The organism is Geodermatophilus pulveris (genome assembly GCF_900188375.1).
GTDB classification, from domain to species: domain Bacteria; phylum Actinomycetota; class Actinomycetes; order Mycobacteriales; family Geodermatophilaceae; genus Geodermatophilus; species Geodermatophilus pulveris.
Map to the genome: position 1 here is coordinate 284,611 of NZ_FZOO01000005.1, position 41,828 is coordinate 326,438.

Consider the following 41,828-nt stretch of genomic DNA (forward strand, 5'->3'; position numbering starts at 1 on the left):
GCTCGGCGTCGCGGCCGGCCAGCTCGGGCGGCCGCTGGCCGGCGCCTGGGGCGTACGGGTTCCGCACGGGGTCCACGTCGAGCACCGTATGGCCTCGTCTAGCCGCGCGGCTAGACCCGCGTAGACCGGGCTAGGACGAGTCGACCAGTGTGGCGAGGTGCGCGGCCAGCACCGTGCGCGCCCGGCCCGGCGGGAGCACCGACGGGCGGGTCAGCGCGTGCACGGCCAGCCCGTCCACCACGGCGTACAGCCGCTCGCCCTCCAGGTCGACGTCGAGGTCCGCGCGGGCCACCCCCTCGGCGACGAGGACCCGCACCACCTCGGTGCAGAACCCGTGCAGCTCGCCGGCCGACCGGTCGCGCAGCTCGGCCAGGGCCGGGTCGACCAGCGCCCGCGCGGTGAGGGCCAGCCACACCTCGGCCTCCGCCCGGCGCTCGTCGTCCAGCGGCAGGGCCTCCTCCAGCACCCGCAGCAGCCGCGGCACGAGGGGGCCACCGGCCGCGGCCGCCGCCTCGGCCCGGGACCGGGCCCGCTCCACCACCCGCGTCATCGCGACGTGCAGCAGCTCGTCCTGGGTGGCGAACCAGTGCCGCAGGGCGCCCATCGAGGTGCCCGCCTCCCGGGCGACGGCCCGCACCGAGGCGGCCTGGACGCCGTCGCGCCGGATGACCCGCCAGACCGCCTCGGTCAGCTCCCGGCGCCGCTGCTCGGCGTCCACGATGCGGGGCACGGCTCTTGATAGCACGACTGTGCTAGCTTGGCTCGACAGCACAGTCGTGCTGCCAACGACGGGGGGTCCCGGTGGAGCTCGCGGTGCTGCTGTCGCTGGCCGGCCTGGCGCTCGTCGACAGCACGAGCATCGGCACCCTCGTGCTCCCCGTGTGGCTGATGGCGGCACCGGGCCGGGTGCGGGTCGGCCGCATCCTCACCTTCCTGGGCGCGGTCGCCTCGTGCTACCTGCTCATCGGCGTGGCGCTGCTGCTCGGCGCGGCCGAGCTGGCCGGCCCGGTCGCCGCGGCCCTGGACAGCACCGCCGGGCGGGTCGTGCAGCTGGTCGCCGGCGGGGTGCTGGTGGTGCTGGGGCTCACCGTGGAGCCGTGGACGGCGGCCGGCAAGGAGCGGCGCCGGGCGGCGCGCGCCGCCCGCGGCCCCGGCCGGCTGGCCCGCTGGCGGGACCGGGTCCGGGGGGAGGAGTCCGGCGGCGGCGGGGCGGTCGTGGCCCTGGCGGTCACCGCGGTCGGGGTCGAGGCCGCCTCGATGCTGCCCTACCTGGCCGCGATCGCCCTGCTGGTGACCTCCGGGCTGGGCACCGTCCCGATGGTCGCCGTGCTGGCCGGCTACTGCCTGCTGATGGTCCTGCCCGCGCTGGTGCTGCTCGCCCTGCGCGTGGCACTGCACGAGCGGGTCGCCCCGCTGCTCGCCCGGGTCGAACGGCTGCTGTCGCGCGGTTCGGGGGAGACCGTCGCCTGGGTGCTGTTCCTGGTCGGCCTCTACCTGGTGGGGGACGCGCTGCCGGTGGGCTGATGCCGGCGTCCGGGGTGCTGCCGGCCCGCCTCGCTAGCGTGGACGGGGTGCTGAGGTTCGCAGTCAAGGTCGCTCTCATGGCCGTCGTCTTCTGGGGCGTCACCCGGGTCGTCGCCGGCATCACCGTGGTCCCCAACCCGCAGGGACCGCTCGGCGAGCCGGGCACCTGGCTGTGGATCGCGCTGCTGTTCGCCGTGGTCAACGCCGTCGTCGGGCCGGTCCTGCGGCTGCTGTCGCTGCCGTTCGTGCTGGTCACGCTCGGCCTGTTCCTGCTCGTGGTGAACGCCGCGCTGCTCGGCACGACCGCCGCCATCAGCGACCGGCTGCACGTCGACGGCGTGGGCGCGGCCGTCCTCGGCGGGCTGCTGCTGGCGATCGGCGGCTGGGTCGCCGACCAGCTGACCGAACGGCGCTGAGCCGGACCCCTCGCAGAGGCCCGCCACGAGCCCGCGAGTGGTGGGGGGCGAGGGGGTCCTTCTACTAGCGTCGGGCGACATGACCCGCACCACCGGCGCGGTCCCGGCGATCCCGGTACCGGCCCCCGCGGAGGACGGCACGCCCGCCGCCGCGACCGAGCTCGCCGCCCTCGAGGCGGCACGTGCCGAGAAGCGCCTCCTGCTGGAGCGCGCCGCCGCCGATGCGATGACCGGCGCCCCGGGGCTGCCGGCCGGGTGCGGCGCCGACGACGTCCCGGCGCTGCTGCGCCGCTACTACTGGAGCGAGCCGGCCGCCGAGGTCCAGGGCCACGACCCGGCCGACCTCGCCGCGCTGGCGCTGCGCCACCTGCGGCTGGCCGAGGTACGCCCGCAGGGGTCGGCCACGGTCGACGTCCAGGAGCTGCCCGCCCGGGACGGCGGCACGCCCCGCGCGCTGGTGCTGGTGGTCACCGACGACATGCCGTTCCTCGTCGACTCGGTGACCGCCGAGGTGGTGCGGCAGGGCTTCGGCCTGGAGCACGTCGTCCACCCGGTCCTGGTCGTGCGCCGCGACGTGACCGGTCGGATCCGCGCGTTCTGCGACAGCGCCGACCCGCTGGCCTGCGGCACCGACGCGCTCGCCGAGTCCTGGATGGCCGTCCTGCTCGACGGGCCGCTGGACGAGGAGGCCAGCGCCGACCTGGTCGCCGGGCTGCGGACCGTGCTGGGCGACGTCCGCGCCGTGCACGAGGACGCCGACCGGATGCGGGCCCGTGCCCTGGAGCTGGCCGACCGGCTGGACCGGGCGGGGTCCGGGGGGTCCGCCGACCCCGCCGACGACCCGGCGGAGGCCGCCGAGCTGCTGCGCTGGCTCACCGACGGCAACTTCGTCTTCCTCGGCGCCCGCGACGTCGACCTGGAGCGCGCCCGCGGCCGGGTGAGCGCGCGTCCGGTCGCCGGCAGCGGCCTGGGCGTGCTGCGCGGGGACGCCGACGTCTCCACCGCCCCGGAGGCCGCCCCGGGTGGCACGCTGCTCGCGGTGACCAAGGCCGACACCCGCTCCACGGTGCACCGCCGCACGTGGCTGGACCTGGTCACGGTCACCCTGCCGGCCGAGGGCGGCGGTCCGGCCCGGCAGCACCGCCTGGTCGGCCTGTTCCCGACGGCGGCCGCCGCGCACCCGGTCCGCGAGGTGCCGCTGGTGCGCCGCCGGGCGGCCGAGGTGCTGGCGCGCTCCGGCGTGCCCGCCGACAGCCACACCGGCAAGGAGCTGCTCGGCGTCCTGGAGACCTACCCGCGCGACGAGCTCTTCCAGGTCGGCACCGACGAGCTGCTGCCGGTGGCGCTCGCCGTGCTGTACCTGCAGGAACGCCGGCAGACCCGGCTGTTCCTGCGCCAGGACCCCGGCGGCCGGTTCTGGTCGGCGATCGTCTTCCTGCCCCGGGACCGGTACACCACGCAGGTCCGCACCCAGGTGCAGCAGCTGCTGCTCGAGCGGCTGGGCGGCTCCAGCATCGAGTACACCGCCCGGGTCACCGAGTCGGTGCTGGCCCGGCTGCACTTCGTCGTCCGCCCGCCGGTGGCGCGCGGCGGGCCGGCGACGCTGCCCGACGTCGACGTGCCCGCGCTGCAGGAGGCGCTCACCGCCGTCGTCCGCAGCTGGACCGACGAGCTCGCCGACGCGCTCACCGCCCGGTACGGCGCCGACGGCGAGCGCCGCTTCGCCCGGGTCGCCGACGCCTTCCCCGGCGCCTACCAGGAGGACTTCCCGGCCACCACCGCCGTCGAGGACCTCGAGCGGCTCGACGGGCTGGCCGAGGGGGAGCTGGGCCTGGTGCTGCGCCGCGGCTCCTCGGCCGCCGAGCCGCGGCTGGCCGTCTTCCGGGTGGGCCGGCGGCTGCTGCTGTCCGACGTGCTGCCGATGCTGCAGCACCTCGGCGTCGACGTCGTCGACGAGCGGCCCTACGAGATCGACCGGATCGGCGCCCCGCTGGCCTGGATCTACGACTTCGGGCTCACCGCGCCGGCCGGCGAGCTGCCCTTCCCCGGCTCGCTGCCCGAGCGGTTCACCGAGGCGCTGTCCGCGGTGTGGCGCGGCGACGCCGAGGACGACGGCCTGGGTGCCCTGGTGCTCCTGGCCGGGCTCAACTGGCGCCAGGTGACCGTGGTGCGGGCCTACGTGCAGTGGCTGCGCCAGGCCGGGCTGCCGTTCGGGCAGGGCTACGTGGAGACCACGCTGGCCGCCCACCCGGACGTCGTCGCCCGCCTGGTCGCGCTGTTCGAGACCCGCTTCCACCCCCAGCGGGAGACCGGGCGGGCCGCGCGCACCGACGAGCTGGTCGCCTCGCTGCGCGAGGCCATCGGCGCGGTCGAGTCCCTGGACGCCGACCGGGTGCTCACCGCCATGCTCGCCGCCGTCCTGGCCACCCAGCGCACCACCTACTACGCGGGCGGCCCGCTCGCCCTCAAGCTGCACCCCGCCCAGGTGCCCGACGTCCCCGAGCCGCGGCCGGCCCGCGAGGTGTGGGTCAGCTCGCCGCGGGTCGCCGGTGTGCACCTGCGCTTCGGCGCGGTCGCCCGCGGCGGGCTGCGCTGGTCCGACCGGCACGAGGACCTGCGCACCGAGGTGCTCGGCCTGGTCAAGGCGCAGATGGTGAAGAACACCGTCATCGTGCCCACCGGCGCCAAGGGCGGGTTCGTCGTCCGCCGGCCACCGCCGGAGTCCGACGGCCGGGACGCCTGGCTGGCCGAGGGGCAGGCCTGCTACCGGCTGTTCATCGGCGCGCTGCTGTCCCTCACCGACAACCTGCTCGACGGCGAGGTGGTCCCGCCGGAGCGGGTGGTCCGCCACGACGGCGACGACACCTACCTGGTCGTCGCCGCGGACAAGGGGACGGCGACCTTCTCCGACCTGGCCAACGCCGTCGCGCTGCAGCGCGGCTTCTGGCTGGGCGACGCGTTCGCCTCCGGCGGCTCGGTCGGCTACGACCACAAGGCCATGGGCATCACCGCCCGCGGCGCCTGGGAGTCGGTGACCCGGCACTTCCGCGAGCTCGACCTCGACGTCCAGTCGCAGGACTTCACCGTCGTGGGCGTGGGCGACATGTCCGGCGACGTGTTCGGCAACGGGATGCTGCTCAGCGAGCACATCCGGCTGGTCGCCGCCTTCGACCACCGGCACGTGTTCGTCGACCCCACCCCGGACGCCGCGACGTCGTTCGCCGAGCGACGCCGGCTGTTCGACCTGCCGCGCTCCTCGTGGGCCGACTACGACCCGACGCTGATCAGCCCGGGCGGCGGGGTGTGGCCGCGGACGGCGAAGGCCGTGCCGGTCAGCGAGCCGATGCGGGCGGCGCTCGGGCTGCCCGACGACGCCGACACGCTCTCCCCGGTCGAGCTGGTCCGGGCGGTGCTGCTCGCCCCGGTGGACCTGCTGTTCAACGGCGGCATCGGCACCTACGTCAAGGCCTCGACCGAGAGTGCCCTCGACGTGGGGGACAAGGCCAACGACGCGGTGCGGGTCGACGGCCGGGACCTGCGGGTGCGGGTGGTGGGGGAGGGCGGCAACCTCGGCCTCACCCAGCGCGGCCGGGTCGAGTACGCGCTGGCCGGCGGCCGGGTGAACACCGACGCCATCGACAACTCCGCCGGCGTGGACACCTCCGACCACGAGGTCAACATCAAGATCGCGCTGGGCCGGGTGGTCGAGGCGGGTGAGCTGGACGCCGAGGGCCGCGCCGCGCTGCTGGGGGAGATGACCGACGAGGTCGCCGTCGCCGTCCTGACCGACAACCACGCGCAGAACGCGGCCCTGGCGGTCGAGACCACGTCGGCGCGCAGCCTGCTGGACGCGCACGCGCGCTTCCTGCGGGCCCTGGAGCGCTCCGGGCGGCTGGCCCGCAGCGTGGAGTCCCTCCCCGACGACCGCCAGCTCACCGAGCGGCGGCGCGACGGGCAGGCGCTGACCAGCCCGGAGCTGTGCGTGCTGCTGGCCTACGCCAAGCTGGAGGCCGGCGACGCCGTCCTCGCCTCCGGGCTGCCCGACGACCCGACCCTGGAGGAGCTGCTGGTCGGCTACTTCCCGGCCGCGCTGCGCCGGCGCTTCCCGCAGGCGATCACCCGGCACCCGCTGCGGCGGGAGATCGTCGCGACCGCGCTGACCAACCGGGCGGTCAACCTGGCCGGGGTCTCCGGGCTGTTCCGGCTGGCCGAGGAGACCGGCGTGCCCCTGGCCGGGGTGGTGCGCGCGCACGCGGCGGCCCGGGCGGTGTTCGACGTCGACCGTCTCTGGGACGCCGTCCGCCCGCTGGACAACCGCGTGCCGGCGGCCACCCAGGTCGAGCTGCGCACCGAGGCGACCCGGCTGGCCGAGCGGGCGGCCCGCTGGCTGCTGCGGCTGCCGGAGCTGACCGCCGGGGAGGCGACCCCGCTGGGCGCCGTGACGGACCGGTTCGCCGCACCGGTGGCCGCGGTGCGGGCCGGGCTGGCGTCCTGGCTGCTCGGCGCCGAGGCCGAGGCGCACGCCGCGCGGAGCGCCCGGCTGCAGGCGGCCGGGGTGCCCGCGGCGCTGGCCGCCGAGGTGGCCGCGGCGCCGCTGCTGCCGGCCGCGCTGGACCTCGCCGTCGTCGCCGAGCGCACCGGCGCGCCGATCGAGCTGGCCGGCCGGGTGCACCAGGCCGTGGCCGAGCGGCTGGCCCTGGTGCCGCTGCGCGAGCTGGTCGTCGCGCTGCCCCGCGACCGCCGCTGGCCGTCGATGGCGCGCGCCTCGCTGCGCGACGACCTGGCCACCGAGCAGGCCGCACTGACCGCCGAGGTGCTCGCCGACCGCCGCGGCGCCGCCGAGGACGCCGGGGAGCTCCTCGGGCGCTGGGTGTCCGGCTGGGACGGCGCGCAGCAGCGGGCGGCCGCCCAGCTGGTCGACATCGCGGCGGGGGACCGCCAGGAGCTGGCCGAGCTGCTCGTCGCCGTCCGCACCCTGCGCGGCCTGCGCCGCCGCACCTGAGCCCCTGGGCCCGGCGTCGAGCGTCGTCTACCGCCGTCTCGCGCCGGAGCGACAGGGCGGTGGACACCGGTCGACGGCGGCCGCCGAGGTCTGTCTGCCGGTCTCTAGCCGTGGCGGTAGACGGGGCCAGACGGCATCAGAGAGGGGGACGGCGCTCGCCGAAGCGGGTCGCCCGCTCGAAGGCGTGGCCGACCTCCAGCACCCGCCGGTCGGCCCGCGGCGGGGCCACCACCTGCAGCCCGACCGGCAGCCCGTCCGGGGTGAAGCCGCCGGGCACCGAGAGCGCCGGGCACCCGGTCGGGGTGATCAGCGTGCAGGACCGCATCCAGGCCAGGTAGTCCGGCAGCGGCTCCCCGGCGATCTCCGCCGGGTACTCCAGCTCCACCGGGAAGGGCAGCACCTGCGTCGTCGGCGCCAGCAGCACGTCGTAGCGGTCGAAGAAGCCGACGACCCGTTCGTAGAGGGCGGTGTGCGCGAGCTCCGCGCGCGCCACGTCCGCGCCGGTCAGCTCCGCGCCCATCGCGGCGTTCCAGCGGATCGACTCCTTGAGCCCGTCGGGGTGCCGCCGGGCCAGGTCGCTGAACGTGGCGTCGAACAGCCAGGCCCGCAGCGTGCCGAACACGTCGTCGGCGCCGGAGAGGTCCGGGCAGTCGGCCTCCACCGTGGCGCCGAGCTCCTCGAACACCGCCACGCTCGCCGACAGCACCGCCGTGACCGCCGGGTCCACCCGCACCCGCCCGCCCAGGTCCGGCGCCCAGGCCACCCGCAGCCCGTCGAGGCGTTCCGGCAGCGCCGCGGCGAACCGGGCACCGGGGTCGTCGAGGGAGATCGGCACCCGCCGGTCGGGTCCGGCCAGCGCCGACAGCACCAGCGCGACGTCGGCCACGGTGCGGCCCATCGGGCCCTGCACGGACATCTGCGACCAGCCCATCGGGGCCGGCCACGTGGGCACCCGGCCCGGCGTGGGCCGCAGCCCGACGACGTTGCAGAACGCCGCCGGGTTGCGCAGTGACCCGCCGAAATCGCTGCCCTCGGCCACCGGCACGAACCCGGCCGCCAGCGCCGCGGCGGCGCCGCCGCTGGACCCCCCCGCCGACAGGCCGTGCCGGTGCGGGTTGTGCGTGGCGCCGAACAGCGGGTTGAAGGTGTGCGAGCCGGCCGCGAACTCCGGGACGTTGGTCTTGCCGACCCGCACCGCGCCGGCCGCGCGCAGCCGGGCGACCACCAGCTCGTCCTCCGCCGGCACGGTGTCGGCCAGCGGCGAGCCCCAGGTGGTGCGCATCCCGCCGGTGGCGTGCGTGTCCTTGTGCGCCACCGGCAGGCCGTGCAGCGGACCGACGTCCTCACCCGCGGCCAGCCGGGCGTCGGCGGCGTCCGCCGCCGCGCGAGCACCGTCGGCGTCCAGCGTGACCACCGCGTTGACCTGCCCGTCGAGCCGGTCGATGCGCTCCAGGCAGGCGTCGGTCAGCTCCCGCGCGGACAGCTGCCGGGAGCGGATCAGTCCCGCCAGCTCGGTCGCGGAGCGCAGGCACAGCTCGTCGGTGGTGGTCACGACGACATCGTCGTCCTACCGGACGACACCGCCACCGGGAGGCGTCCCCGGCCTGCGCGGAGCCCGCCCGTCGCACCCGCCGGGGACCCTCCGGGCCCGCCGACGGGCACGACACCGCCACCGGGAGGCGTCCCCGGCCTGCGCGGAGCCCGCCCGTCGCACCCGCCGGGGACCCTCCGGGCCCGCCGACGGGCACGACACCGCCACCGGGAGGCGTCCCCGGCCTGCGCGGAGCCCGCCCGTCGCACCCGCCGGGGACCCTCCGGGCCCGCCGACGGGCACGACACCGCCACCGGGACGCGTCTCGGGCCCGTCACCCGACAGACGCGCGTAGTCTGCCCGCAGGCGCCGCCCTGCTGACGCCGACGCCACGTCGAACCAGCGGCGTGCTCAGGACGCGCGGGACGCCACGTCGGCCCCCGTGGCCGAGGTCACCCGCCCCGGTGCACCCGACCGGAGGCCTTCCGTGGCCATCGACCCACCCGCGAACGCTGCTGCGGCGCTCGAGACGCTCGGGCGGCTCTCCCTCCGCGAGCTGTCCATGGACGACCTGCTGAGCACCGTCGCCGGCCTGGCCCGGGCGGTGCTGCCCGGCGAGCCCGAGGCCTCCGTCACCCTGCTCGTCCGGGACCGCCCGACGACGGTGGTGCACACCGGCCCGCTGGCCCTCGACCTCGACGAGTCCCAGTACCAGCAGGACCAGGGGCCGTGCCTGCACGCCGCCCGCAGCGGCGAGCTCACCGAGATCACCGACACCCGCACCGACCCCCGGTGGCCCGACCACGGGCGTCGCGCGGCCGAGCGCGGCAGCCTCAGCTCGCTGTCGATCCCGCTGGCCGTCGACGACGACGTGGCCGGGGCGCTGAACGTCTACGCCCGCCGGGCAGCGGCCTTCGACGACGCCGCCCGGGCCGCGGCCACCGGCTTCGGCTCGTACGCCGCCGTCGCGGCCGGCAACCTGCACGCCTACCAGCGGGCCCGCAGCCAGGCGGACGACCTGCAGGCCGCGCTGGAGTCCCGGGCCGTCATCGACCAGGCCAAGGGCATCCTCATGGAGCGGTACCGGCTCACCGCCGACCAGGCGTTCCAGCTGCTCACCAAGGCGTCGATGGGCACCAACCGGAAGCTCCGCACCATCGCCGACGAGCTCGTGCACACCGGTGAGCTCCCCGCCGGGTCGGGGGACGGCGCCGGCCGGCGACCACGGTCGGGTCGCCCGGCGTCCCGGGCGCCGGGAGACTCCTGAGCAGCCGCCGAGGCCTCCCGGGGGGCTCCGGCGGTCAGGCCCCGCCGCTCCAGACGGAGGGCGGCGGGGCCGCCCCTCCCGCGGTCAGCCGGCCGGCTCGGGCGGGACGACGTCCGGCACGACGTTGGGCCCCGCCTCGGCCGGCCGGGGCCGGTCCTGGCGGTGCAGCCGGACGGCGACCAGCGCGACGTCGTCCTCGGGCCGCCCGTCGACCAGGCGCTCGAGCACCTCGTCCAGGAGGTCCTCCAGCGGCAGGTGGACGACGTCGGCCAGCGCCTCGCGCAGCCGCACCAGCCCGGCGTCCAGGTCGGCGTCGCGGCGCTCGACGAGGCCGTCGGTGAACAGCAGCACGGTGGCACCGCGGTCGAGGGTGACCACCGACTCCTGCCGCTCCACCTCGTGGTCGACCCCGAGCAGCAGGTCGCCCTTCCAGGCCGCCAGCTCGGCCACGCTGCCGTCGGGGTTGATCACCAGCGGCGGCAGGTGGCCGGCGTTGGCCCACCGCATCCGGGTGACGCCGCGGCGGCGCTCGTCCTCGGTCTGCTCGAAGCGGGCCACCGCGGCGGTGGCCAGCACGCGCGTCTGCAGCACCGCCATGGAGGCGTCCAGCCCGCGCAGCACCTCGACCGGGTTGGCGTCGCTGTAGGTGGCGATGCCGCGCAGCAGCCCGCGCAGCTGGCCCATGGCCGCGGCCGCCTCGGTGTCGTGGCCGACGACGTCGCCGATGACCAGCATCGTGGCCCCGCTGGGCTGCAGGAACGCGTCGTACCAGTCACCGCCGACCCGGGCCGCCTCGACCGCGGGCAGGTAGCGGACGGCGATCTCGGCGTGGTCGGGCTCGGGCGGCTCGGTGAGCAGGCTGCGTTGCAGGCCCTCCGCCAGCTGCTGCTGCTGGGCGTAGAGCCGGGTGTTGTCCAGGGCCAGGCCGGCGCGGTCGGCGACGTCCTGCGCGGTGGCCTGGTCCTCGCGGGAGAGCACCTCGCCCGGCGCGTAGTACAGGGTCAGCACGCCCAGGGTGCGCCCGCGGCCGCGCAGCGGCAGGCACACCGCCGACCCCGGGTCCAGGGCGGTGAGCAGCTCGCGCGCCTCCCCGACGGGCAGCAGGGTGGCCACGTCGCGGGCGTCGGCCCGCACCGCCTCGCCGGCCAGCAGCGCCCGCGCCACCGGCGAGGTGGCCGGCATCGCGTCCAGCCGGACGGCGGCGTAGCGCTCCACCAGCGCCCGGGACGCCGGCTCCGCGTGCCACCAGCCGACGTCGCGCGGACGCCCCTCGGCGTCGACCACGGTGACGATGCACCACGGGGCCAGCCCCGGGACGAGCAGCCGGGGGAGCCGGCTGGTGGCGGCCTGCACGTCCAGGGTGCCGGCCAGCTCGGCGCTGACCTGCGCGAGCAGCGCCAGTCGCTGGGCCGACCGCTCGGCCCGGTCCCGCGCCCGCCTGCGGTCGGTGACCTCGAGGAAGTACACCGACAGGCCCTCCGGGCTCGGCCACGCGCGCAGCTCGTACCAGCCGTCCAGCGGCGCCGGGTAGTACGCGTCGAAGTTGACCGGCTGCCCGGTCCGGACGGCGCTGCGGTAGCCGTCCTCGAAGACGCTGTTCACCGTGGCCGGGAACGCCGTCCAGATGACCTGGCCGAGCAGCTCGTCGCGGTTGCGCCCGAGCAGCCGCTCGGCCTCGGCGTTGACGTGGGTGAAGCGCCACTCGTGGTCCAGCGAGTAGAAGCCGGCCGGCATCGCCTCCAGCACCCGGCTGACGCGGACGTCCCCGGTGCGGTCCTCGGTGGTGTCGTACGCGGCGCCCAGCAGCCGGGCGGCGGTCCCGTCCGGACCGCCCAGCGCCCGGCCCCGGGCCTGCACCCAGCGGGTCTCGCCGTCGGGGCGCACCACCCGGTACTCGGCCTCGAAGTCGCCGCAGGCCTCGATGCAGGTGCGCAGCGCCTCACCGACGCGGGGCAGGTCGTCGGGGTGCAGCCGCCGGTTGAACGCGGTGATGGTGCCGTCGAACTCCGCGGCGGTGTAGCCGAACACCGCCATCAGCGGCTCGTCCCACACCAGCTCGCCGGTGCGCAGGTCCCAGTCGAAGGTGCCCACCCCGCCGGCGTCCATCGCCAGCCGCCAGCGCAGGTGCTGGCGGGCGTACTCGCCGGTGAGCGCCGCGTACTCCAGCTCGGTGACCACCGAGGCGGCCAACTGGCGCAGCGTGGCGACGTCGGTCTCCGACCACTCCCGCGGCACGGGTCCGAAGACGCAGAGGGTGCCGACGACGTGGCCCCCTCCGTCGGTGAGCGGCACGCCGAGGTAGGCCACGACCTGCCCGGCCACCACCGTCGGCAGGTGGCCGACCCGCTCGTCGGCGCGCGCGTCGGAGATGGCGAGGGCACCGGCGGCGGCGGCCAGCGTGCACGGCGTCCGGTCGAGCGCCGTCTCCCGGGTGGCGCTGCCCGGGGGCAGCCCGGCCGACCCGGCGACGGACTGGACGTCGTCCAGCAGCGAGATCTGCCCGGACGACGCGCCCAGCAGCCGGGCGGCCAGCTCGACCAGCCGGTCGACGGCCGGCGAGGCCCCCGGCGCGGTGCGGAGCCGGCGCGCCGCGCGCAGGCGTGAGCCGTCGGTGCGCAGCCCTTCCGCCGCCTGCTCGACCTCGGGCGAGCGCGCGCCGTCGCGCGGCCGTGGGGAACCGTCCACCGGGACCTCTCCGTCATCGACGCCCGGCCGGGTGTTGCGGAACCGCCGGCGGCCACGCTGTTCGGGCCCACACGTCCCCGTCGTTATGCCACGCCCTTCGGTGGGGTGCAATGATCCCGACGCAGATCACGTCACCCGTGACGCTGGGTGTCCACGGTCTCAACCGGCGGGAACGACCAGGGTCAGTGCCGTGCCGCCGTCGTGTTCCACGTGCAACCCGGCCCGCCGCAGCAGCGTCCGCAACCGCACGACGTCCCCCGGCTCGCCGGTCGTGGTGGCCAGCAGGCGGGCGACGCGGCCCTTGTGTGCCTTGTTCGCGTGGCTGACCACGGTCCGCGTGCCGTCCGGGCGCTCGCTGCGGACGTCGAGGGTCACCGCGCCGGGCACCGGGGCCAGGGCGGCGTAGGCGCCGCTGCGCAGGTCGACCACCAGCTCGTCGACGGCGGCCAGTGCCGGGCCGAGGACCGGCCGCCACAGGGCGCGCAGCGGCGGCAGCCCGGGCAGCGCCGAGCCGGCCGACAGCCGGTAGGCCGGGATGCGGTCGGTGCCGCGGACCACGCCGAACAGCGCCGACCCGACCGCGAGCCGGCGGTCGGCCCGCGCGCGCTGGGCGCGGGTGAGGGAGCGCACGTCGAGCGCGGCGTGCAGGACGCCGGTGTACCGCTCCAGCGCGGGCAGCGTCGGGGCGCCGGGCAGCGCGGCGTTGCGGGTGACCTCGTCGTCCTGGGCCTCGGACAGGTCCAGTGCCGTCCGCGCCGCCCGGGGGTCGCCCGCGAGAGCGACCAGCGCGGCCACCAGCCGGGCGCGGACGTCGGTCAGCCCGGGCCAGGACAGCGCGGCGAGGTCCAGCGGGGCGCCGTCCCCACCAGGCGCCTTGGTCTCCGACGGCGGCAGCAGTACGAGCACGGGGGAGCACGCTACGTGTGCACAGGCCGGGGACGCGCCGGACCGGGGCGTTCCCCGGCGCCCGATCGGGTGGTGCACACCACACTCTGTGCCTGCCGCCTCCCAGCCTCCGGAGGTCCTGACCAGGCGCGCTCCCGGCGCCCGCGCGGACCCCCCGAGGGCCGCGGGCGGTGCACACCCACCCGGCCGGCACACCGGTGTGCCGCCGCTGAGAGAGGAGCGTCCGTGGCAGGCAACAAGGCGGTCAAGTACATGGGGCCGGGCAAGGTCGAGGTGGCCGAGCTGGAGTACCCGAAGCTGGAGCTGCAGGACGGGCCGGGCGTCAACCCGGCCAACGTGGGCCGCAAGACCCCGCACGGGGTCATCCTGCGGACGGTCAGCACGAACATCTGCGGCAGCGACCAGCACATGGTGCGCGGCCGGACGACCGCGCCCGAGGGACTGGTGCTCGGCCACGAGATCACCGGTGAGATCGTCGAGAAGGGCTCCGACGTGGAGTTCCTCGAGGTCGGCGACATCGTCAGCGTGCCGTTCAACATCGCCTGCGGCCGCTGCCGCAACTGCAAGGAGGGCAAGACCGGCATCTGCCTGAACGTCAACCCCGACCGCCCCGGCTCGGCCTACGGCTACGTCGACATGGGCGGCTGGACCGGCGGCCAGGCCGAGTACGTGCTGGTCCCCTACGCGGACTGGAACTGCCTGAGGTTCCCCGACCGCGACCAGGCGCTGGCCAAGATCCGCGACCTGACGATGCTCTCGGACATCTTCCCGACCGGCTACCACGGCTGCGTCACCGCCGGCGTCGGCACCGGGTCGACGGTCTACATCGCCGGCGCGGGCCCGGTCGGGCTCGCCGCGGCGGCCTCCGCCCAGCTGCTCGGCGCCGCGGTGGTCATCGTCGGGGACCTGGTGCCCGACCGGCTGGCCCAGGCCCGCAGCTTCGGTTGCGAGACCGTCGACGTCTCCCAGGGCGACCCCAAGGAGCAGATCGCGCAGATCCTCGGCGAGCCGGAGGTCGACTGCGGCGTGGACGCGGTCGGCTTCGAGGCCCGCGGGCACGGGGAGGGCGCCGGGCAGGAGGCCCCGGCGACGGTGCTCAACTCGCTGATGGACATCACGCGGGCCGGCGGCGCGCTCGGCATCCCGGGGCTCTACGTGACCGGTGACCCGGGTGCGGTCGACGAGGCCGCGCAGGTGGGCTCGCTGTCGATCCGACTGGGGCTGGGCTGGGCGAAGTCGCACGCCTTCACCACCGGCCAGTGCCCGGTGATGCGCTACAACCGCCAGCTGATGATGGCGATCCTGCACGACAGGGTGCAGATCGCGAAGGCGGTCAACGCCGAGGTCATCCCGCTGGAGGACGCGCCGCGCGGCTACGCCGAGTTCGACCAGGGCGCGGCCAAGAAGTACATCCTCGACCCGAACGGCCTCATCCCGGCCGCCTAGCAGCACCAGGGGATGGCCCCCCTGCAGCGGCCCACCGCGGGCGTGCGAGCGGTGGGAGGCAGGGGGGTCCTCCTCCTAGGTCCAGTAGAGGAGCCGGGCCTGGGGCAGCCGGTCGGCCAGGGCGGCCTCGAACCAGCCCCGCAGCTCGCCCATCGTCTCCCTCGGGTAGACGTGCTTGACCGAGCCGAACTTCCCGCGCTTGGTGGTGCGCCGGGCCTCGTCCATCTCCAGCTTCGTGCGCGGGTACCAGTCCAGCAGCGTCTCCTTGCTGCCGGGCGTGAACCGGTGGGTGATGCACTCCACGGTGAGGTCGGCGCCGGCCGGCAGCGCGGCGGCGGCGGCGTCGAGCAGCTCGCCGTACTCCTCCTGCCAGCCCTCGACCGGCATGATCGGCGCGATGGTCAGCCCCACCGGGTAGCCGGCGGCGGCGACCGTCGACAGCGCCCGCAGCCGCCCGGGCACCTTGGCCGTCGCGCCCTCGAAGCGGCGGTCGACCGACGCCGCGTTGACCGAGAACCGCAGCCGGGTGCGCCCGCGGTGCGGCAGGCCGAGCAGGCCGGCGACGTCGTCGAACTTGGTGGTGGCCCGCAGCTGGATCGGGCCGGGCCACTCGTGCGTGCCGAAGTGCTCGACCATCCGGGCCAGCCCGCTGGTGAGGTGCTCGATGGCCAGCGGGTCGGTGTAGCAGGAGGCCTCGAACGTCGTCCCCTCGCCGCCGCGCGCGACGGTGCCGGAGGTGACCGAGCCGCGGCCGACGTAGCCGTCCAGGCCGGCGAGCACCTCGTCGAGGTCGGCGAACACCCGGGTGATCGGCGGGCCGGACAGCGAGCCGGCCAGGTAGCAGTACTGGCAGTGCGCGGGGCAGCCCTCGGCCAGGTCCAGGCGCCAGTCGGCCGAGGGCGCGATCGGCTGCAGCGCCCGCTTGGAGGCGGGCGGGACGACGAGGGCGAGGGTGTCCTTGGCCGCCATGAACGCCGCGCGGTCGCCGTCCCCGCGCAGGTTGGGCAGCCGGTCGCCGGGGAGCAGCTCGACGTCGGACACGCCGGCGGCCTCGAGTCGGGCCAGGACGCGCCGCCCGTGCGGCCGCTCGGCCGCCGAGCGGGTGACGAGGACCCGCTTCGGGGTCCACAGGCGGGTGGGCGAGAGGGCCCCGGGCAGGGCGGGCGCGGTCATCGCCGGGTACAACACCGGCCGGGCACCGTTCCTGCCGGCCGGCCGGTGAGGTCGGCCACCCGGCGGCTCAGCGAACGGGTTGCTCCGCGGGGACGTCGGCCGGCTGCGCCAGCGCGCGCAGGTGCCGGCTGAGCGCGCGGGCCGTCTCGCCGTCCAGGCCGGCGAACAGCGGGTTGTCCGTGCGGGTGCGCCGGACCAGGTCCGCCCGGGCCGACTCGCCCTCCGGGGTCAGGACGACCGCCCGCACGCGGCGGTCGGTGGGCGCGGCCCGGCGCTCCAGCAGGCCGCGCTGCTCGAGGCGGTCGACCAGGCCGGTCGCGTTCGAGGTGTCGCAGCCCAGCAGCCGCGCGACCTCGGACATCGGCAGGGGCTGCCCCGGCTGGAGCACGTCGATCAGCCGTGCCTGCGGGACGGTCAGGCCACCGGCCTCGGCGGCGGCGTGCATGGTCCGGGCGAAGGTCTCGAAGAAGCGCAGCACGGCCTCGCCGAGCTCGGACCGCTGCGCCGCGGTGGCCCGGACCGGGGAGCGGTCGGCGGAGGACACGCCGGGAGTCTAGCAAGCTGGTACGTCCGGATAGTTGACACAACGGAATGTCTGCGGTGCCATGGAGTCGGTCCACCCGCGAGAGGAGACGGACGTGATCCAGGTCAGCGGCCTGCGCAAGGCCTTCGGAGCGGTGCAGGCGCTCGACGGGATCGACCTGGCCGTGGCCGGCGGCACCGTGCTGGGGCTGCTCGGCCCGAACGGGGCCGGCAAGACGACGGCGGTCCGGGTGCTCGCCACGCTGGCCCGGCCGGACGCCGGCAGCGCGCGGGTCGCGGGCTTCGACGTGGTGCGCGAACCCCGGGAGGTCCGGCGCAGCATCGGGCTGGCCGGCCAGTTCGCCGCCGTCGACCCCAACCTCACCGGCCGGGAGAACCTGCTGCTCGCCGGGCGCCTGGCCCACCTGCGGCCCCCGGCCGCGCGCCGCCGGGCCGGCGAGCTGCTCGAGCGCTTCGGCCTCACCGACGCCGGGCGGCGGACGGCGGGCACCTACTCCGGCGGCATGCGCCGCCGCCTGGACCTGGCCGCCGCCCTCGTCGCCGAGCCGCTGGTGGTCTTCCTCGACGAGCCGACCACCGGCCTGGACCCGGCCAGCCGCGCGGACCTCTGGTCGGTCGTGCGGGAGCTGGTCGCCGCGGGCACGACCGTGCTGCTGACCACCCAGTACCTCGAGGAGGCCGACCAGCTCGCCGACCGCATCGCGGTCATCGACGCCGGCCGCGTCGTGGCCGAGGGGACGCCGGCGGAGCTCAAGTCGCGGCTCGCGGCCACCCGCCTGGTCGTCCAGCTGCCCACCGAGGACGCCGTCCGGACGGCGTCCGCACGCCTGGCCGGCATCGGCACCGGCGTCCCGGCCGTCGACCCCGGCGCCCAGACGGTGGTGCTGGAGGTGGCCGACGGCCCGGCCGCGCTCACCGAGGTGGTCCGCCGCCTGGACGCCGCCGGGGTGGCCGTCCGCGGGCTGTCCCTGACCGAGCCCAGCCTCGACCAGGTCTTCCTCTCCCTCACCTCCCGCGCTGCCTGAGCAGCCCCCGTCCCAGGAGCCCCGCATGAGCACAGGAACGACGACGAGCGCCGGCCCGGACCGGGCGGACGCGCTCCGCCCCGTCGGGCGGCCCGGGCGACCGCCGGCCCAGGAGTACCGGCCGCTGCTCGGGTGGGCCGTCACCGACGCGCTGACGGTGACCCGGCGCAACCTGGTCGGCCAGCTGCGCCAGCCCCAGATCCTCGTCTTCGCCGCCATCCAGCCGATCATGTTCACGCTGCTGTTCCGCTACGTCTTCGGCGGCGCGATCACCGTGCCGGGCGTCGACTACGTCGACTACCTGATGGCCGGGGTGTTCGTGCAGACGGTGGTCTTCGGCGGGATCGCCACCGCCGTCGGGCTGACCGAGGACCTGGCCTCCGGCGTGGTGGACCGCTTCCGCAGCCTGCCGATGGCCCGCTCGGCCGTGCTCACGGGGCGGGTGCTCGCCGACGTGGCCCGCAACCTGCTGTCGATCACGCTGATGGTCGCCGTCGGCCTCGCCGTCGGCTTCCGGCCGGACAGCGTCGCCGGCCTGCTCGCCGCGGTCGGGCTGCTCCTGCTGCTGGGCGTGGCGTTCAGCTGGTACTACGCCCTGGTGGGGCTGGTCGTCGGCAACGCCGAGGCGGCCCAGGCGGCCGGCTTCCTGGTCATCTTCCCGCTGACCTTCGCCAGCTCCGCGTTCGTGCCGACCGGCTCGATGCCCGGCTGGCTGCGGGCCTTCGCGGACAACCAGCCGATCACGGCGGCCATCGACGCCATCCGCGCGCTGGTCCTGGGCCAGCCCCTGGGGGAGGTCGTCCCGGTCGCGCTGGCCTGGATCGCCGCGATCACCGTCGTCATGGCCGCCCTGGCCATCACCCGCTACCGCCGGGCCCGCTGAGCTCCACCACCACGGGGGCGTGGTCGCTGGCGCCCTTGCCCTTGCGCTCCTCGCGGTCGATGCGCGCGCCGGCCACCCGGGCGGCCAGCGCGGGGGAGGCCAGCACGAAGTCGATCCGCATGCCCTCGCGGCGCGGGAAGCGCAGCTGGGTGTAGTCCCAGTACGTGTAGACCCCGGGGCCGGGCGTGTGCGGCCGGACGACGTCGGCGTACCCGGCCTCCACGACGGCGCGGAAGGCCGCGCGCTCGGGCTCGGAGACGTGGGTGGCGCCGGCGAACACCCGCACGTCCCACACGTCGTCGTCCTGCGGCGCGATGTTCCAGTCGCCGACCAGGGCCACCTGCGCGCCGGCGTCCTCGGCCAGCCAGCCGCCGGCCGCCGTCCGCAGCGCACCGAGCCAGTCCAGCTTGTAGCGGTAGTGCGGGTCGGCCAGCGTCCGGCCGTTGGGGACGTAGAGGCTCCACACCCGCACGCCGCCGCAGGTGGCGCCCAGGGCGCGCGCCTCGGCGGCCGGCTCGGCGCCCTCCTTGGCCGACCAGGACGGCATCCCCGGGAAGCCCACCTCGACGTCGGCCAGCCCGACGCGGGACAGCAGCGCCACGCCGTTCCACTGCGAGTGGCCGACGTGCGCCACCTCGTAGCCGAGGTCGGTGAAGCGGGACTCCGGGAACTGGTCGTCCCGGCACTTGGTCTCCTGCAGGGCGAGCACGTCGACGTCGGAGCGCTGCAGCCATGCGGCCACCCGGTCGACGCGGGTGCGGATCGAGTTGACGTTCCAGGTGGCGAGACGCACGGGGACCCAGCCTAGGTGGCCTGCCGGCAGGCGATCGCCACGCGGGCGTCCGCGGATCCCGCGACACGCTGGCGGATGGGAGCATGGGCCCGGTGATCGGGCAGGGAACGGGGAGCGGCGTGTGAGCGAGCACGACTGGGACGCCACGCGTCCCATCGGCCCGCGCCGCTCCCGCCCGCTGCCCCCGCCCGGCGGCGCGCCACGGCCCGCGCCGGCGTCCGACGCACCGGCGCGCGGCCGCGGCCTGCCCGCCGTGCTGGGCCTGACCGTGCTCAACGCCGTCCTGCCGGGCACGGCGTTCCTCGCGGCCGGCCGGCGGCGGCTCGGTGCCGGCGTCCTCGCGGTGACCCTCCTGCTGCTCGGCGTCGCCGCCTGGCTGGCCACCGCGGGCCAGCGGACGGCCGCGCGGATCGCCGTCGACCCCACCGCCCTGATCGGCGTGTTCGTCACGATCGTCGTCCTCGGGCTGCTGTGGGCCGTCGTCGTCGTCGCCGGTCACCGCGCCCTCCTGACGCCGCGGACCCCCCGGGCCGGCCGGGCCCTCGGCGCCGTCCTGGTCGCCGCCCTGGTGGCCGCGGTGGCCTACCCCGTGGTCACCGTCGGGCAGGTGGCGCTGGCCCAGCGGGCCCTCATCGGCGGCCTGTTCGCCGACCGGGAGTCGGCCACCGTCGACGCCGCCACCCCGTTCGGCGAGCAGGAGCGGGTCAACGTGCTGCTGCTCGGCGGGGACGGCGGGGTGGGCCGCGACGGCGTGCGCACCGACACCGTCATCGTGGCCAGCGTCGACACCGGGACCGGCGACACCACGCTGTTCAGCCTGCCGCGCAACCTCCAGGACCTGCCCTTCCCGGCGGACAGCCCGCTCGCCGAGGTCTACCCGGACGGCTTCGACGCCGGCAGCGAGACCGAGAGCCTGCTCAACGCCGTGTACCGCAACGGCCCCGCGGAGCACCCCGACGTCCTCGGCCCGACCGACGACCCCGGCGCGGACTTCCTCAAGCTCGGGGTCGGCGAGGCGCTCGGCCTGGACATCGACTACTTCGTGCTGGTCAACCTGGACGGCTTCAGCCGGCTGGTCGACGCCCTCGGCGGGATCACCGTCAACGTCAACTACTGGGTGCCGATCAACGGCAACCCGGGCACCGGCGAGCTGCCCGACGACTACATCGAGCCGGGTCCGGCCCAGCGCATGGACGGCGTCCGGGCGCTGGACTTCGCCCGGGGCCGCTTCGGGCTGACCGACTACGACCGGATGGCCCGCCAGCGCTGCACGATCGACGCGATCATCGACGCGGCCGACCCGGTGACCCTGCTGGAGCGCTACGAGGAGCTGGCCGCCACCACGCAGGACATCGTGAGCACCGACATCCCCCGGTCGGCCCTCGACGACTTCGTCGACGTCGCCTTCCTGGTGAAGGACGCCGAGGTGCGCAGCGTGGTCTTCGACGACACGGTGATCGACCCGGCCTACCCCGACTACGACCGGATCCGCGCGATCGTCGCCGAGGCCATCGACCCCGCCCCGACCGCCGACGACGCCGCGGCCGGCACGCCCACCCCCGCGCCCTCGCCGGACCCGTCGGCCGCCCCGCCCCCCGGTGGTGACCCGGCGACGGTCACCGACGTGGCCGACGCCTGCGCCTACGACCCGGTCCGGGCCGCCGAGGCCCGCGCCGCGGGCGAGCCCCCCAACCAGGCGGACTAGTGGCAGTCGGGCCCGCCTAGGGTCGTCGGCATGACCCCACCCGCCGGGGACGGCCGGGAGCGCCTCGTCGGCCTGCTCGCGGCGGGGATCGCCGCCGTCCTGCTGGTGTCGTCGGTGACCTGGTTCGCCAGCGACCGCGCCGTCATCGGGGTCGCGCAGCTGTTCCTCGGCGCCGTCCTGGGAGCCGTGGCCGCGGTGCTGTACCGGCGGTCGCAGCGCCGCTGACCGCGAGCCTGCAGCCGGGCCGCTCACCGCGAGCGCCCGGCCGGTCGCCACCGCGACGACCCGGTCGCCTCCGTGGTCGGGCGCGGCGCCGCCCGGGGCGGCGTGCAGCAGTCGGCCGTTTCACGCCGGGTGTGACGGGCACCACGCCGCAGGGACGGCGCTCAGCCCGGAGCGCCGGGGACGGAGGCGACGTGCGGATCGACAAGGCGAAGCTCGTGCAGCTGCTGCGCGGCGAGGGCGACAACGACACCGCCGACAAGGTGGACGCCCAGCTGCCCGACCAGATCGACACCCAGCGCGACGGCGACGCGCTGTCCGCCGTCGGCCTCGACCAGGCCACCCTGCAGGGCAAGCTCGCCGGCGGGGCGATCGGCGGCAGCATGGCGATGTGAGCCGTGCAGCGCCCGGAGGCCGGTCCCGCGGTGCGGGACCGGCCCCCAGCTCTGGCCCCGTCCAGGGCACCGCCCCGAGCTGGCGAGGGGTGGGGAGGACGGGGTCCTCTCTCAGCCGGCGTAGGGGCGCTCCCGCGCCAGCTCCTCCTTGGCCACCGTCCGGACGTGCACGGCGTCGGGGCCGTCCACGATCCGCAGCGTCCGCGCGCTGGCGTAGAAGCGGGCCAGCACGGTGTCGTCGCTGACGCCGGCGCCGCCGTGCAGCTGGATGGCCCGGTCGATGACGCCGAGGGCCACCCGCGGGGTGGCGACCTTGATCGCGGAGATCTCGGTGCGCGCGCCCTTGGCGCCGTGCTTGTCGATGAGGTCCGCGGTCTTGAGCACGTAGAGCCGGGCCTGGTCGATCTCCATCCGCGACAGGGCGATCGACTCGCGCACGGTGCCCTGCTCGGCCAGCGGCCGCCCGAACGCCACGCGGGCCTTGGACCGCTCGACCATCAGCGCCAGCGCCCGCTCGGCCATGCCGATGGCCCGCATGCAGTGGTGGATGCGGCCGGGACCGAGCCGGGCCTGGGCGATCATGAAGCCGTCGCCCTCGCCGGCCAGCAGGTTGGACGCCGGCACGCGGACGTCGGTGAACCGCAGCTCGGAGTGGCCGTGCTGGTCCTGGTACCCGAACACCGGCAGGTGCCGGACGATCTCGAAGCCCGGGGTGTCCCGGGGCACCAGCACCATCGACTGCTGCCGGTGCGGGGCGCCGTCGGGGTCGGTCTTGCCCATCACGATGAAGATCTGGCAGCGGTCGTCGGCCGAGCCGGTGATCCACCACTTGCGGCCGTTGACCACGTACTCGTCGCCGTCGCGGACGATCGAGGTCTGGATGTTGCGGGCGTCGGAGGACGCCACGTCGGGCTCGGTCATCGCGAACCCGGACCGGATCTCGCCCTCCAGCAGGGGCTCCAGCCAGCGCGCCTTCTGCTCGGGCGTGCCGAACATCATGAGCGTCTCCATGTTGCCGGTGTCCGGGGCGCCGCAGTTGGTCACCTCCGGTGCGATCACCGGCGACCAGCCCATGACCTCGGCGACGGAGGCGTACTCGAGGTTGGTCAGCCCGCCGAGCTCGTGGTGGAAGAGGTTCCACAGCCCCCGCTTGCGGGCCTCGACCTTGAGCTCGTCGAGCACCGGCGGGTGCTCGTGGTTCTCGTGGCCGCGTTCCTTGCGCCAGGCCTCGTACCCGGGCTCGGCGGGGAAGACCTGCTCGCGCATGAAGTCCCACATCCGGCCGCAGACGTCCTCGGCTCGTGCGGAGAGGGCGAAGTCCATGGACGCAAGGTAGAGGGCGGCGTGACGGACGTCTCGCCGGGGGGCGGACGCGCCGGAGGCCGGGCCCCGTCGGGGACCCGGCCTCCGTGGTGAGCATCTGGAACGGCCCCGCTGCAGGGGTCCGCGCCGAGCCTGCGAGGCGTGGGGGGCAGCGGGCGGCCCCGTCCAGAGGCTCACCGTGAGCGTGCGAACGGTGAGGAGGACGGGGTCCTCGATCAGACGCGGGTGCTGTGGTCGCCGACGCCGGTCCGCACCGGGCCCAGGGCGATGAGCAGACCCACGGCCGCGGTGGCGATGTGCAGGACGTTGTCCGCGGCGTTGATGCTCAGGAAGTCCCATGTCTGCCCGATGGCGAGCAGCCCGTAGACGAACGCGGCGCCGTAGCCCACGGCCAGCAGCCAGCCGTAGGTGCGCGCACCGGCCAGGGTGCGGGCGAGCACCAGCCCGGCCACGCCGATCAGGATGTGCACGACGTTGTGCATGCCGTTGATCTCGAAGAACAGCAGCTGCTCGCCGGTGTCGTGGGCGAAGAAGTCGTCGACGCCGGTGATGAAGAAACCGACGACGCCGACCAGCAGGTAGACGGCGCCGAACGCCAGCGCCAGGAGCTGCGGCCAGGTCCGCGCTCCGCTGTTCGTGTGACCCGTTGCGGCCATGTTGTCCTCCAGGGTGCTGTGATCCGCCAGGGCTCGACGGTCGAGGTCGTGGATACCCACCGGTCAGGTACCGGAACAGCAGTCACCCGTACGTGTGGGAGGTCACCCACCAGCGGGTGCACCGCCGGCGGACCGCCGGGGCGGTCCACACCCGCCGTTCGTGCGGCGGTCCGCGGGCGGTTCGGTGAACGCCGTCCGGTCCGGCCGCGTATCCCCAGGACGGGTGACGACCCGGCCCCCGCGCGGCACGGGGGAGCGCGGGGCCGGGGCCGTCACCCGGACGCCGTCCGGGCGGCCGGGTCAGCGCGGGGTGGGCCGCGGCCGCCGGACGACGAACGGGCCGATGGCCAGCAGGTCGACCGGCGCGGAGCCGAAACACTCCAGGGCGTCGCGCGGGTCGTCGACCATGGGGCGCCCGGCGGTGTTCAGGCTGGTGTTGACGACGACCGGGATGCCGGTCCGGCGCTCGAACGCGGAGATCATCCGGTGCACCAACGGCTCGGTGTCCGGGTCGATGGTCTGGATCCGCGCCGTCCCGTCGACGTGCGTGACCGTCGGGATGCGGTCCCGCCACTCGGGGGCGACGTCGTGCACGAACAGCATGTACGGCGACGGGACCGGCCCGCGGCTGAAGATGTCCGGTGCCCGCTCCAGCAGGACCATCGGCGCCACCGGGCGGAACTGCTCGCGGCCCTTGACGTCGTTCATCCGCTCCAGGTTGGCCTCGTGGCCGGGGTGGGCCAGCAGCGAGCGGTGGCCCAGCGCACGGGGGCCGAACTCCGAGCGGCCCTGGAACCAGGCGACGATGCCGTTGTCGGCGAGCACCTCGGCCACCGCCTCGGCGACGTCGTCGGGCCGCTCGTAGTCGATCGCGGCGGTGTCCAGCCACCGCTGGATCTCCTCGTCGCTCCAGCCGCGACCGAGCGCGGCGCCCGGCATCGGCTCGGTGCGCTCGCCGAGCTCGGTGGCCACGTGCAGGGCCGCACCCAGCGCCGTCCCGGCGTCGCCGGCGGCCGGCTGCACCCAGACCTCCTCGAACGGGCTCTCGGCGAGGATGCGGGTGTTGGCGACGCAGTTGAGCGCGACCCCGCCGGCCATCGTGAGGGTCCGCTCGCCGGTCTGCGCGTGCACCCAGCGGGCCAGGTCGACCAGCACCTCCTCCAGCCGCTGCTGGACGCTGGCGGCCAGGTCGGCGTGCGCCTCGGTCCAGTCGTCGCCCTTGGTCAGGCGCGGGGCGAACTCGGTGAAGTCGATCCGCTCGGTGACGAAGCCGCCGTCGCCGGTGGCGCGGATCAGCTCGGACAGCTCGCCGGCGAACCGCGGCTTGCCGTAGGAGGCCATCGCCATGACCTTGAACTCGTCGGAGCTGCGCAGGAAGCCCAGGTGGTCGGTGAGCTCCTCGTACATCAGCCCCAGCGAGTGGGGGAGCGCCTGGCCGGCCAGCACCTCCAGCTGCCCGTCGACGTAGCGGCCGGCGAGGTGGCTGTGCGCCTCGCCGCGGCCGTCGAGCACCAGGACGGCGTTGTCGCGCTGCGGCGCGGCCAGCCCGGTGGAGGCGGCGTGCGCCACGTGGTGCTTCACGAACCGGACCTTGGCCGGGTCGAGACCGGGCAGGGCGTGGGCGAGGAAGTCCGGTGCCTTCTCGGCGTACATGCGGCGCATGACGTCGCCGTCGTCGAACAGGCCCGACTCCTCCGGCGTCCCCATCAGGGCCGGGTCGAAGGAGTAGGCGACGGCGTCCAGCTCCTCGGGGCGGACGCCGGCGTGCCGCAGGCACCAGGCCGCAGACAGCTCGGGCAGCTCCCAGGCGCTCCACGGCAGCGGGCGCTTGCCGTGCTTGCGCCGGCTGAACCGCTCCTCCTCCGCCGCGGCCACGACCCGGCCGTCGACCACCAGGGCGGCCGAGGGGTCGTGGTAGATGGCGTTGATGCCCAGGACCTTCACGCGTGCGCTCCTCCCGCCGGGCACGTCGCCCGCTCGTCGTCCCCGATCATGATCGGCGTGCAGGTGTTCTGCAGCTCGTGGCCCGCCCTGCTGCCGGGCCCGCCGCGAGCCTGCGAGCGGTGGGGGGCAGCAGGGTCCTCTCTCAGGTGTCCCGCCGCTCCAGCAGGTGGTGCTCCAGGACGGCGGCCAGCGCCAGGGTCTTGTAGCCGACCTCCTCGAAGAGGACGACGACTCGGTCGTCCTCCACCCGCATGACCACGCCGGGCCCCCACTCGGCGTGCTCCACCGGGGTCTGCACCGGGAAGGGCGTCTCGTCGTCGTCCGGTTGCTCGCCGGACAGCCCGGCGTCGCAGTTGTCGCAGGTGCCGCACGGCCGGTCCAGCTGCTCACCGAAGTAGCCGAGCAGGAACTGCCGTCGGCACCGGGTGGTCTCGGCGTAGCCGCGCATCATCTCCACGCGGCTCTGGTCCACCCGCTGGTGGTGCTCGGCCAGCTCGTGGGCGGCCGCCGCGGCCTCGCCCGGCGCGGGCGCGTCCTCCCCGGGGTGGGCGGCGCCGTCCTCGTCGAGGACGACGGCCGCAACCTGCTCGAGCAGGTTGAGGTCGCGGGCCAGCGGGCTGGCGGCCCGGCCGGTCTCCTCGCGCAGCTGCCCGACGGCGACCCCGTCCTCCAGGCCGGCGGCCTCCGCGGCACTGACCAGCCCGGCGACCTGCTGCAGCTCCTCCTCAGCGGGGATGCCGGCGGCGAAGAACCTCCGGATGCCCAGGTCCTCCTGGCGGTAGACGAGCAGCGCGACCGCGGGCCGCCCGTCGCGGCCGGCCCGGCCGATCTCCTGGTAGTAGCTGTCCAGGGAGTCCGCGGGCTCGGCGTGCACGACGAACCGGGTGTCGGGCTTGTCGATGCCCATGCCGAAGGCGGTGGTGGCGACGACGACGTCCAGCTCGTCGGCCATGAACGCGCGCTGGGTGTCCTCGCGGTCGGCCTTCCGCAGGCCCGCGTGGTACGGGCGGACCCGCAGCCCGCGGGCGGCCAGCTCCCCGGCGACCGACTCGGTCCCCTTGCGGGTGGCGCTGTAGACGATGCCCGGGACCTGCCCGTCGGCGACCAGCGCGGTGACCCGGTCGAGCACCGCCCGGTCCTTGGCGGCGGCGTCGGCGTGCTGCTCGACGGCCAGGTGGATCTCCGGCCGGTCGAAGCCGGCGACGACGACGTTCGCGTCGCGCATGCCCAGCCGCTCGACGATCTCCGCGCGCACCGGGGGCGCCGCGGTGGCGGTGAGGGCGAGCACCGTGGGGTGGCCCAGCTGCTCCACCACGCTGCCCAGCCGCAGGTAGTCCGGCCGGAAGTCGTGGCCCCAGGCGGAGACGCAGTGCGCCTCGTCGACCACGAACAGGGCCGGGCGGGCCGCGGCGATCGCCTCGACGACCTCCGGCTTGGTCAGCTGCTCGGGGGCGAGGAACAGGTGGCGGACCGTTCCGTCCGCCAGCCCCTCCAGGGCGGCCCGCTGGTCGCCGGCCGGCAGTGCGGAGTTCAGCTGGGCGGCCCGCCCGGCCAGGCCGTCGAGCCCCTCGAGGCGGTCGACCTGGTCGCGCTGCAGCGCGATCAGTGGGGAGACGACGAGCACCGGGCCGTCGAGCAGCTGGCCGGCCACCTGGTAGACGGCGGACTTCCCCGCGCCCGAGGGCAGCACCGCGAGGGTGTCGCAGCCGGCGACCACGGACTGCGTCGCCTCCTCCTGGCCGGGGCGGAAGTCGTCGAAGCCGAGGAGCTCGCGGGCGACCCGCCGGATGCGGCGGGTGCGGACGGCCGGCGACGCCCCGGCGGGGTTCCTCTGGTCGGTGCGCGGCACCGGCACCCGCTTCCCGCGAGCCGAGATCGGCAAACGGTTCGCCGCCGGCGTCACTCCACGGCGTCGTCCGCCGAGGACGTCCGTCCGGCGCTGCTGCGGCTGGACCGCGTGCGCGTCCCTCCGAGTCCCTGGTCGATCGAGGCGTCCCGGAGGACACGCACACGGACCGCGACGAACCGGCCGACGGGGACCACCGGGGCTGGCCGTGAACGGCTCCGGCGCGCAGTCGCCCGGTGCCGCGTCGCCCTCGGGGCGACGCTCGCCCAGATCGCGGACTGCCGTCGGCGGTCCACAGGTGCCTCACCACTCCTGCGCACGGGCGAGTGACCGCGGTGGGCGCAGCCAGTCCCGCTCGATCTCCGCCGCGGACGTCGGTCGCCCCAGCAGGAAGCCCTGGACCTGTCCGCAGCCCAGCTCCCGCAACCGGTGCAGCTGCTCCTCGGTCTCCACCCCCTCGGCGGTGACCGTGGCCCCGAGGGGTTCGGCGAGCGCGAGCACGGCGGAGACGATCGCGTCGGCCGGGCGGTCCTCGGGCAACCGGGCGATGAAGGACCGGTCCAGCTTGAAGGCGTGCGGGGTCCGTTCCCGCAGTGCGGCGAAGCTGGAGTAGCCGGTGCCGAAGTCGTCCACGGCGATCCGGACACCCGCAGCGCTGAGCGCCTGCAGCGCCGGACGCGCCCCGGGTTCCACGGCGCAGGACTCGGTCATCTCCAGCTCCAGCACGTCGGCAGGCAGCCCCACCCGGTCGAGCACGTCGAGCACCCGGTCGGCGAAGGCGTCGGGCAGCAGCTGCCGGGTGGAGACGTTGACCGCCACGCGCGGCGCGGCCGACGGCCCGAAGGACCGGTGCCACGCCGCGCACTGACGGCAGGCCTGCTCGAGCACCTGCATGCCCAGCTCGTGGATCAGGCCGGTCTCCTCGGCCGCGGCGATGAACTCCGCCGGGGGCACCTGGCCTCGGTCCGCGTCCCGCCAGCGGGCCAGGGCCTCCACGGCCGCCAGGTGCCCGTCGGCCACTCGCACGATCGGCTGGTAGTCGACGGTCACCGCACCGGCCGCCACTGCCCGGCGCAGTGCCGCGCGCAAGCCCAGCTGGTCCCACGCCTGGCGGCGCAGTGGCTCGCTGAACACCTCGTAGCGCTGTCGGCCGTTCTGCTTGGCCCGTTGCAGCGCCAGGTCCGCGGCCCGCAGCACCTCGTCGGCGTGCCCGGCCGCACCGCGCTCGGCGGGTCCGCCCCGGTCGGCAGAGAGCCGCGGGCCGGCCAGGCCGGCCCGGTCGGCCACCGCGACCCCGATGCTGGCGGTGACGACCACCTCCCCGCCGTTGACGGCGTACGGCTCGGACAGCGCCGCGACCAGGCGGTCGGCGACCCCGGCCGCCTCCTCGGGTCCGCTGACGCCGTCGAGCAGGACGGCCATCTCGTCGCCCCCCAGGCGGCTGACCAGGTCCTCCGGGCGGACCGTGGCCTCCAGCCGGCGGGCGACCGAGATCAGCAGTGCGTCCCCGGCGTCGTGGCCCAGCTGGTCGTTGACCGCCTTGAACCCGTCCAGGTCGCAGTACAGCACCGCGAACCGGGCCCCGGGGCGGCGCTCCGCGCGGTGCCTGGCCGCCTCCAGGCGGTCGGCGAGCAGCATCCGGTTGGCCAGCCCGGTCAGCGGGTCGTGCACCGCGGCGTGCTGGACGGCGGCGACGTGGTACTGCCGGCCGGTGACCAGCGCGCCCAGCTTCAGTCCCACCAGGGTGAGCACCACCAGGCCGAGCTGCACCCCCAGGACGTCGTCCACCGGGTCGCGGGCGACCAGGACGACGGCGGCCACGGTGGTCACCAGCAGGGCGACGCCCACCCGCGCGAACCCGCCGCGGGCGGCGATCCAGACCACCGGGACGAAGACCAGGTAGGCCAGGTCCGAGCTCCCGCCCGCCGGGTCGCCGTAGGCCGCGAGGACGGTGGTCACCAGCAGCGCCGCCTGGGCAGCCGCCTCCAGCCGCGGGTCACGCAGTCGGTCGGCGAACGCCGGCAGCCGCGACAGGCGGTGTCGACCGGACTGGCCCAGCCGTTCGGGTCGGCGCGGGGTCAGCTGCACCGGTCGCACCAGCTCGGGGCGGCCGTGCCAGCGACCGATCACCCGGCGGCCGGCGACCAGCAGGACAGGGGCGACGGTGGCGACGCCGAGGGCCGAGCCGGCCCAGGAGCCCAGCGTGTCCCTGTGCAGCGACCGCCAGGACGGTTCCACCAGGCCGCCCTGCACGACCTGGGTGACGGCGACGAGCAGCGGCCCGGCGATGGCGGCCAGCCCCAGGAACCAGAACACCTCGCGCAGGCCGGGCAGTCGGGGGTCGATGCGCGCCCGCCGCAGCAGGACGTACGCCACCAGGGCCCCGACGGCCGCGCGCACCACGCCGGTGGCGACCGCGGCCGGCCAGTCCGGGGAGCCGCCTCCGGCCAGCGCTGCGTGCAGCAGTTCGGTGAGCAGCAGCAGCGGTGCGTAGCGCGGTCCGCCGACGAGCAGCAGGACGACGTCCAGCCCGGACGGCGGGTACCACAGTGGCACGTCCTGACCGGCCTGCAGCGTCGTGGCGACGGTGTCCAGACCCAGCCACGACGCCAGGTACGACAGTGACACCAGCACCGGACGGCGCCACCGGACGGGACGCGCCTGCGTCGGGTCGTTCCGCACCACGGTCGAGACGACCTCCCCCGGAACGGTTCACGGCCGCCTGCCGGACCGCACACCCACCATCCCCCATGTGCGATCCACCGACCACACTGAGTGATCACGACGGTCCGGCGGACACGGGACGCCGCCGTCGAGGTCGTCCTCGAGCAGGCCGGGCACTGTGCGCTCGGGGGCCGAGACGTTCCCGCGGAGACGTCGCGACCGGGGACCTCCCCGCGCCGGGAGCCCAGGTCGGCGTCGTCGGCGGCGGCCCGGCCGGCGCGCCACCCGCGGGCGTCCAGTGACCCCGCCCCGACGCCGTACGTGTCGGGGGACATCGCGGCGAAGGCGTCGTCTACCGCCTCCTGCCGTGCCCGGAACACCGCGACCAGGTCCGTGCCGGTGGTCCCGGCGGCCTCCTCGGCCGCCGTCCTCGCCATGTCGCCATGCTGCCCAGGGCGTCGGCGCACGGAGGCGGCGGGCCGACGGCTGGGGACGGCGATCCTCCCTGTGGACGGCGACTAGCGTCATCCCCGTGAGCCCGCGCTACCGGATCGCCGAGGCGGCCGCCCTGCTCGGGGTCAGCGACGACACGGTGCGCCGGTGGGTCGACAGCGGCCGGCTGCCCGCCTCGCGGGACGGCGGCGGCCCGGCGCACGTCGACGGCGCCGACCTCGCCCGGCTCGCCGCCGGCCTGCACGAGGCGCCCGAGCCCGGCGCCACCCGCGGCTCGTCGGCGCGCAACCGGCTGACCGGCATCGTCACCCGTGTGGTCCGCGACACGGTCATGGCCCAGGTGGAGATCCAGGCCGGCCCGTTCCGGCTCGTCTCGCTGATGTCCCGCGAGGCGGCCGACGAGCTGGGGCTGGACGTCGGCGTCCGGGCCGTCGCCACCGTCAAGGCCACCCAGGTCAGCGTCGACGTCCCCTAGGCCATCCGGCAGGTCGGTCACGGATCTGCGGATGGTTCACGCGATCGGTCAGCCGCAGATCAGGGGACACGTGGGTTATGGTCCCGCAGGCGCGGACCTCTCGGTCGGGCGCTGGGCGGGAGGGGACCCGATGGGCGGGCGGTGGGCGGCGGGCCTGGTGGCGGTGGCGCTCGGCGTCGCCGGCTGCGGCGGGGACGACGGCGCGGCGGCACCGGGCGGCGCGACGTCGTCCGCCCCGGACGACGGCCCGTCCGGCACCCTGACGGTCTTCGCCGCGGCCTCGCTGACCGACGTCTTCACCGACCTGGGCGGGCGGCTGGAGGGCCAGCACCCCGGGCTGGACGTGCAGTTCAACTTCGCGGGCAGCTCGGCGCTGGCCACCCAGGTCGTCCAGGGCGCCCCCGCCGACGTCTTCGCCAGCGCCGCGGAGCCGCAGATGGCCACCGTCACCGACGCCGGGCTGGCCGCCGGCGAGCCGGCCGTCGTCGCCGCCAACGTGCTGCAGATCGCCGTCCCGGCCGGCAACCCCGCCGGCGTGACCGGGCTGGCCGACTTCGCCCGGGAGGAGCTGGCGCTGGCCGTCTGCGCGCCCGAGGTGCCCTGCGGCGCGGCGTCCGAGGAGGTGTTCGCCGCCGCCGGGGTGGCCGCCGTGCCGGACACCCAGGAGGAGGACGTCCGCGCCGCGCTGACCAAGGTGGAGCTGGGCGAGGTCGACGCCGCGCTGGTGTACACGACCGACGTGGCCTCCGCCGGGGACGCCGTCGAGGGCCTGGACTTCCCCGAGTCCGCCGAGGCGGTCAACGCCTACCCGATCGCCACGCTGACCGGCGCGCCCAACCCGGACGCGGCGGCGGCCTTCGTCGAGCTGGTCCTGTCCGAGGAGGGCCGCGCGGCGCTGTCCGGCGCCGGGTTCCGCGTCCCGTGAGGGGACGCCGGGAGGCCGGCGTCCCCGCGCCGCTGCTCGTCCCCGCCCTGCTGGCGGTGGCCTTCCTGGTGCTGCCGCTGCTCGGCCTGCTGGTCCGAGCGCCGTGGAGCGAGCTGTGGCCGCAGCTGTCCAGCCCTGCCGTCGGGCAGGCGCTGCGGCTGTCGCTCGTCTCGGCGACCGCCGCCACCCTGGTCTCCGTCGTGCTCGGCGTGCCGCTGGCCTGGGTGCTGGCCCGCTCCCGCATCCGCGGCCGGAGCGTGCTGCGCGCCCTCGTCACCGTGCCGCTGGTGCTGCCGCCGGTGGTCGGCGGCGTGGCGCTGTTCCTGGTGCTCGGCCGGCAGGGCCTGGTCGGCGCCTGGCTGGACGAGGCGTTCGGGCTGACCATCCCGTTCACCACGACCGCGGTGGTCATCGCGGAGACCTTCGTCGCGATGCCCTTCCTGGTCATCAGCGTCGAGGGCGCGCTGCGCGCCGCCGACGCCCGCTTCGAGGACGCCGCCGCCACCCTGGGCGCCGACCGGTGGACGACGTTCCGCCGGGTCACCCTGCCGCTGGTCGCCCCGGGTGTGGCGGCCGGGGCGGTGCTCTGCTGGGCGCGCGCGCTGGGCGAGTTCGGCGCCACCATCACCTTCGCCGGCAACTTCCCGGGGACGACGCAGACGATGCCGTTGGCGGTCTACCTGGCCCTGCAGCGCGACCCGCAGGCGGCCGTGGTGCTGTCGCTGGTGCTGCTCGCGGTGTCGCTGGCCACGCTGCTGCTGCTGCGTGACCGCTGGCTGTCCCGGGCGGGTGCCGCGGCGTGAGCCTGGCCGCCTCGGTCGCCGTGGCCCGCGGGCCGATGACCGTCGGGCTCGACGTGGCCGTCGCCGACGGGGAGGTGCTCGCCGTCCTCGGGCCGAACGGCGCGGGCAAGTCCACCCTGCTGCGGGTGCTGGCCGGGCTGCTGCGCCCGGACGACGGCCGGGTCGTCGTCGGCACGGACGTGTGGGTGGACGTCGCGGCCGGCGTGCACCTGCCGGCACACGAGCGGCGCCTGGGCATGGTGTTCCAGGACCACCTGCTCTTCCCGCACCTGTCGGTCACCGACAACGTCGCCTTCGGGCTGCGCACCCGCGGGGTGCGCCGCGGCCCCGCGCGGGCCGCGGCGCGGGAGTGGCTGGCGCGGGTGGGCGTCGCCGACCTCGCCGACCGGCGGCCCGGCCAGCTGTCCGGCGGGCAGGCGCAGCGCGCCGCGCTGGCCCGCGCCCTGGTCGGCGACCCGGCGCTGCTGCTGCTCGACGAGCCGCTGTCCGCGCTGGACGCGCGCACCCGGCTCACCGTCCGCGCCGAGCTCCGCCGGCACCTGGCCGACTACGGCGGCAGCACGGTGCTGGTCACCCACGACCCGGTCGACGCGATGGCGCTGGCCGACCGGGTCGTCGTCGTCGAGGAGGGGCGGGTCGTGCAGGCCGGCACGCCCGCTGACGTCAGTCGCCACCCGCGCACCGACTACGTGGCCCGGCTGGTCGGCCTGGCGCTGCTGCCCGGCACCGGCGAGGGTGGGACGGTACGGCTGGAGGGCGGCGGCCGGGTGGCGGTGGCCGAGCAGACCGCCGGCCCGGTGTTCGTCGCCGTCCGCCCCGAGTCGGTGGCGCTCTACCCCTCACGGCCCGACGGCAGCCCGCGCAACGTCTGGCCGGCCCGGCTGGTCGCGGCCACGCCGCACGGCTCGACGGTGCGCTGCGAGCTGGCCGGCGAGGTGCCGCTGATCGCCGACGTCACCGCCACCGCCTTCGCCGAGCTGGGCCTGGCCCCCGGCACGCCGGTGTGGGCGTCGGTCAAGGCCTCCGAGGTCGCCGTCTACGACCGCTGAGGACCGACCAGCAGGGCGACGTCGGGGTGCAGGAGAGCCAGCCCGCGGTCCAGCGTCGCCAGCCGGCCGCCGTGGGCCCGGGCCAGCGCGGCCAGGTGGGCGTCGGTGACCTGCCGGTGGCCGACGACGCCGCGGAGGTCGACGTCCGCGTAGCCGATGTCGTCGGCCCAGAACTCGTGCCGCTCGTCAGCGGTCACGCTGCCCAGGACATCACTGGCCTCGGTCTGACTGGCCCCTCGTCGAAGGGCGTGACGGAGCAGCGCGCCCTGGGTCACCGGGCAGGTGACGAAGGCCGGCAACTCGACCAGCCACTCCTCCACGGCCCCGTGGTGGACGTGTTCGCTGTCGCCGAGGGCGATGAGGACGTTCGCGTCGAGGAGGTCGGTCACTCGTCGTCGTCCAGCGACCGGACGTCCTCGCTGGTGACGGGACCGCCACCCAGGGAGAGGACCCGCATCCCGGTCACCGGGCTGACGGTCACCCGACTGGGACCGGGGGTGGCGAGGGCCGAGCGCAGCAGCTTCGTGACCGTCTCGCTCAACGAGGTCCCCGCGTCGCGGGCGATGGCGGTGGTCAGCCGGTGCAGGTCCTCGGGCAGGTCGATGGTGGTGCGCACGGCGACATCACGGCGCAGGATGCCGACGACATGCACCACGATGAGGACATGAGCACGGTCGCGGGGGTGGTCCTCGCCGCGGGCGGCGGGCGCCGCTACGGGATGCCCAAGGCGCTGGTCGAGTACGGGGGCAGCCTGCTGGTCGAGCGGGCGGTGCGGACGGCGCGCGCGGTGTGCGACCCGGTGCTCGTCGTCCTCGGCGCCCGGGCGGTCGACGTCTGGCGGACGGCGGACCTCGACGGCGCCACCGTGCTGGCCAACCGGGACTGGGAGACCGGGATGGCGTCCTCGCTGCGCACCGGCCTCGATGGGGTGCGCGGCTGGCCCGGTCGGGTCGGCGCCGCGCTGGTCACCCTGGTCGACATGCCCGGGATGACGCCGGAGGCCCTGGCCGCGGTCGCCGCGCACGCCGCCCCGGACGCGCTGGCGATCGCCACCTACGACGGCGTCCGCGGGCACCCGGTGCTGATCGGCCGCGACCACTGGGCCGGTGTCGTGGCGACGGCGACCGGCGACGAGGGCGCCCGCCGGTACCTCGCCACGCACCCGGTCACCGAGGTCGACTGCACCGGCCTGGCCGATCCGGCCGACCTCGACGTGCCCCCGGGACAGGTACCGTCGGCGCCGTGATCGCCAGGCCCCTGATCGCCGCAGTCGTCGACGCGCCGCTGTCGGTCGCCGAGCACGAGGACGCCGTGGCCGACGAGCGCGCCGGTGCGGTCGTGTCCTTCGCCGGTGTGGTCCGCGACCACGACGGGGGGCGCTCGGTCACCGAGCTGGAGTACGTCGGCCACCCGAGCGCCGCGCAGGTGATCACCGGGCTGGCGGAGGAGTTCGCCGCCCGCCCCGACGTGCACGCCGTCGCGGTCTCCCACCGGGTGGGCCTGCTCGCCATCGGCGACGTCGCGCTGGCCTGCGCGGTCAGCTCGTCCCACCGCGGCCAGGCGTTCGCCGCCTGCGCGGAGCTCGTCGACCTGGTGAAGGAGCGGCTGCCGATCTGGAAGCGGCAGGTCTTCACCGACGGCGAGGAGGAGTGGGTCGCCTGCCCGTGAGGGCGCCGCCGGTCGCTGTCAGTCGACCAGCACGACCTCGAACGGGCCGCCGGCGGGCCCGAGCCCGAACTGGGCGTTCACCGCGGCCAGGCCGCCGCGGTACAGGATGGCCGTCGTCGGCACCTGGAAGTCGTCGTCGGTGACGACCTCCACGACCTCGCCGGAGGCGAGGTCGCGGGACAGGTCGATCCGCGCGATCTGCTCCACCTGGTTCTGCACCACCCACACCTGACCGTCGCGGTACTCGACGCCGTCGGCGTCCGGCAGCGCCGTCCCGACGTCGATGGCCGCGCTGTCGCCGGTGGCGGGGTCGACGGTGTAGAGGGCCTCGTTCGTGGAGTGGGCGACGATGAGCACCCGGCCGTGCCGGGCGTCGGCGATGCCGTTGAGGTTGAACTCCCCGGTCAGCGCGGCCGCCGGGCCGTGCAGCGGCAGGGTCTCGGCCTCGCCGGGTCCGCCGTGCCGGTCCAGCGGCACGTGGTGGAGCTGCGCCGCGCGGCTGTCGGTGAACCAGGCGCCGTCCCGGGTGACCGCGACGTCGTTGACGAACGACCCGGTCGTGCCGCCCAGCTGGTACTCCGCGACGGTCTCGCCGGAGCGGGTGTCGTAGACGTACGCCTGGCCGGTGGGGCCGCCGGCGACGAAGAGCAGCCCGTGGCGCAGGTCGGTGTCCATGCCGACCGCGACGCGGCCCTCCGGCGCGTCGATGAACAGCTCCGCGGTGCCGCGGCGCAGGTCGCCGCGGTAGACGTCGCCGTCGCTGAGGTCACCGGCGTAGAAGGTGGCGCCGCGGCCGGGCGCGATGCCCTCGGCGCCGCCGGCGCCCGGGAGCTCGATGACCTCGACGTCGACCTCGACGTCGACGTCGTCCCGGCCGGGCCGGTCGGCGGCCGCGGGGACGGCGGTGGCGGCGACGGTGGCGAGGACGGTCCCGAGCAGGACCACCCCCCGGGTCGTCGTCCGGCGGGGGAGCGCGGGACCGGGCATGCCTGCCTCCTGGGGAGCGGGTGCCTGCACCGTGGCACGCTCCCGCCGGGCGCGCAGCCCGGCCGCCGGGACGGCGCTCAGGCGCGGACCGGCCCGCTCCCGTCGTCCCGGCGGGTGTCCCCGGCGTCGGAGGTGCCCTCGCCGCGCTCGGCGGCGGCCACCTCGGCCTCGCCCTCGATGCGGTGCGCCTCCCCGTGCAGCTGCGCGGCGGCGTCCCCGTGGGACTCGCCGTACACCTCCTCGGCACGGCCGACCAGCTCGTCGAGCTTGCCCTTCGCCTTCTCCCAGATGCTCACGCGCCCATCCTCTCCCTCACCCGCCGGCGAAGGGGGGCAGCACGTCGACCACCGCACCCGGCGCCAGGGCCAGCGACCGGTCGCGGGTCTGCGTCCCGTCCACCAGGAACGAGCAGGCCGTGAGCACCCGCTCCAGCCGCTCGCCGTGGTCGTCGGCGATCTGGCCGACGAGCTCCTGCAGCGTGCCGGCGTCCCGGGTCTCGGTGTCCACCCCCGCGGCCGCGCGGGCCCCGGCGAAGTACCGCACGGTCACGGGCACGCGCTCAGCCGCCGATCGCCGACATCGGCCGCGTCGGCTGCAGGAAGCTCGGGTCGTCGATGCCGTGCCCGGGCAGCTTGCCCAGGGTGGCGATCCGCCAGCGGTCGGCCAGCTCCGCGTCGGTGGCGCCGTCGCGCATCGGCGTGCGCAGGTCGGACTCCTCGCGGGCGAACAGGCAGTTGCGCACCTGGCCGTCGGCGGTGAGCCGGGTGCGGTCGCAGCTGCCGCAGAAGGACCGGGTGACCGACGCGATGACGCCGACGGTCGCCGGGCCGCCGTCCACCAGCCAGCGCTCGGCCGGCGCGGAGCCGCGCTCCTCGGTGTCCGGGGTGAGGTCGTGGGCCGCCGCCAGCCGCGCGAGGATGTCCTCGGCGGTGACCATCTCGCCGCGGGTCCAGGCGTGGTGGGCGTCCAGCGGCATCTGCTCGATGAAGCGCAGCTGGTAGCCGTGCTCCAGGCAGAAGTCCAGCAGCGGGACGGCGTCGGCCTCGTTGATCCCGCGCAGCAGGACGGCGTTGACCTTGACCGGGGTGAGGCCGGCGCGCTGGGCGGCCGCCAGGCCGGCGAGCACGTCGCCGAGCCGGTCGCGGTGGGTGAGCTGCGTGAAGCGGTCGCGGTCGGTGGTGTCCAGGCTGACGTTGATCCGGTCCAGGCCCGCGGCGGCCAGCGCGGGGGCCACGCGGGCCAGGCCGATCGCGTTGGTCGTGAGGCTGACCTCCGGGCGCGGCCGCAGCGCGGTGGCGGCGCCGACGATGCCGACCAGGCCGGGGCGCAGCAGCGGCTCGCCGCCGGTGAAGCGGACCTCGCGGATGCCCAGCCGCTCGACGCCGATGCGGACCAGCCGGGCGAGCTCCTCGTCGGTGAGCACCTCGACCTTGGGCAGCCAGTCCAGGCCCTCCGGCGGCATGCAGTACGTGCAGCGCAGGTTGCACCGGTCGGTCAGCGACACCCGCAGGTCGGTGGCGACCCGGCCGTGCCGGTCCACCAGCCCACCGGTCCCGGGGGCGGGGTCCGGACGGCGGGTCACCGGGTCCGGGAGCGGGCTGGTCGAGGTCACGCCTGTGAATGTAGTGCGGACCGGGGACGGTGTGCCGTTCCCCGGACGGGGGTCCCGGTGGCGCCAGGTCGGTCGGAGAGCGAGAGCGGGGCGGCGGGGTCCGTTGTTACCGTCGCCGTGCCACCCGAGGGACCGGCGGGCACCCCCGCACTCGCCCGTGGCCAGGAAGCGCGAGACGTCCGTGTCACCCCGCACCGTGTTCAGCCCCTACGCCCGCCTGTTCGCCGTGCCCGGCTCGGCGGCGTTCTCCTTCGCCGGCTGGGTCGCCCGGCTGCCCATCCCGATGCTCGGCCTGGGCGCCGTGCTGCTCGTCGCCGCCGAGACCGGCAGCTACGCCCTGGCCGGCGCGGTCAGCGGCACGCTGGCGCTCAGCTTCTCCGTCGCCAGCCCGCAGTGGGCCCGGGCGATGGACCGCCGCGGGCAGGGCGCCGTCCTGCAGGTCGCCATGACCGGCTACCTGCTCGCCGGCGTCGGCTTCGTCGCCGCGGTCACCGCCGGGGCGCCGCGGTGGAGCTGGTTCGTGCTGGCCGCGCTCGTGGGCGCGAGCGGGCCGAACATCGGCTCGCTGGTGCGGGCCCGGTGGGCGCAGGCGCTGGCCGAGCCGGACCGCCGGCAGACCGCGTTCGCGCTGGAGGCGGTCGTCGACGAGGTCGTGTTCGTCGTCGGCCCGCCGCTGGTGACGCTGCTGGCCACCCTCGTCGCGCCGCCCGCCGGCTTCCTCACCGGCGTCACGCTCGGCGCGGCCGGCGGGTTCTGGCTGGCCCGCCAGCGCGCCACCGAGCCCCCCGCCTCGCCGGCCGACCCCGGGGCGCCGTCCCGGCGGTGGGCCGCCCTCAACGCCAGCGTGCTGGTCGTCGTCGTGACCTACGCGGCCGTCGGCACGGTCTTCGGTGCCATGGACGTCGTCGTGGTCGGTTTCGCCGACGAGCAGGGCGCGCCCGCGCTGGCCGGCCTGGTGCTGGCCGTCTACGCGTTCGGCAGCCTGCTCGCCGGCCTGCACTACGGCGTGGCCCGGCTGCGCGGGACGCTGGCGGCGCGCTTCGTGGGCACCGCCGTCGCCTTCGGCCTGGCCGCGCAGCTGCTGTGGGCGGTGGGGTCGCTGCCGGTGCTGGTGGCCGCCGGCTTCCTCGCCGGCACCGCCATCGCGCCGGTGCTGGTGTCCGGGACGTCGCTGGTCGAGTCTCGGGTGCCGCGGTCGGCGCTCACCGAGTCGCTGTCGTGGACCACCACCGGGCTCACCCTCGGCGTCACGGCCGGCTCGGCGCTGGCCGGGGCCGCCGTCGACGCGTGGGGCGCGCAGGCGGCGTTCGCCGTCCCGGCGGTAGCGGCGGCGCTGGCGGCGCTGGTCGCGCTGGCCGGTGCGCCGCTGCTGCGCACCGGGGTGGCCGCCGTCCCCGGTGTGACCGCCGACCGGGTTGAGCACCCGGCTGCCGGGTAGGCCGTCCACCGGCAGGTTGCGCGCCACCGGGTGCGCCCGCCCACGACCGAGAGGAGCCCCTGTGGCCAGCGTGCCCACGATCCGCCTCAACAACGGCGTCGAGATCCCCCAGCTGGGCTTCGGCGTCTACCAGGTCCCGCCGGAGGACACCGCCGAGGCCGTGTCCACCGCCCTGGAGATCGGCTACCGGCACATCGACACCGCGGAGATGTACGGCAACGAGAAGGGCGTCGGCGAGGCCGTCGCGCGCTCGGGCCTGGACCGCGGCGAGGTCTTCGTCACCAGCAAGCTGAACAACGGCTTCCACGGCCGGGACGACGCCCTGCGCGCCTTCGACCAGTCCCTGGCCGACCTCGGCTTCGAGTACCTGGACCTGTTCCTCGTCCACTGGCCGCTGCCGGGGATCGACGTCGACTACGTCGAGACCTGGAAGGCCATGGAGGAGATCTACGCCAGCGGCCGCGCCAAGGCCGTCGGCGTCTCCAACTTCCAGGCCCACCACCTGCGCCGGCTGTTCGGGGAGACCGACGTCCGCCCGGCGGTGAACCAGATCGAGGTGCACCCCTACCTGGCCAACGACGAACTGCGCGCCTTCGACGCCGACCACGAGATCGTCACCGAGGCCTGGTCGCCGATCGCCCAGGGCAAGGTGCTCGACGACCCGGTGGTGCAGCGGGTGGCCGAGCGCTACGGCCGGACGCCGGCACAGGTCGTGCTGCGGTGGCACGTGCAGCGCGGCGACGTCGTGTTCCCCAAGTCGGTGAACCGCGAGCGCATGCAGCAGAACTTCGAGCTGTTCGACTTCGACCTCGACGGCGGCGCGATGGGCGACCTGAGCGTCCTGGACCGCGGCGAGCGCACCGGCCCGGACCCGGACACCTTCAACTACATCCCCGGCTGAGCCTGCGCGATCGTGGCGCCGTGACCACCGGATCCGCTCCGGACCGGGTCACGGCGCCATGATCGTCGAAGGCCCTCCTGCCGGGTCCCGCCGCGAGCCGGCGAGGGGTGGGGCAGGAGGGTCGTTCACCGGTCCGTCGTCACGAAGTCGATGAGCTCCTCGACCCGGCCGATCAGCGCCGGCTCCAGGTCGGTCCAGGTGCGGACCCGGGCCAGGATGCGCTGCGCCCAGACGTAGCCGGTGTCGTCCTCCCACCCCAGCCGGCGGCAGACGCCGTCCTTCCACGACTCGCCCCGGGGCACCGTCGGCCAGGCCCGGATGCCGACGACGGAGGGCTTCACCGCCTGCCAGATGTCGATGAACGGGTGGCCGACGACGAGCGCGTGCCCGCCGGCGGCCCTGCCGCTCATCACGGACTCCGCGATCCGGGTCTCCTTGGACCCGGTGACCAGGTGGTCGACCAGCACGCCGAGCCGTCGCCCGGACGACGGGCGGAACTCCCGCACGATGCCGGGGAGGTCGTCCACACCGTGCAGGGGCTCGACGACGACGCCCTCGATGCGCAGGTCGTGGCCCCAGACCTTCTCCACCAGCTCGGCGTCGTGCTTGCCCTCGACGTAGATCCGCCCCTCGCGGGCGACCCGGGCCCGTGCCCCGGCGACGTAGGTGGAGCCCGACGCGCTGCGGCTGGGGGTGGCCGGGGCCTGCGGCCGCGGGCGCACCAGCACCACCGGCCGGCCGTCGACCCAGAAGCCGGGGCCCAGGGGGTAGGCGCGCACCCGCCCGTTGCGGTCCTCGAGGTGGACGACGTCCTTCTCGCAGCGCACCACGGCGCCGACGAAACCGGAGCTGGGGTCCTCGACGACGAGGTCGCGTTCGGCCTCGACGGAGGGGTTGGGCTGCTTCCGCGTGCGCGGGTGCACCAGGTCGTCGTACGGCGAGCGGGGAGGCACGCCCTCCAGGATGGGCACGACCCCGGCCGGCGACCGCACCGACGCGCCGGTGCGCCCCCGGTGCGACACGCCCGAGCCGATGTCCCTCACCCAGCGTCACGGGTGAGCACCAGGCCTGCCGGTGCTCGCACTCCCTGCTGACCAGGGTCTCCCGGCCGGGTCGGCCACACCGTGGGGGTTCCTGCGCCCCGGTGCGCGGGTCGGATCCGGGGTGGCCGTTTCGTGACCTGCCCGCCGGTCACCCCAGTGATCGACCGGAACACAGTCTGCTGAGATGGAGGCGACAGCCACGATGATCGGCACCGAAGCCATCAGCCGTGTGATCGGCAAGGACGTCTACGACCGGAGCGGGGACAAGATCGGCTCCGCGTCGGAGGTGTACCTCGACGACGAGAGCGGCCAGCCGGAGTGGGTCACCGTGCGCACGGGCCTCTTCGGCACCAAGGAGTCCTTCGTCCCGATCCGGGACGCCGACCTGACCGACGACGGTCTCCGGGTACCCGTGACCAAGGCCCAGGTGAAGGACGCCCCGAAGGTCGACACCGACGGGCACCTCTCCCCGCAGGAGGAGGAGGAGCTCTACCGCTACTACGGCCTGGGCTCCGGCCAGGGGTC

39 protein-coding genes and 1 pseudogene (1 of these 40 running past the window's edge) are annotated in these 41,828 nt (G+C 75.8%); 20 read left to right on the forward strand and 20 right to left on the reverse strand.

Going from position 1 to position 41,828, the window contains the following annotated elements:
• A protein-coding gene (locus tag CHB98_RS12770) for an ATP-binding protein (protein WP_089306029.1) crosses the window boundary here: on the reverse strand, positions 1-76 show its 5' portion. 1,121 nt of this gene lie to the left of the window's left edge; 76 of the gene's 1,197 nt are visible here — the first part of the coding sequence; it begins with the start codon at positions 74-76; its stop codon lies off the left edge, out of view.
• A gap of 54 nt (positions 77-130) precedes the next feature.
• A complete protein-coding gene (locus tag CHB98_RS12775) occupies positions 131-730 on the reverse strand; it encodes a TetR/AcrR family transcriptional regulator (protein WP_089305966.1) in 600 nt (199 codons plus the stop codon).
• Between the two features lie 71 nt (positions 731-801).
• On the opposite strand from CHB98_RS12775, the gene CHB98_RS12780 reads away from it, so the two are divergent.
• From CHB98_RS12780 to CHB98_RS12790, 3 genes are all read left to right on the forward strand, one after another.
• The gene (locus tag CHB98_RS12780; RefSeq protein ID WP_089305967.1) at positions 802-1,524 is read left to right on the forward strand and encodes a GAP family protein; all 723 of its coding nucleotides are present in this window, start codon (positions 802-804) and stop codon (positions 1,522-1,524) included.
• A gap of 47 nt (positions 1,525-1,571) precedes the next feature.
• Positions 1,572-1,940 carry a phage holin family protein gene (locus CHB98_RS12785; RefSeq protein WP_245821118.1) on the forward strand — a complete coding sequence of 123 codons (369 nt, stop codon included), beginning with the start codon at positions 1,572-1,574 and terminating at the stop codon, positions 1,938-1,940.
• A gap of 79 nt (positions 1,941-2,019) precedes the next feature.
• Complete coding sequence (locus tag CHB98_RS12790) at positions 2,020-6,942, forward strand: NAD-glutamate dehydrogenase (protein ID WP_089305969.1); 4,923 nt, start codon at positions 2,020-2,022, stop codon at positions 6,940-6,942.
• A gap of 136 nt (positions 6,943-7,078) precedes the next feature.
• On the opposite strand, the gene CHB98_RS12795 is transcribed toward CHB98_RS12790, so the two are convergent.
• The gene (locus tag CHB98_RS12795; protein WP_089305970.1) at positions 7,079-8,494 is read right to left on the reverse strand and encodes an amidase; all 1,416 of its coding nucleotides are present in this window, start codon (positions 8,492-8,494) and stop codon (positions 7,079-7,081) included.
• Positions 8,495-8,960: 466 nt separating this feature from the next.
• On the opposite strand from CHB98_RS12795, the gene CHB98_RS12800 reads away from it, so the two are divergent.
• Positions 8,961-9,740 carry a GAF and ANTAR domain-containing protein gene (locus CHB98_RS12800; RefSeq protein ID WP_245821119.1) on the forward strand — a complete coding sequence of 260 codons (780 nt, stop codon included), beginning with the start codon at positions 8,961-8,963 and terminating at the stop codon, positions 9,738-9,740.
• 84 nt (positions 9,741-9,824) lie between these two features.
• On the opposite strand, the gene CHB98_RS12805 is transcribed toward CHB98_RS12800, so the two are convergent.
• Positions 9,825-12,425 (reverse strand): SpoIIE family protein phosphatase, encoded by a 2,601-nt coding sequence (locus CHB98_RS12805; protein WP_089305971.1) that lies wholly within the window; start codon positions 12,423-12,425, stop codon positions 9,825-9,827.
• Positions 12,426-12,584: 159 nt separating this feature from the next.
• Complete coding sequence (gene yaaA / locus CHB98_RS12810; protein WP_089305972.1) at positions 12,585-13,331, reverse strand: peroxide stress protein YaaA; 747 nt, start codon at positions 13,329-13,331, stop codon at positions 12,585-12,587.
• 225 nt (positions 13,332-13,556) lie between these two features.
• Here yaaA and fdhA point away from each other — a divergent pair, with 225 nt between their 5' ends.
• The gene (fdhA, locus tag CHB98_RS12815; RefSeq protein WP_089305973.1) at positions 13,557-14,777 is read left to right on the forward strand and encodes a formaldehyde dehydrogenase, glutathione-independent; all 1,221 of its coding nucleotides are present in this window, start codon (positions 13,557-13,559) and stop codon (positions 14,775-14,777) included.
• A gap of 75 nt (positions 14,778-14,852) precedes the next feature.
• On the opposite strand, the gene CHB98_RS12820 is transcribed toward fdhA, so the two are convergent.
• Together CHB98_RS12820 and CHB98_RS12825 are read right to left on the reverse strand one after the other, a co-directional pair.
• Positions 14,853-15,950 carry an SPL family radical SAM protein gene (locus CHB98_RS12820; RefSeq protein WP_089305974.1) on the reverse strand — a complete coding sequence of 366 codons (1,098 nt, stop codon included), beginning with the start codon at positions 15,948-15,950 and terminating at the stop codon, positions 14,853-14,855.
• A 67-nt stretch (positions 15,951-16,017) separates the two neighbouring features.
• Positions 16,018-16,494 carry a MarR family winged helix-turn-helix transcriptional regulator gene (locus CHB98_RS12825; RefSeq protein WP_218822350.1) on the reverse strand — a complete coding sequence of 159 codons (477 nt, stop codon included), beginning with the start codon at positions 16,492-16,494 and terminating at the stop codon, positions 16,018-16,020.
• A gap of 94 nt (positions 16,495-16,588) precedes the next feature.
• Between CHB98_RS12825 and CHB98_RS12830 the strand changes: the two genes are divergently transcribed.
• Complete coding sequence (locus CHB98_RS12830; RefSeq protein WP_281251863.1) at positions 16,589-17,518, forward strand: ATP-binding cassette domain-containing protein; 930 nt, start codon at positions 16,589-16,591, stop codon at positions 17,516-17,518.
• A gap of 25 nt (positions 17,519-17,543) precedes the next feature.
• Positions 17,544-18,401 (forward strand): ABC transporter permease, encoded by an 858-nt coding sequence (locus tag CHB98_RS12835; RefSeq protein ID WP_089305976.1) that lies wholly within the window; start codon positions 17,544-17,546, stop codon positions 18,399-18,401.
• Here the strand turns inward: CHB98_RS12835 and CHB98_RS12840 are convergent.
• On the reverse strand, positions 18,376-19,194 hold the full coding sequence (locus CHB98_RS12840; protein ID WP_089305977.1) for an exodeoxyribonuclease III: 819 nt from the start codon (positions 19,192-19,194) through the stop codon (positions 18,376-18,378). The two genes, CHB98_RS12835 and CHB98_RS12840, sit on opposite strands and share 26 nt — an antisense overlap.
• Positions 19,195-19,315: 121 nt before the next feature.
• Here CHB98_RS12840 and CHB98_RS12845 point away from each other — a divergent pair, with 121 nt between their 5' ends.
• The 3 genes from CHB98_RS12845 (at position 19,316) to CHB98_RS12855 (ending at position 21,516) form a co-directional block, all read left to right on the forward strand.
• Positions 19,316-20,899: an LCP family protein gene (locus CHB98_RS12845; RefSeq protein WP_089305978.1), complete on the forward strand. Its 1,584-nt coding sequence runs from the start codon at positions 19,316-19,318 to the stop codon at positions 20,897-20,899.
• Positions 20,900-20,929: 30 nt separating this feature from the next.
• Positions 20,930-21,124: a hypothetical protein gene (locus CHB98_RS12850; protein WP_089305979.1), complete on the forward strand. Its 195-nt coding sequence runs from the start codon at positions 20,930-20,932 to the stop codon at positions 21,122-21,124.
• Positions 21,125-21,315: 191 nt separating this feature from the next.
• Positions 21,316-21,516 (forward strand): hypothetical protein, encoded by a 201-nt coding sequence (locus CHB98_RS12855; protein ID WP_089305980.1) that lies wholly within the window; start codon positions 21,316-21,318, stop codon positions 21,514-21,516.
• Positions 21,517-21,627: 111 nt separating this feature from the next.
• Here CHB98_RS12855 and CHB98_RS12860 read toward each other — a convergent pair whose 3' ends face one another.
• From CHB98_RS12860 to CHB98_RS12880, 5 genes are all read right to left on the reverse strand, one after another.
• Positions 21,628-22,839 carry an acyl-CoA dehydrogenase family protein gene (locus CHB98_RS12860; protein ID WP_089305981.1) on the reverse strand — a complete coding sequence of 404 codons (1,212 nt, stop codon included), beginning with the start codon at positions 22,837-22,839 and terminating at the stop codon, positions 21,628-21,630.
• 215 nt (positions 22,840-23,054) lie between these two features.
• Positions 23,055-23,495, reverse strand: a complete 441-nt coding sequence (locus tag CHB98_RS12865; protein ID WP_089305982.1) for a DUF4383 domain-containing protein — start codon at positions 23,493-23,495, stop codon at positions 23,055-23,057.
• A gap of 300 nt (positions 23,496-23,795) precedes the next feature.
• On the reverse strand, positions 23,796-25,439 hold the full coding sequence (locus CHB98_RS12870) for a carbamoyltransferase family protein (protein WP_089305983.1): 1,644 nt from the start codon (positions 25,437-25,439) through the stop codon (positions 23,796-23,798).
• 142 nt (positions 25,440-25,581) lie between these two features.
• Positions 25,582-27,288: a RecQ family ATP-dependent DNA helicase gene (locus CHB98_RS12875; protein WP_245821120.1), complete on the reverse strand. Its 1,707-nt coding sequence runs from the start codon at positions 27,286-27,288 to the stop codon at positions 25,582-25,584.
• 300 nt (positions 27,289-27,588) lie between these two features.
• The gene (locus CHB98_RS12880) at positions 27,589-29,913 is read right to left on the reverse strand and encodes a putative bifunctional diguanylate cyclase/phosphodiesterase (protein ID WP_179224473.1); all 2,325 of its coding nucleotides are present in this window, start codon (positions 29,911-29,913) and stop codon (positions 27,589-27,591) included.
• 568 nt (positions 29,914-30,481) lie between these two features.
• Here CHB98_RS12880 and CHB98_RS12890 point away from each other — a divergent pair.
• From CHB98_RS12890 to CHB98_RS23065, 5 genes and pseudogenes are all read left to right on the forward strand, one after another.
• Entirely contained in the window at positions 30,482-30,877 is a 396-nt protein-coding gene (locus CHB98_RS12890) for a TOBE domain-containing protein (protein WP_089305987.1), read from the forward strand.
• Between the two features lie 130 nt (positions 30,878-31,007).
• Positions 31,008-31,802, forward strand: coding sequence for a molybdate ABC transporter substrate-binding protein (gene modA, locus CHB98_RS12895; RefSeq protein ID WP_089305988.1), 795 nt, complete (start codon positions 31,008-31,010; stop codon positions 31,800-31,802).
• Positions 31,799-32,605, forward strand: coding sequence for an ABC transporter permease (locus CHB98_RS12900; RefSeq protein ID WP_089305989.1), 807 nt, complete (start codon positions 31,799-31,801; stop codon positions 32,603-32,605). The genes modA and CHB98_RS12900 overlap by 4 nt, the downstream gene beginning before the upstream one ends.
• A 53-nt stretch (positions 32,606-32,658) precedes the next feature.
• Positions 32,659-33,078, forward strand: a pseudogene (locus tag CHB98_RS23060) (ATP-binding cassette domain-containing protein); the annotation flags it as partial.
• Positions 33,079-33,198: 120 nt separating this feature from the next.
• The gene (locus tag CHB98_RS23065; RefSeq protein WP_425432519.1) at positions 33,199-33,654 is read left to right on the forward strand and encodes a TOBE domain-containing protein; all 456 of its coding nucleotides are present in this window, start codon (positions 33,199-33,201) and stop codon (positions 33,652-33,654) included.
• Here the strand turns inward: CHB98_RS23065 and CHB98_RS12910 are convergent.
• A complete protein-coding gene (locus CHB98_RS12910; protein WP_089305991.1) occupies positions 33,642-34,043 on the reverse strand; it encodes a TA system VapC family ribonuclease toxin in 402 nt (133 codons plus the stop codon). The two genes, CHB98_RS23065 and CHB98_RS12910, sit on opposite strands and share 13 nt — an antisense overlap.
• A complete protein-coding gene (locus tag CHB98_RS12915; RefSeq protein WP_245821121.1) occupies positions 34,040-34,309 on the reverse strand; it encodes an antitoxin in 270 nt (89 codons plus the stop codon). The genes CHB98_RS12910 and CHB98_RS12915 overlap by 4 nt, the downstream gene beginning before the upstream one ends.
• A gap of 9 nt (positions 34,310-34,318) precedes the next feature.
• Between CHB98_RS12915 and CHB98_RS12920 the strand changes: the two genes are divergently transcribed.
• The gene (locus CHB98_RS12920) at positions 34,319-34,900 is read left to right on the forward strand and encodes a nucleotidyltransferase family protein (protein WP_089305992.1); all 582 of its coding nucleotides are present in this window, start codon (positions 34,319-34,321) and stop codon (positions 34,898-34,900) included.
• Positions 34,897-35,322: a molybdenum cofactor biosynthesis protein MoaE gene (locus CHB98_RS12925; protein WP_245821122.1), complete on the forward strand. Its 426-nt coding sequence runs from the start codon at positions 34,897-34,899 to the stop codon at positions 35,320-35,322. The genes CHB98_RS12920 and CHB98_RS12925 overlap by 4 nt, the downstream gene beginning before the upstream one ends.
• A gap of 18 nt (positions 35,323-35,340) precedes the next feature.
• On the opposite strand, the gene CHB98_RS12930 is transcribed toward CHB98_RS12925, so the two are convergent.
• From CHB98_RS12930 to moaA, 4 genes are all read right to left on the reverse strand, one after another.
• Positions 35,341-36,309: an NHL repeat-containing protein gene (locus CHB98_RS12930; protein WP_089305993.1), complete on the reverse strand. Its 969-nt coding sequence runs from the start codon at positions 36,307-36,309 to the stop codon at positions 35,341-35,343.
• Positions 36,310-36,386: 77 nt separating this feature from the next.
• Positions 36,387-36,605 carry a hypothetical protein gene (locus CHB98_RS12935; RefSeq protein WP_089305994.1) on the reverse strand — a complete coding sequence of 73 codons (219 nt, stop codon included), beginning with the start codon at positions 36,603-36,605 and terminating at the stop codon, positions 36,387-36,389.
• 16 nt (positions 36,606-36,621) lie between these two features.
• Entirely contained in the window at positions 36,622-36,858 is a 237-nt protein-coding gene (locus CHB98_RS12940) for a MoaD/ThiS family protein (RefSeq protein ID WP_245821123.1), read from the reverse strand.
• A gap of 10 nt (positions 36,859-36,868) precedes the next feature.
• Positions 36,869-37,921 carry a GTP 3',8-cyclase MoaA gene (moaA, locus tag CHB98_RS12945; RefSeq protein WP_218822351.1) on the reverse strand — a complete coding sequence of 351 codons (1,053 nt, stop codon included), beginning with the start codon at positions 37,919-37,921 and terminating at the stop codon, positions 36,869-36,871.
• Positions 37,922-38,102: 181 nt separating this feature from the next.
• On the opposite strand from moaA, the gene CHB98_RS12950 reads away from it, so the two are divergent.
• Both CHB98_RS12950 and CHB98_RS12955 read left to right on the forward strand, forming a co-directional pair.
• A complete protein-coding gene (locus tag CHB98_RS12950; protein ID WP_089305996.1) occupies positions 38,103-39,359 on the forward strand; it encodes an MFS transporter in 1,257 nt (418 codons plus the stop codon).
• A 70-nt stretch (positions 39,360-39,429) separates the two neighbouring features.
• Positions 39,430-40,260, forward strand: coding sequence for an aldo/keto reductase (locus CHB98_RS12955; RefSeq protein WP_245821124.1), 831 nt, complete (start codon positions 39,430-39,432; stop codon positions 40,258-40,260).
• Between the two features lie 125 nt (positions 40,261-40,385).
• Here the strand turns inward: CHB98_RS12955 and CHB98_RS12960 are convergent, their stop codons facing one another.
• Positions 40,386-41,213 carry a DUF3097 domain-containing protein gene (locus CHB98_RS12960; protein ID WP_089306035.1) on the reverse strand — a complete coding sequence of 276 codons (828 nt, stop codon included), beginning with the start codon at positions 41,211-41,213 and terminating at the stop codon, positions 40,386-40,388.
• Between the two features lie 292 nt (positions 41,214-41,505).
• On the opposite strand from CHB98_RS12960, the gene CHB98_RS12965 reads away from it, so the two are divergent.
• On the forward strand, positions 41,506-41,828 hold a 323-nt coding region (locus tag CHB98_RS12965; RefSeq protein WP_143425083.1), incomplete at its 3' end, for a PRC-barrel domain-containing protein.

Bases quoted from the DNA above. Each gene is read 5' to 3' on its own strand.
- CHB98_RS12835 (WP_089305976.1), top strand. From the start codon at position 17,544: ATGAGCACAGGAACGACGACGAGCGCCGGCCCGGACCGGGCGGACGCG.
- CHB98_RS12790 (WP_089305969.1), top strand. From the start codon at position 2,020: ATGACCCGCACCACCGGCGCGGTCCCGGCGATCCCGGTACCGGCCCCC.
- CHB98_RS23065 (WP_425432519.1), top strand. From the start codon at position 33,199: ATGGCGCTGGCCGACCGGGTCGTCGTCGTCGAGGAGGGGCGGGTCGTG.
- CHB98_RS12930 (WP_089305993.1), bottom strand. From the start codon at position 36,309: ATGCCCGGTCCCGCGCTCCCCCGCCGGACGACGACCCGGGGGGTGGTC.
- CHB98_RS12860 (WP_089305981.1), bottom strand. From the start codon at position 22,839: ATGGACTTCGCCCTCTCCGCACGAGCCGAGGACGTCTGCGGCCGGATG.
- CHB98_RS12850 (WP_089305979.1), top strand. From the start codon at position 20,930: ATGACCCCACCCGCCGGGGACGGCCGGGAGCGCCTCGTCGGCCTGCTC.
- CHB98_RS12820 (WP_089305974.1), bottom strand. From the start codon at position 15,950: ATGACCGCGCCCGCCCTGCCCGGGGCCCTCTCGCCCACCCGCCTGTGG.
- modA (WP_089305988.1), top strand. From the start codon at position 31,008: ATGGGCGGGCGGTGGGCGGCGGGCCTGGTGGCGGTGGCGCTCGGCGTC.
- CHB98_RS12920 (WP_089305992.1), top strand. From the start codon at position 34,319: ATGAGCACGGTCGCGGGGGTGGTCCTCGCCGCGGGCGGCGGGCGCCGC.
- CHB98_RS12865 (WP_089305982.1), bottom strand. From the start codon at position 23,495: ATGGCCGCAACGGGTCACACGAACAGCGGAGCGCGGACCTGGCCGCAG.